The organism is Pseudoalteromonas sp. Angola-30 (genome assembly GCF_028599215.1).
In the GTDB taxonomy this organism is placed as follows: domain Bacteria; phylum Pseudomonadota; class Gammaproteobacteria; order Enterobacterales; family Alteromonadaceae; genus Pseudoalteromonas; species Pseudoalteromonas atlantica.
In genome coordinates this window covers 519,043-576,713 of sequence record NZ_JAQREI010000001.1, presented here as the reverse complement: position 1 = coordinate 576,713, position 57,671 = coordinate 519,043, and the positions used below count along the sequence as shown (strand labels likewise).

Below are 57,671 nucleotides of genomic sequence, written 5' to 3'. Positions count from 1 at the left end.
CAAATTGCCCACAATTACTATTATTTACGAGACAAAACAGGTTAATAACTTCTCTTAAAGGGCAATTTTTGATATAACTCACCCATTAGCAATACACGTCAGACCACCTTTTTAAGAGAACACACTATGGCCTACGCACATATTACTGGTTGGGGTAAATGCATTCCACCAGCAAGCATTAGCAACGATGAAATTAGCGAAATAGTTGATACCAACGATGAGTGGATCACCACACGTACTGGTATTAAATCTCGTAGGGTTAGCCATGTTAGCACTGCAGAACTTGCAACCGTTGCCGCAAAGCACGCCATCGATTGTGCAGGGATTGACGCAAAAGATATCGATTTAGTTATTTTAGCAACGTGTACCCCTTCTACTGTGGTGGCCAATACCGCCTCTTTAATACAAAAAAACATTGGTGCGACCGGCGCTGCAGCTATGGATACCAATGCTGCGTGTTCTGGTTTTTTATATGCCCTTCAGGCTGCTACCGCACAAATTCAGGCGGGTATGATCAAAAAAGCCGTGGTTATTGCTGCAGAGCGCATGACCTGGTATGTAAACTGGGCACGCCGTGATAGCGCTGTATTATTTGGTGATGGTGCAGGCGCAGTAGTACTCGAAGCCGCAGATACACCCGCAGGCCTACTTGGTACTAAAACCGGTTGCGACAGCGAAGACAGAGACATTTTGCATATCACTAACTTTGGTAGTGATTTAAATAAATATGAGCCAATTGGCCCATCGGACTTACTATTTGAAGGCCGCGAAATTTTCAAACGTGCCGTTAAAGGTATGAGCGAAGCGTGTGATGATGTATTAACGCAAGCCAACCTAAGCCTCGATGACATAAACGTATTAGTGCCACACCAAGCTAACTTACGTATTATTCAAGCAATTCAGCATCGTTTAAAAGTGCCGGATGAAAAAGTAATGGTAAACATTGCTGACTACGGTAATACCTCAGCCGCCACGATTGCTATTGCGTTATGTGAAGCCGTAGAGCAAGGCTTAATTAAGCCGCATTCAAATATTATGTCGGCAGCGTTTGGCGCAGGTTTAACGTGGGCAGCAAGCTATATAAAATGGGGCGAGCGTGTAACGCCGATTAAAGTAAGTGATGCAACTTTGCCACCGTGTGAGCTAACCGGCCTTGAGCTTGTAGCCCCCGCAGTTAAAGCCTGCAAAGACGCTGAGCCTAGCTAAACGTTTTTAAAGCACATAAAAATTAAACGCACTTTTTAGTGCGTTTTTGTTTTTAGGAGAACAAACTCATGGAGCTAACTACATGGAACTATTAGGCATTCATCATGCTGCTATTATTTGCAGTGACTACGCCCGCTCTAAGCACTTTTATAGTAACGTACTTAAACTTAAAGTTATTAACGAGCATTTTAGGGCCGCGCGTAATTCGTATAAATTAGATTTAGCGATGCCTGATGGCAGCCAAATAGAGTTATTTTCGTTTGATGGAGCACCTGCAAGACCAAGCTACCCAGAAGCGCAAGGCTTGAGGCATTTAGCATTTAAAGTTAAAAACGTTGCCCAAGCTAAGCAGTATTTAGAGTCACAAAATATAACAGTGGAAGAGATAAGAGTGGATGAAATAACCGGCAAAAAATTCACCTTTTTTGCCGATCCAGATAACTTACCGCTTGAGTTATACGAGGTATAACCCTCGTATAACAAGGTTTATTTAAAGCGGCTTTGCAGATAATTAAATACCGCACGAATACCTAACGCTTCGCCGCCGGTTGGGCGCCCAGGTAAAGCACGTAAATTCCACGCCATTACATCAAAATGTACCCACGGAGTGGTTGGCTCTACAAATTCTTTTAAATAAAGCGCCGCGGTAATTGCACCACCAAATGGTGTGCTGGCACAGTTTGCCATATCAGCTACATCGCTCTTTAAAAAGCTTTTGTACTGATCAAATAAAGGCAATTGCCATACAGGGTCGCTTACATCCATAGCGGCATCAATAATACCATTTGCTACATCGCGCTCTGTTGAGAAAAAGCCCGGTAGCTCAGTACCTAAAGCAACACGACAAGCACCGGTAAGGGTCGCAAAGTCAATAATTAGCTCAGGGTTATCGTTTTGTGCCTCGCTAAGCGCATCACACAATACTAAACGCCCTTCTGCATCGGTATTGTCTATTTCTACCATAATGCCTTTACGCGTTTTAATTACATCACCTGGGCGAAATGCATTTCGCGATACCGCGTTTTCAACCGCAGGCACTAAAACACGCAGTCTAATTGGTAAATTAGCCGCCATAATTAGCTGCGCTAAAGCAATAACGTGCGCTGCCCCGCCCATGTCTTTTTTCATGTTACGCATGCCAGTGCTTGGTTTTAAATCAAGCCCGCCAGAGTCAAAACATACCCCTTTACCGACTAAGGTAATAAGTGGTGCGTTTTCATCACCCCATTTTAAATCAAGTAAACGCGGTTTGTTTTCGCTGGCGCGCCCGACCATGTGTATTGTTGGGTAATTTTGCTCAAGTAGCTCATCGCCAATCCACTGGGTAAATTCACCGTTGTAATTATTGGCTAAATCTTCCATTACTTGCGATAAATGCTGCGGCATCATATCTACCGCAGGTGTGTTTACTAAATCACGCGCTAAATAAATGGCATCGGCTTGTTGCTTAATACGCTGATACAGCGCTTCATCGGCAATGGCTAATTGTGCTTTGGCCGTTGGTTTTTCTTTATATTCACTAAATTCATAGCCGCCTAACACAAAACCAAGCGCGACTTGCTCTGTAAAGGCATCATCGCCTTGAATTTGATACGTGCCCAGCGGTAATTTATTGGCAAGCTCGCCTGCGGCCCAAAAATCATCTTGGCTTTGTAATAAACAATAAACGTGGCTTAGCTCACCGGTTTGCGCGTCAGGCACAAGCGCTAAACCTTGCTTTTCAAAGCCGCTATTTGTTAACCATGTTTGGATAAAAGCCGGTTGTTGTGATTGCCAGTCAGTTAACTCGTTTTTAAGAATAAAAGATAAAGGAATACCAGAAGAAGTATGACGAAGTAATGCACTCATTGAAAAGCTCATATAATAAAAAATGGTAGCTCAAAGCATACCAATAAGACCGGCTAAAAGGTATAGCTAATTTTAGCCAGATTTATTCTTTATTTGGCGCTTTAGTGTGTTGTTTTAAATCCTCTTTAACTATTTCGGCGTCTAGCTCTTTAACTGGTTTATTAATGTTAAACGAGCTAGGCAATACATCTACACCTACCATTCTGCCTAGCTTTACAACCAATGGAATAGTAATAGGGGCAAACGGCAGTACGGCAAATACACCTAAGCCAAGCCCTTTTAAAATATCTACAAACTGCTCATTAGCACGCTTTAACTCTTCTTTGCTGGTTTGCCCTTGCGTGTAACGCCTATAAATGGTGAGCATTTCTATGGTTTCTTGCCTTTCTTGCGCAAGAGCAATTTTTAGCGCCACCATTGCACGACGAAAGCGAAGCTGTTGGCGCTTTTTACTAATTTTAACTACCCGCCAAGGCGCACGGTGAATAACTTTATATAATCGCATACCCTTTATTTTCACACATAAGGGGTTTTACACAAGAATAATTTACTTAATACGCCCTATACTTTACTCTTTTGCACCATAACAGTGCTCACAAGCTCATTTTTATGCAAAACAAACAAATAATAGTACTCCCCAAACCCCAAAAACCACAGCCTGATGAATGCTGCGGCGGAGGTAGCTGTAGCCCTTGCGTGTGGGACGAATACAGACAAAAATATCGTGATTGGCAAGCGCAAAACACACCACCTGCCTCACCAAAAGAAACAAGTTGATAACATTCACTCACCCACTTCGCGCATTAAATCTTCGAAAAAGCGTTAAAATCGCACTTTATTAGTTCAAATTAGTTACATACTGCACCATTATTGCAAATATATTTTATTTTGAACTTTTTGTTATTAAAGAGTTAATTATTAATTGCCCTGAAAGTTTTTTATGTATAGGCTGTACATAGGACTTCACATGAGGTGGGCTTTTAGCTTTAAGAAGTCGAGTAGGTGACTCTTTATCCCCATGTGAATACGTCCAAAATTATAAATAAGTAATGTTAATTACTGCATTACGTACAAAATATATTCTAACTGGGGAAAATTAGAATGAAACTTAAAAGCAATGCGCTAAATCAAGCAATTAAATTTGCATTAGCAACAACAACCACCGCAGGTTTGTTTATTTCAGGTTCTGCTGTTGCAGCAGAAGAAAGTGAAACTAAAGTTAATAAAAACGTTGAAAAAATTGCCGTAGTGGGTACTCGCTCAGCGCCGCGCTCTATTGGTGATTCACCGGTTCCTATTGATATTATTGGCGGTGAAGAGCTAGAAAAGTCTGGTAACACAGACATGCTAGAGCTACTTAAAGGCTCTGTTCCTTCTTTTAATGTTCACCAAAACCCAATCAGTGATGCTGCATCACTAGTACGCCCAGCTAATTTACGTGGCTTACCTTCAGACAGCACATTAATCCTTTTAAACGGTAAACGCCGTCACCGTGCTTCTGTTATTGCATTTTTAGGTGGTGGTATTAACGATGGTGCACAAGGCGCTGATATTTCAGTTATTCCTAGCATTGCACTTAAGCAAGTAGAAGTACTACGTGATGGCGCAGCAGCACAATACGGCTCAGATGCAATCGCAGGTGTAATGAACTTCCAACTTAAAGATGCCTCTGAAGGCGGTAAATTTGAAGTACGCCATGGTCAATACTACGAAGGCGACGGTGATACAACACAGATATCGGGTAACGTAGGCTTACCATTTACAGACAACGGTTTTGCTAACTTAAGTTTTCAATATAAAACAGCAGATGCAACAAGTCGCTCAGAGCAACGCCCTGATGCAGCCGCACTTTCTGCTGCAGGTGTACCAGAAGTGTCTTCGCTTGCGCAAGTTTGGGGTGCCCCAGAGGTTGATGACGACATTTCAATTTTTGGTAACTTTGGTTTAGAACTAACAAACGACTCAGAATTTTATATGTTTGGTAACTACTCTGAGCGTGACGTACGTGGTGGTTTTTACTACCGTAACCCGCATACTCGCCCAGGTGTATACTCAAACGATGGCGGTGAAACACTACTTGTTGCCGATTTAACAGAAGACATGAGCGGTAACTGTCCTACTATCGCAATTGATGACAACGTACTAGATAACCCTGACTACATTAGCGGTGTTGCTAATAACCCTGATTGTTTTGCATTTAACGAAACCATTCCTGGCGGTTTTACGCCTAACTTTGGTGGCAACATTACCGATACCTCTTTAACTATTGGTACAAAGGGTATGTTTACGGGTGGTTTCCTTAAAGATGCATTTTACGATTTAAGCGGTACGGTGGGTTTAAACGAATCTCGCTACTTTATTTACGACACGGTTAATGCGTCGTTAGGTGCAGACAGCCCACGTGATTTTAGCCCAGGTAAATATGAGCAACTAGAGAAAAACTTTAACTTTGACCTTTCTAAAGGCTTTGATTTTGACCTAGCGTACGATGTAAATATTGCCGGTGGTTTAGAGTGGCACGAAGAAACATTTACTGTAATTTCAGGTGATGAAGCATCATTCACTGCAGGTCCTTTAACTGAGCAAGGTTTTGGTATTGGCTCTAACGGTTTTCCTGGTTTCAAACCTTCTGATGCAGGCGAATATACACGCCGTAACTACGCAGCTTATGTAGATATTGAAGCACCATTTACAGAAGAATTCTTAATGGGCCTTGCGGTACGTTTTGAAGATTACGACAGCTTTGGTACAACAACAAACTACAAAGTAATGGCGCAGTACCACGTAACTGAAGATCTAAATATTCGTGGCTCAGTAAGCACAGGTTTCCGTGCCCCTACTGTTGGCCAAGCGAACGTTAGTAACGTACAAACCAACTTAAGTGATGGAGTATTACAAGATTCAGCACTTTTACCACCAACAAACCCAATTGCAGTGCAATTAGGTGGTACAGAGCTTGAGCCAGAAGAATCGCAAAGCTACACATTAGGTGCGGTTTACACTATTGGCGATTTATTTGTAACACTTGATTACTACAACATTGAAGTTGATGACCGTATCAGCCAATCTGAAAAAATTGTACTTAGCCAAGATGATAAAGACACGTTAGAAGCAGCAGGCGTACCAAATGCGCAAAGCTATGCACAAGTAAGCTTTTTCACAAATGACTTTGATACAACAACGCAAGGTATTGACTTAGTAGCAAACTACACAGCTGACATGCTAGGCGGAAGCTCTACATTTAGCCTTGCTTACAACTGGAATGAAACTGAGGTAACTAAGTTCAGCGACATTACCGGTGAGTTTAAAGTTAAGCGTTTAGAAGAAGATTTACCTAACCACCGTGCAACGCTTACTTGGGCACAGCAGTGGGAGTCTTTTTCAATGTTTACCCGTGCTAATTACTACGGCGAATACCAAGGTGTTCACGTAGATTACGATGCAACAGCAAAAACAGCTGATGCAGCAGTAACTATTGACGCTGAAATAACGTACTTCTTAAATGAGTCTATTAGCTTCTCGGTAGGTGCACAAAACATCTTTGACCAAGACGCTGAAAAACTTGATTTTGAAGACCGTACGGGTATCCCTAACAATAACTGGGGCGGCCAATACTACGAAACGTCTCCATACGGTATTAACGGTGGCTTCTACTACGCGAAAGCAACCTATACTTTCTAATATTTTTTCATGATAAACCAAGGCGAAATGTTAAGACATTTCGCCTTTTTTATTTTATATTAATTAAAAAACAATAATGCCTCATCATGCTAATTAAAAAAGCCAATCAATTATTACAAGAAAATAAACTCAAAGAAGCCGAGTTTCATTTTAAAGCAATTTTAAATAGTAACCCGCAAAGCGGCGAAGCATTATTTGGTTTAGGCAGGATAGCACTTAGGTTAGAGCGCTATGATGCAGCGGTATACTTATTACAAAAAGCATGCGAACGTTTACCCCATATGCTTGAGCCACTGCACGCCCTTGCCGATGCATTTAACGGCGTTAATTCCCCTAATGATGCGCTTAAAGTACTCGAATATGCTAAAAGCCTTGCAAGCCATAACCCAGAGCCTCATTATTATTTAGCTCAGCATTATTTAAGCTACGGCGAATTAGACAAAGCACACACCACATTTGCGCATGCGCTAAGCATGGGGCTTTACCCCGTAACTGCCTATATTTTATTTGAACTAGTACAATTAGGCCGTTTCAATAAAGAACATAATTATGTGAGCAACCTGCACCACTTTTTAACGCAAACGAATAACGTGCGTTTAAAAATGGTGTGTTACTACGCGTTAGGTAAAAGCTACGACAAACTAGAAGATACAGAGCAAGCATTTAACTACTATGTGCTTGCCAACAAACTTCAAAAAAAGCTTACTCACTTTAAAACCAGTGACTTAGTGCCTTTTTATGAAGCAATTATAACGCATAATACACAACAGCTAATTGCATCTGCCGATCACACTTTTACCGGCACTATTACGCCTGTGTTTATTATTGGTATGCCCCGCAGCGGCTCAACCTTACTTGAGCAAATGATGGCCAGCCACTCACAGTTTGCCACATTAGGTGAAAACACCAGTATTGCTAACCAAGTGGTGGCATTTATAGAGCAGCAAACGCAAACCCCTTACCCGCAATGCTTAAGCGCACTTAGTAACGATTTAATCGCAAAAGCTCGCAATATTTATATTGAAGAATTAAAAAAAGCACAGCCTATACGCCCTTTCATTATTAATAAGCTACCGAGTAACTATCAGTCTATTGGCTTAATTTACTTGCTGTTCCCTAATGCTAAATTTATTAATTTAAATAGGGATTTTAACGCCACTGCTTTTTCGGTGTTCAGTAACTACTTTGCCGAAAATGAGCCGTACTTTTGTGATTTAAAAGAATTTAAACTTTACCATGCGTTGTATGCAAAATTAATGGATCATTGGCGCAGCCTGCCCTTATTACCGTTATACGATATTCATTATGAGCAAATAGTTGCCGATCCTGAGTCGCAGCTAAGTGCTTTATTTTCGTTTTTAGGGTGTGAGTATGAACCGCAATGCTTAGCATTTTATAAGCGTAAGGCTGCTGTTAGCACATTAAGCAAACAAGCCATTAGGCAGCCAATTAATACACAGGCACTCGCGCATTGGGAGCGCTATAAAACACCGCTTTTAAAACAATTTGAATGAGCCTAATTGCCTAACTGTGTTCGTTAAACCAGCTTACAACATCTTTAAATTGCTCATCCCGTGCCTGAGGGTGAGTAAGCATATTAATATGATCGTAATCCACACTATGACCATGGCGCTTGCCATAAATTTTAAGGGTTTGTTTTCCAGGTCCGGACTCTGCCATAAACTTTTTAATATCAATAGGCTGCGCAAGAGCCTTATCGTTTACAGCGCCAATATGTAGTGTAGGAGGCACCTGCACTTTAGCTAAGGCTTTTGCATAGTCAAAACCATCATCGCTATCTATCCATGGCCTTTTTTTAGCCCACTGCATGCTTTGATAATGCGACTTTTGCGATTCGTTATCGCTGCCCCACTTATAGCCTTTAGCGTTTAAGTACCCCTGTTTTTTAGCCAATATGGGCGCCATAAAATACCAAATTACATTTGCTTGTAGTAACTTTTTAGGATGATTGTTAAACAAAGAGCGTTTAGAGCCAAAATAAGCACACGCTTTAACCTCTTTTAAATACTCAGGAAATCGTGCAAAAACACTATTCATTAAAACGCCTCCCCAAGAGTGAGCAACCCAATAGTCTGGCCTTTTACCCTCAAATTGTTCAATGTAATTAATAAAGGCGGGGATATCTTCTACTATTGCCTCTGTTTGACCATATTTAGCCTGCGGCGAAATAAGCGGCTTGCTCTCTCCACGCCCGCGCAGGTCTGCTACATAACAGCAGTAGCCTTGCTCAGCCAAATAAGGAGCTAGCCCCTTATTGCTATGAGTATAAAAAATTTTGCCGTTTTCTACTGCGCCGTGCATAAAAAACACCACGGGGCCCGCTTGCTTGTCGTTTGCTATACGGCGTAAATGTAGCGTTTGCTGATTGCCTAGTTGAACAAAATGTGAGTGCTGTGTAATTGCCACAAATTTTCCTTTATTATTTTTAGCCACTCATCCTACCAGTACCACTGTTAATTCTAAAGTAAATGGTTGCACTTTTTAGTGGGGCATTTGATACAATTGCGCCATTATTTAATTGCTAAATTAATGCTATGAAATCAAAACAAGTCTCTAACAAGCTTCACCCACGCAACCAACATTTACATGGCTACGATTTAGACATGCTATGCGATAAACATGATGCGTTAACCCCTTTCATCATCGTCACCCCTGCGGGGAGTAAAAGCATTGATTTTACCAATAACACAGCAGTAAAAACGCTTAATCAAGCGCTTTTAAAAGCGCATTATAAAATAGATTTTTGGGATATTCCTGAGCATAATCTTTGCCCTCCTATTCCTGGTCGCGTTGATTACATTCATTACTTGGCAGACTTATTAAGCGACGACAACCAACAAAATATTCCAACTGGCAGGCAAATTAAGGTGCTCGATATTGGCACAGGGGCCAATTTGGTCTACCCGTTAACGGGTAATCATGAATACAACTGGCACTTTACTGGTAGCGACATCGATGCAAATTCTATAAAAATAGCGAAACAAATCGCCCAATTTAATGGTTTAAAAATAACCCTTAAACACCAAAAAAACGCATCATCTATTTTTGAAAACATTATAAATCAAAAAGATTTATTTCATTTAACCCTGTGTAACCCCCCGTTTCACGCAAGCGCAGAAGAGGCCAATAAAGGGTCGCAGCGCAAATGGAAAAACTTAGGGAAATCGCCTAAAAACACCCTTAATTTTGGCGGGCAAAATAATGAGCTATGGTGCGAGGGCGGCGAAGCACAGTTTATTAGCAATATGATTGCTCAAAGTGAGCAATTTGCAGAGCAAGTAATATGGTTTACCTCCTTGGTTTCAAAAAAAGAAACACTTAAAGTGTTAGAAAATAAATTAAGCTCCCTCCCTATTGCCGAATATAAAATTATAGACATGGCACAAGGACAAAAAGTAAGTCGCTTTATTGCCTGGAGTTATTTTGATAAAGCCACCCGTAAACAAATTTTTGAAGAGCTTGTTTAAACCCATAAAAACAATAAAGCCTGTAGTACTTAATAAAGGAATAACAACCATGATAGATTTTCGCTCAGACACGGTTACTAAACCTTCAAAAGCCATGCGCGATGTAATGTATAGCGCGCCAGTAGGCGATGATGTGTACGGGGATGATCCTAGCGTAAACCAGCTAGAAGCCTATGCAAGTGAGCGTTTTAGCTTTGAAGCCGCACTTTATTGTAGCTCTGGCACGCAAGCTAACTTACTTGCGCTTATGGCTCATTGCGAACGCGGAGATGAATATATTTGCGGGCAAAATGCCCATAACTATAAATTTGAAGGCGGTGGCGCTGCAGTATTAGGCTCTATTCAACCACAACCGATTGAGAATGAACCCGATGGCAGCCTCTGCTTTGATAAAATTGCCGCCGCAATAAAACCAGACGATAGCCATTTTGCCAACACCCGCTTACTTAGCCTTGAAAACACCATAGGCGGAAAAGTGCTCCCCCTTAGCTACTTAGCCAAAGCACGTCATCTTGTAAATGAGCACTCGTTAGCTCTGCACTTAGATGGCGCACGTGCGTTTAATGCAGCGGTTGAATTAAACGTTGATATTACAGATATTACCCAGCACTTTGACTCTGTTTCAATTTGCTTATCAAAAGGGCTAGGTGCTCCCGTTGGCTCGCTATTACTAGGCACAAAGGCGCTTATCAAAAAAGCACGGCGCTGGAGAAAAGTACTCGGTGGTGGCATGCGCCAAGCCGGAATGCTGGCAGCCGCGGGGCAATACGCACTTGAAAATAACGTCTCTCGCTTAAAAGACGATCACGCTAATGCGCGATATTTAGCAAGTAAGCTTAACGAACTCAATGGGTTTAGCGTTGATATGAATAACACCACCAACATGGTGTATGCGCGCTATTCAAGTGAGTTAAATATAACGCATATTAGCGAGCAATTAGCACAACAAGGCATATTAATTAGCCCAAGCAAACAGCTTAGGCTAGTCACTCATCTTGATATAAACCAAGATGATATAGATACTTTTATACGAGCCTTAGCGGCCCATATTTAACTCAGCCTTATAGTGCTTGCGGCACACCGACACATAACGGTCGTTGCCGCCAATTTCTACTTGGTTACCATCGGCAATGGCATTGCCGTTTTCATCTGTACGCAACACATGATTGGCTTTACGGCCGCAATGGCACACTGTTTTAAGCTCAACCAGTTTATCGGCCCATGCTAGCAAGTACTGAGAGCCAATAAATAACTCACCTCTAAAGTCGCTTCGCAGGCCATAACACAATACCGGAATACCAAGTTCGTCAACCACATCAGTCAGCTGCATAACTTGCTCTTTAGATAAAAACTGGCATTCATCAACCAATACACAGTGGCGCTTTTTTTCGTTTTGCAGATTTTGGATCAGCTCAAAAACATTTTTTGACGCATCAAATATATGCGCATCAGCTTGCAGCCCGATACGAGACGATACTTTTCCTACACCAGAGCGGTTATCAATTGCAGCCGTTAAAATAACTGGCTCCATACCGCGTTCACGATAGTTAAACGCAGATTGTAATAAGGTGGTTGATTTACCCGCATTCATCGCAGAGTAGTAAAAGTATAATTGAGCCATTGCCGTGCCTTAAGATAAAAAGTGCGCTTATGCTACCTTAATATGCGATTAATACCAATTTCATATCGCTATTTTAGTTAATAAGCGCTTTGATTTTCTTATTACTCAACAGCTTGCAAGTATTTTATATAAATTTGTGCACTGTCAAAGCGCGCTAACCATTGCCATATCTCTTTACTAAGCTGGCTATTTTGCTGGTAAAACTGCTTTGAAAAAATTAAATAACCGTCGGTTGTTTCATAAGGCGGGTAAAGGGGTTTTACATCGCTCCCTTTATGTTGATAGCTCGACACTTTTAAGTCATCTACTTGGCATAAATCAACACTTGCCTGTACCACTCCTTTATCAAGTAATTCAAAAGCTTTGTCTTTTGAAAAAGTATTATGAATATAAAAAGGCTCTTCTTTTAGCGCGCTGTTTAAGCCATAGCCATTAGGAATGGCGATAGTGAACGCTTTATTTTGAAATACTTCACGTGTTTGCCATTGTTTATGAAAACGAGCTCGCCCTATTAAGCAGCTACTAAAACGACTCACTGCAAATTTTTCTAGCAACACCCCTTTTTCGTTTGTAGGGTACACAGCAAAACGTTCACGCCCATCACGATAGCTGGCAATAACGGCATTAACACGGTTAAGCTCTAAATCGTTTAGGCATCTGCGCCATGGTTTTCTAACAAATGAAATAGCCACATTGGGTATGTCGGCATCCAGTTGCTTTAAAATTTCAATTGAGGCGCCAGGGTTATCTATAGGTACCTCTTGCCCAATGCCCAAAAACATAGGTGTAACGTCTTTATCTTCGTAGCAAAATATAAGCGTTTGAGAGTTAGCAAACACCGCTGAAGAAAACATCAAACCAAATATAAATAAATAATTTAAGCTGCTGATACTCATAATAATTTTTATTAGTAAATAATGTAAATTGTAGCTTGTGATAACAAAGCTGCCAGTGCTGTAACAGTTAAATTATCCCTTCATGCTTTAGTAGCCAACTTTTTCTCTCAAGGCCACCAGCGTACCCAGTAAGCTTTGAGTTTGCACCAATAATTCGATGGCATGGCACAATAATACTAATGGGGTTTTTGCCATTTGCAGCCCCGACTGCTCTTACCGCCTTAGGGTTATTTAATTGTTTAGCTATATCGCCGTAGGTCATGGTTTTGCCAAAAGGGACGCTGAGCAACGCTTGCCACACACCATTTTGAAAAGGCGTACCTTGCGTATCTAATGGCACATTAAAGGTTTTGCGCTGACCATTAAAGTATTCGTTTAATTGCTTTACGCAGATTAAAACCGCTTCATTTGTTACTTGCTCAACGGGTGTATGGGTGTAGTGTGTTTTTGGGTAAAAACCAACATAGCTCACCCCGTTTTCAGTCGCTTGAATAATAACATCGTCAATCGGACTCGAAATTGCGGTCTGTATAATCATGAAAGTTGCTGCCATAGTTGAAACGTTAAGTACGAGCGAAATGGAGCGCTCAGCTCTGGGTTAAATTGCTTAGCATTAATCAGCGCCTTTTTTACTCCGAGATCGCCGGCTAATAGTATATCTGGGTTACTTTGCCCGCGCAGTTTAGCGTAGTTAACAGTCCACGGCCCTATGCCTTTTATATCGAGCCAATTATCCAAAACCCTGTTATCGGGGTTATCAGCGCAGTACTTAGATAAATTTTTTAATGCATTTTTGCGCGATTGCGGCATTTTAAAAAATTCAAAGTCGCATGTCGCTAAATCCTCAGGCTGTGGAAAATACACTTTATCTGCGTGTTTATCGCCTCGCTCTGCAACCAGCTTTGTTACTAAAGTGTGCGCTGCCCCCACGCTAACTTGTTGACCCAATACAGCGCGGATCCCCGCTTCAAAGCTTGACCATATCCCAGGTAAGCGTAGCCCTTCACTTAATGTAAATGCCCCATTAATACTGTTTTTTAAGTGGCTTTCAATAGGGTTTATATCGGCATCTACATCAAGTACACGGCGTATATTATTAATTACTTTTTGTAAGTGCTCGGTATTATTTATTACTATTTCAACTTTAAAATGGTTATTTTGCGCCTTAAAGTGCGCATTAAAATAACCTACCGCCCCTTTTAGCTTAAATGTTCGCCCGTAACTGGTTGGGGTTATCCACTCCATAGGCTCTATTAACCGCTTTGACAAAAAGCTGTGCAAAGCCTGCCAATTGTAAGGAGGTCTAAAAGGGAGAGTTAATACAATCACAGGGGTTGCCTCTTTTTTTGATTTTCTGAGCTTTGATGGCGCTATATTTAACTGTTGTAAAAAAGCATCGTTAAAACGTCGCACACTTTTAAACCCAGCGGCAAATGCAATATCGGTTATGGGTAATGTGGTTTCTTGAATGAGCTTTTTAGCAAACTGACATTGGTTAAATAACCGATACTGAGTAACAGACACACCAAAGTGCTGATTAAATATGCGTCGCAAATAACGACTGGTAATACCCAAACGAGTAGCTAGTATTTCGCAATTACAGCTATCACCTAAATCAATTAACTGCTTAGCTCTAAGCGCGGTCGTTTTTACCCCCTGCCAAGCAGCGCTGCCCGGAGCACTATCGGGCCTGCAGCGTATGCACGGTCTAAAGCCTGCTTGCGCTGCGTTGTGCGCATATTGATAATACACCACATTTTTTTCTTGAGCGGTGGGCGCGGGGCAAATTGGCCGACAATAAATACCGGTGCTTTTTACCGCAACGTAAAACAAGCCATCAAATCGTGCATCGCGGCTTTGCCGTGCTTTTTGCCAATACTGATTATTCATGTAGGGTCTTAATCAATAAAACGTACCTTAGCATAACAATTTTTAAAACAGATACTGGCCGTTTTCGGCACTCATCTGCTTTTAAAAAAGTATTATACCAACCCACTTAATTAAGCGTTTTAGTATCACTATTGCTCAGCAAAATCGAGCAAGTCTTGGCCTGCTAGGCGGTAGATTATCCATTCGTTTTGGGCTTTTGCCCCAATGCTATTATAAAAATCTATAGCGGGTTTATTCCAATCCAATACTACCCACTCAAAACGTCCACAGTCGTTTTTTATGGCTTTATTAGCAAGGTGTTTCATTATTAGTTTGCCCGCACCATTGCCACGGCTATCGGGGCTTACGTATAAATCTTCCAGATATAAGCCATTTTTACCCAGCCAGGTAGAGTAATTATAAAAATACACCGCAAAGCCAATAGGCTCATCACCTTCAAGGCAAATAACACTGTGTGCTGTTGCCCCTTCACTAAACAGCGTTTTTATAATTGCTTGCTCATCTGTTTTTACTGCATCGGGTTCTTTTTCGTAAATGGCCAGTTCGGTAATAAACTGTAAAATTGTTGGCGCATCGCTTTTTTTAGCGTCGCGTATTTGTATTTGCTTACTCATGTTATTAATCCTAAAAGTACTGCTCTATTTTTTCTTTTAAAATATCAAGCTGAATGGGTTTAGTTAAGTAGTCGTCCATACCGGCATTAATACAACGTTCTTTATCTGAGTCCATTGCATTGGCGGTTAGGGCAATTATTTTTATTGCTTTGTGCTCATCCCCTGCCATACCGTCTCGTATATTAGCCGTGGCGTCAAAGCCATCCATTACCGGCATTTGGCAATCCATTAACACCAAATCAAAATACCCTTCGTTATGCTCGCTTAAGGTATTTATGGCTTCTTGACCATTTTGCGCCAGTATTACTTCGCAATTTAGCTTTTTAAGCATCAGTGTAGAAACATGCTGATTAACGGGGTTATCCTCAACTAATAAAATTTTTGCAGGTGTGTCTGATTTTTCTTTTCTGAGTGACGAAATATACCCTGGGGTCACCAAAGGAAGGGGCTCGGTGCTGTCTGAACTTGTAATAACCGATAACGCAGAAATTAAATCGGCGGTTGTAACCGGCTTAGGAAAATAAGCCTGAAAACCAATTTTTGAGTAGCGCTGAGCGCCTTCCATACCTGCAATACTGGTCATCATTACTAATGGCATGGCTTTATAGTCATCATGTGCTTTAAGCACTTTACACAGCTCCATTCCATCCATTTCTGGCATTTGCATGTCTAGCACAGCAATATCAAACATAGGCTGATCATTTTCTATACGCTGCGCACATAGTTCAAGCGCCTGTTTTGCACTACTAGCAAGCGTAACATTAGCCCCCCAATGCCCTAATTGCTGAGAGATAACTAAGCGGTTTGTCTCGTTATCATCAACCACTAATACATTTAACGAACTCATATTTATATTAGGGATGGTACGTTCTTTTTCGATGCCTTCAGCCACTTGCATGGTTGCAGTAAATTCGCTGCCTTTGCCAGGTTCGCTTGCCAGTGAAATTTTACCATTCATTAGCTCACATAACTGTTTACATATAGCAAGCCCCAGCCCCGTGCCTCCGTATTCTCGCGTGGTAGATGCATCAACTTGCGAAAAAGGGGTAAATAATTGCTGTTGTTTTGCTTTGGTTATGCCTATTCCTGAGTCTTTTACTTTTATATTTAGCAGTAGGTCTTGGTCGGTTTTTTCTATAGATGCGCTCACCACCACTTCACCCTGACTGGTAAATTTAACCGCATTACTAATTAAGTTGGTTACCACTTGGCGTATGCGCCCGGGGTCGCCCATTAAATGTGAAGGCTCCAAGGAGACTAAATCTAAAATAATCTCAATGCCTTTTTCTTGTGCGGTAAAGGCCTGTGCCTCGGCTATTTCGCCAATTAAGTCGCGCGCATTAAAATGTATATGCTCAAGCTCAACTTTGCCCGCTTCCACCTTAGAAAAATCTAAAATATCGTTAATAACGCCAAGTAAAGAATGAGCACTGCTTTTAGCAATAGCGACCTTTTTTTCTATTGGTTTACTTAATGGCTCTAACTCTACCAGCTCTAACATGCCTAATACGCCATTCATCGGTGTACGAATTTCGTGGCTCATGGTTGCCAAAAACTGGCTTTTTGCTACAGCAGCACCTTGTGCTTGCACTAAAGCAACCTTTAGCTTTTCAGCGGTTTCTTTACGCTTTTGCGAGACCAAGGTACTACCGACTAACGTAGCCAAAGAGCGCAAGTAGGTTTCTTCGCTTTGCGTCCAAATGTGCTTAGCCCCTACAGTTTCTGCACATAAAATACCTAAATTTCCATCGCCAGATGAAATAACCGCATCCAGCATCGATTGAATATTTAATGGTTGAGTATAACTTTGCGTAAATTCAATGGTTGCTTTATGCGTATATACATCTTCAATTGCCACTAGGTTTTGCTCAAAAATAGCCTCATAGTAACTTGGAAAATCAGCCTTTTTAAGAACGCCGTCAAAATCCACAAATCCATCTTTTCGAGTATATAAACCATGGCACGCCATTTCGTCGCACTGTTTGTTAAATATCCAAATAGAGGCACGCTCAACATTTAATACCTCTACCATCGACTTTATCGTCAGCTTTTTAACTTGCGCAACGTCGCTATTTTGTACCTCAGGCGAAACCGTTAATGACGCTAAATTTTTGTTATAGGCGTTTGCTTTTTCGCTTTCTAACTCTAGGCGTTTATGTGCATCAATACTTTGGAACGAGCCAAAGACACGCACACATTTGCCGTCTTTAAATTCCGCCTGCCCCATCGACTTAACCCAGCGCTCTTTACCGGTATAAGTTAAAATTATCAGCTCAACACTCCAGCTTTCGCCTAAAGTCACCGCACATTCAAACAACGTGCTAATTTTATCGCGGTGCTCTCCTGGCTTATAAAAGTTAATGGCAGTATCAATGCTAGGCTCAAACCCGTCGGGAACTTCGTGTATTACTTTTACTTCGTCTGACCAATACATGGTTTGGTTTTCAAGGTTTATTTCCCATGCGCCAATTTGGCCTTGTTTACTCATTGCTTCAAGCAGGTTTTGTTGGCGGGTAATTTCTACTTGAGTATTATGGCGCTCAGTAATGTCTAAAATAAAGCCATCTAAATAAAGAACCTCGTTGTCATCGCCATAAATTGCTTGGCCTTTTTCGTGTACCCAACGAATACTGCCATCATTTCTTTTTACTCTGTATTCAATAGACCAAGGCAGCTTTTGTGCAATACAGGTACTTACCTGCAGCTCAACATCTTGATCGCCATCGTGAATAATAGCGGCAAAGCTTAGTGTTTTATTATTAATAAAGTCATCAGGCGTATAGCCTGTTATGTCTTTTACTTGGTCACTCATGTACAACATAGTCCAGGCTTTATCGAACTTACATCGATAAATAACCCCTGGAATATTTTCCACCAAAGAAGCAAAGCGATCGCGGCTATACTGTAGCTCAGACTCTATTTGCTTACGCTCGGTAATATCTAAATGTGTTCCAATCATACGACGAGGCGACCCATCTAGGTTCCAGTCGACTACTTTTGCAGTATCGAGTACCCAAACCCAGTGGCCATCTTTGTGTTTCATTCGCGCTTCGCTGACATAGTAATCGGTGTCACCATTAAAATGCGCTTTTAGCTTTTGCTCTGAAATAACCAAATCATCGGGGTGTGCAAACTTATACCAAGTATTAATAGTGGTAGGTTCTAACTCGCTGAGTTTATAGCCTATTATTTCTGCCCAGCGATTATTAAAAGTCACTTTGCTGGTATCTATAAACCAATCCCATATTCCTACGGCGGTGGTATCTATGACTAACTGAAGCTGGGTTTTGTGCTGCTCAAGTTCAAGCTCTTGTAATTTTAATGGCGTGACATCAGTACGAATGGCTATATAGCTTTGCGGTTTTCCGTGCTCATCAAAAAATGGCGCTATGGTGGTGTCTACCCAATAAAAACCGCCATGTTTTGCTTTATTACAAATTTGGCCGTTCCATACTTCACCCCGTTTAAGGGTTTTATACATGCTTTTAAAAAAGCCTTTGTCGTGCCTTCCTGAATTAAGTAAACGGTGATTTTGGCCTATAAGCTCATGTTCTTCATAGCCGCTAATTTCACAAAACTTCTTATTTACAAAGGTGATGGTGCCCGCTAAATCTGTTACCGCAACAATGGCATGCTCATCGAGGGCACTTTTTTGCTCATCCAATTGTTTAAACGCAGTTTGCAAAGCAGAGCGCTGCTTTTGCAGTATGCTCTGCTGCTCTTCTTTAAATGCCACCATTTTTTGAAGATCTACTGATAACCTATTTAACTCGTGGCTATCAGTTAAAGTAGGCACCTTTACTTTCTCGCCATCGGTAATTCGGGCCATTACTGAGGTAAGCTGAATTAAAGGCTTAGATAAGCGCCGACTAAACCACCACGCTGCGCATAAAATGAGAAGTAAAGAAACTGCATTTGTAAAAATAGCCAGCTGCTTATAATAAGTAGAGTCTTTGAGCATAATGTGCAAAGGTTTTGCTGCTAAAAGTTGCCACCCTTGCACACCTAAAAAATTTAAATCACTAATATATGCATGGTATGTCGTGCCGTTGGCACTGGCGTAATCAAACACTTGCTTACTGGTGAGGGCCGTTTGCGAAAAAACAGGCGCCTCATCTGCATTTGTTACCGAAGAGCGCTCTATTTTATTATTATGTAGTACAAAAAAACTCACTTCGTTGTGCATGTTGTGAATGGTGTTTAAGCTTTTTAAAAGCCCATTAATATTTACTTCTGTGAGAATTACACCCTCTAGTTGTTGCGCCGAATTAAGCAAAGGCATAGCCACAATATTAAACTGTTTGCCATTTAACATAACAGAGCCAAAAGCGGCTGGCGTTGAGGTATTAACCGAATTTATAAGCGTACTAAGCTCACCTTTGTTTATCTGCCCATAAGGCGAGATAATGGGCTGCTTAAGTGCCGATGCAGCTATAATTTCTATACTGTTTACAAAGTCATATTGACTAACAAAATGATTTATTAATTTGTTTTGTTCAAGCGGGAAGTTATAAAGCTGATTTTTAAAGGTATATAAATCAGTAAGGTGATCATCAAACCATAAATTAGCAAACTCTGAGGCGATAGAGCTTAATTCATGAAGCTCTGCATTTGCATTTTTTTGCAAGGTATTATTAACGTGCTGTAAGCTAAACCAGGTCAGCAAGCAAAGTGGAACAATAGCAATAACTAAAAAAGTAATGATCAGCTTACTACGCACAGACTGAGCTGTGCCATTTAGCAGCCCATACTTTTTTCCTTCAACCATGCTATATATCCAATAACTGTAATTGTATTATTTATTACCTATAATAATGCACTAAAACCTAAAAGACGCAAGTTTTAGCCCGCAAAGCGTTTAAAATACATCACATAATTACAGTTTAAACATCAATAAGTTGCAATTAAAATTTACACGCAAAAATAAGCAAGAACGCAAACCGTGCATATTTTAATTTTTAGCTGGTATTTATTTCATTATTATAAAAATTAAAGCGCATTACTCATACGAACTTTTACTGACTTAAAGCCACTAAATTTTTAAACTTTATTTAAGGGTCTAAAGCTTAGCGTGTTGTTCGCGGTTTTATATACAGTAGTTTGCTTACACAAAGGGTCACATTTTATAAATTGATAAACACCTGTTCTATCACTTACAATCGCTGTAACTGCTTATTATAGAGATTACTTTTGAAAATCTGGTTACGTCGAATTCACTTATACCTTGCCTTACTAAGTGGCCTTTTTTTGTTAATACTCAGTATTAGCGGTGCCATTTTACTCTATGCAAATGACATACAATATTATATTCAGCCCGATAAATGGCAGGTAGAACCACAAACCAAAACGCTTAGCCACGCAGAGTTAATCCGCGCAGTACAGCAGCAAACAGATAAAAAAATCACCCGCTTTATGCCCCTTAGTAACCCTAATGCCAGCTGGCAATTTAGATTAGGTGATGGCAGTAACGCCAGTGTGAACCCGTATACAGGCAAAGTAATTTTTCAATACCAAACAAATGACACGCTGTATGGTTTTACCCTTGCTTTGCATCGCTGGCTATTATTTGAAACAGCCTTTGGTGAAAAGCCACTAAAAAACGTGGTCTCTGTATGCGCCCTATTATTAATAATAAATGTGTTAGTGGGTTTTTATTTATGGGTAAAGCCTAAAAACCGCCTAAAACGACTGGCGATTAAACCTAAAGCCAAATTTAAAGTACTTATGTATCAGCTACACACCGTGCTTGGTGTTTATGTTTTATTACCGCTATTGCTTATAGCCTTTACAGGTATCACCTTTAATTGGAAAAGCGCGACCAAAACATTAGTAGAAACCGTGGCATTTTCTCAAGTACAAAATAGGCCTAAAGCGCCAAAAGTGATAGCAAAATCAACAGCAAGTATTAAATACGACCAAGCAATAAATAAAGCCCTTGATGTATTTCCTGAGGGGATTTTGTATCGTATTTACTTACCTAAAAAACACAATGACCCAATCGCTTTACGCCTACAAAACCCAGGAGAAAGCCATGCTTATAGCTGGGTGTGGGTAAATCCATACAACGCTAAAGTGCTTAGCGCGTATGATGCCAGTAAAGCAAATGCAGTCACCCATGTATGGAACTTTAAATATGTGTTTCATACTGGCGCATTTGCAGGGCCGATTGTAAAATTTGTATGGCTTTTAATATCAATGTCGTTAGCATTTTTTATACTCAGTGGTGTTTATTTATGGTGTAAACGGCACAAGTGGGTATAGCATTACCCGTTAAATGAAAATGCAAAACTGTACATAAACCAAGCAATAACGCAAACTTAAATAAGAATCAAAACCAATTGTAAATTAATGATTTTTATAGAAAAACTTGCAAAATACGCAAATTTAACTACACTGTGCACAATTAAAATAGTTAAGGTGATTTATCATGAAAGGTAATCAAAAAGTAATCGATGCATTTAATACTTTGCTAGCCAATGAGTTAGCCGCAATTGACCAGTATTTTATTCATTCACGCATGTATGATGACTGGGGTTTAGATAAATTATATGTACGCCTTAACCATGAAATGGAAGAAGAAAAAGATCATGCTGATTGGCTGATCAAACGCATCTTGTTCTTAGAAGGCGTGCCTAACATGACTAAACGCCGTGACCTTTTAATTGGTAACGATGTAAAAAGCATGATGCAAAACGACTTAACATTGGAGCTTGAAGTAGTTGCATGTGTTAAAGAGGTAATTGCTATTTGTGAAGAGCAGCAAGATTATCAGTCTCGCGAAGTGTTAGAAAAGCTATTATTTGATACCGAAGAAGATCACGTTTATTGGTTAGAGCAACAACTTGGTCTAATTGATAAAATTGGTACGCAAAACTACCACCAAGCACAAATGGGCGAGTAAGGAGCATAAAGTATGAAAGGCGATAAAGACGTTATAGCAGCTTTAAATAAAGTACTCGCTAATGAGCTTGTGGGTATTAACCAATACTTTTTGCATGCCCGTATGTTTAAAGATTTTGGTTTTAGCCAGCTTGATAAAGCAGACTACAAAGTTTCAATTCAAAAAATGAAAAACGCCGATCGTTTAATCGAACGTATTTTATTTTTAGAAGGCTTACCTAACTTACAAGACCTAGGCCGTTTACGCATTGGCGAAAACAGCGAAGAAATGATTGCCGCAAATATGAGCTTTGAGCTTGATACAATTGATGATTTGCGCAGTGCAATTAAATTAGCTGAAAACAAAAAAGATTATATTAGCCGTGAAGCACTCGACAATATTTTGAACGAGCAGGAAGAACAAATTGACTGGCTAGAAACCCAGCAACTACTTATTCAAAATACAGGGCTTGAAAATTACTTACAGTCTCAACTGTAAGGTAAATTTAGGTCATAAAAAAAGCAGTTTTATAAGCTGCTTTTTTTGTATCTGAATTTTGTAATAACGAATTAAGCGACTTGATCGGTAATATCTGCAATCTCAATAAGTTTGCGATTTAGGATCTTTTTAGTACAACAACAACACTTACCGCATTGGCTGCCTACTTTAAGCTCTTTAGTTAATTCACGCATGGTAGTTGCACCATCGTCAATTGTTTGCTCAATTTTTTTATCAGTCACCCCGTGACAAAGACAAATATACATGAATACAAACTACTCTCAATTTCATTTAGTAGGTGCATATTAATCTAAACAATAATGGTTATCAATTGCTTGTGAAATAAAAAGTAATTTTTTTCAAAAAAATTGATCAGTGCCACTTAAATCGAGAATTCACGGCGCGTTGAGAACTTGTTGATTTATAATGAAATATGGCACTTAAATTGAGATTTATTAACTAAATTACACTCTAAAAATAATTATGTTTTTTATTAGGTAAATTTCTTAAACAACGAGAAATCGCTTTAAAACATCTATTACAGTAAGTGATTTGAAGTGGTAATTTGCCTATCTGTTATACGAAAGCTAATCGGGTTTACTTCGAGGTAGAGTTTATTTAGGCCGATGCTTGCCAGAGGAGCGACAGCACATCTTTATTTTTCATTACATAAAGAACTTCTATTCTTGGTCAGTTATAGCCGTGGATTGCATCACTCAATAATTACCGGCGGTCTGCTCTGTGCCATAAGCCGACCTTGAGACACATAGAGATTAAGACTGCAAAGATACGAAAGCGGAAGTTAGCTTTGGCCTGTTTAACGACAAATATTCCGACAAAGCAGTCATGACTATTAGTTTATTGTTAAATCTAATCTTTCTTTTCGTTCATCTACTCAATAACCCCACGCTAAACGTGACTTTAGCGTGGGGTTAGAGTTCACAGTAATTTTATCTGGATAGCTCTTTTATTTTTTTCTCTGAAAACCAGCGATATAAAACAGGTAAAACAAATAATGTTAACAGTGTTGCAGTTACCAAGCCGCCAACAATAACACTCGCTAATGGGCGCTGTATTTCTGCACCAACACCATTAGACATTAACATCGGTATCAAACCTAAAGCTGATGTTATAGCAGTCATAAGTACAGGTCTTAATCTTGAAGTAGCGCCTTCAAAAACGGCTTTAGATGCTTCTAGACCGTCTTTAATACGTTGGTTGATACTTTCTACCATAACGACCCCATTCAATACCGCTACACCAAATAAGGTAATAAAGCCAACGGAGCTTGGTACAGACAAGTATTGTCCAGATAAATATAAGGAGAAAACTCCGCCAATTACAGCAAGCGGCACGTTGACCAATATCAGCATAGCTTGACCAACAGAACCAAAGGCAAAGTAAAGTAGTAGTGCGATTAGTGCTAACGATAAAGGTACAACTATAGCTAACCTATTTTGAGCACGTTTTTGACTTTCGAACTGGCCGCCAATCGAAACAGAATAACCTGAAGGTAAGTCAACCTTTTCAGCAATTACCGTTCTGATATCGGCAACCACGCTTCCCATATCTCGATTTTGTACATTTGCTTGGATAACGACTCTTCGTTGTACATCATCGCGTCTAACTTGTGGTGGGCCTGACTCAAATGAGACTGAGGCTACGTCACCCAGTCGCACCCAAGCACCAGTAGGTGATTGAAGCCGAATATCAGCAATAGCTTCTTTGTTACTTCGGTACTCTTCCTCTATGCGAACGTAAATATCATAACGTTCATTACCATTGATTATTTGTCCGGCTGCAACACCACCAATACCATCACGCACAACCTCCATTATGTCACTCACAGACAATCCAAAGCGTGATAGTTCTTGCCTGTTAGGACTTATCACCAATTGCGCTTCACCAGCAATTTGCTCCAATGCAACATCCCTTGCACCTTCAATGTTTTTAATTGCTGTTTCTATTTCTTGACCTTTAGCCGCCAGTACCTCAAGTTCAGGCCCAAACAACTTTATCGCCAACTGAGCCTTAACACCAGATAGTAGCTCATCGACACGAGTCGCAATAGGTTGAGAAAAGTTGAGTAGCAACCCAGGGAATTCTTCTAAAGATCTCTCCATTTTTCCTTGAAGTTCATATCGATTAGATGCACTGGTCCACTCAGAAACAGGCTTCAACCCTATGTAAATTTCGATGTTATTCACTGGCTCTGGGTCTCCACCTATTTCTGCTCGACCAATTCGGCTTAATGCATAGGTTACTTCAGGAAAAGCCATTAGTTTTTCTTCTAGAATTGGTGCCACAGTGAGCGCGGTATCTAAACTGGAAGAAGGTGCAAGCGTTGCTCTTAAGTTTATCGTCCCTTCTTCTAACTCAGGTACAAATTCAGTACCAATTAATGGAACTAATGCAAAGGCAGAGAAAACTAATATAAGTGCGGCTGAAATGACTAATTTGGTGTGTTTTAGTGCGAATGTAAGCCCTTTTCTGTAGAGTTTGTCTAATGGCCTAAGAACAAAGCTTTCCCTCTCTTTTACACCTGACTTAAATAAATAAGTAGCTAAAGCGGGTACAAAAAACAACGCAACCACAATAGCAGATATAACAGCTAAAATGATGCTTATTGCCATAGGTTGAAATAACTTTGCCTCAACACCTTCAAAGCTAAATAAAGGCGTAAATACGACTAAAATAATAGAAGCTGCAAAAAATACGGGACGAGCCACTTCTTTACCCGCATTTTGAAGACGTAACTTAATACCATGCTCATCTTGTTCTACATCATGTGGATCAGTATCAGCACTAGGCACTCTTTCTTTTACAGTTTTTAAATGGGTAGAGTCTGGTCTATTTAAATGCTTAAACATGTTTTCAACCATCACGACTGAACCATCAACTAGCATACCAATGGCTACGGCAATGCCACCCAATGACATAAGGTTTGCAGAAATGCCCCACCAAGCCATGATCATTAACGCGATACCAATTGAAATTGGAATAGATATTAGGACAAGGAAGGTTGCACGTATATTCATTAAAAATAGTGCTAATACAATACAGATGAAAATAAATGCTAGTAATAGTGCATCAACTACTGTATCAACGGCTTTTTCAATCAAATCAGCCTGATCATAAAATGGTTCAAAGCGAACACCTTTAGGCAATGCTTGATTAATCAATGGGATTCTTGCATTGATACCATCAATGGTGGCTTTAGTATTAGACCCCATGCGTTTTAAGACAATGCCAGAGACAACTTCACCTAAATTTTCGACTTTACCGTCTTCGGTTTTGCGCGTCATTGTGACAGCACCTTGACGAATTTCACTGCCCATTTCAACTTTAGCAATATCCGAAACCGTCACAACTGTCCCATCAACTGTTTTGACGGGAACTTGTTTGATATTACTAATACCAGCGTCACCACTTTCAAACCAACCTGCACCTCTAATAACAAGCTGCTCTTGCCCACGGTTCATATACCATCCGCCAACATTGGCATTGTTGTTATCTAGGGCACCAACAACGTCTTCTTGCGTTAGGTTATAAGAAAGAAGCTTAGATGGATCTACATTTACTTGGTACTGCCTAACAATACCTCCAAAGGAGAGTACATCAGTAACACCATCGACAGGCATAACGAGTAATTTTACTACCCAATCATTGAGACTCCTGAGTGCCATAGCATCATAGCCTGCATCTTTATCTGAAATAAGAAGGTACTGAAATACTTGGCCTAGCCCTGAGGTGTTTGGCCCCATTTCGGGTGTGCCGACACCTTCTGGTATCAGTTCTTTTGCGGCTTGAAGACGCTCAAATACGAGTTGTCTTGCAAAGTAAATGTCGGTGCCTTCTTTGAAAACAACCGTGACGCCAGACAAGCCTGTTTTAGAAATTGAGCGCACTTGTTCTACATCAGGTAAGGCATACATGACCGCTTCAATGGGGTACGTAATGAGTTGTTCAACTTCTTCAGCAGCTAGTCCTGGCGCTTCAGTATTTACAGCAACTTGAACATTAGTAACATCAGGAAAGGCATCTAAATTTAGTTTTGGTATAACCATAATTGCGCCGACAATTGTGGCAAACAGCGCAATCAAAATCAGGAGTCTATTATTAACAGACCAATCTATTATTTTATTAAACATAGTCTTGCTCCTTAGTGGTTATGCGGATCAAATCCGCCTTTAGCGATTTCAGAAGCAACAAAAAATGCGCCTTTGGTTACAATTCGCGTCCCACTATCAAGGCCAATGATTTCCCTAAAATCACCTAAGGCTCGGCCTAGTTCTACTTCTACAGCTTTAAATTCTCCAGGGTGGTCTTCGACAAATACGGTCCAATCACCATCTGCGCTGCGGATCAATGCTTCTTCTGGCACAGCCATCACTTTCTGCTTTGTGGCAAACTGAAAGTAAACTTTTACAAACATACCTGAATGAAGGTTATCATCAGCATTCTGTACCCCCAATCTAATAATTCTTGTACGAGTTACGGGATCAATTGTATGGGCTTCTTGGATAACTTTGGCATTGTAACTCTGGCCTTCTAATTTAAGTACCGCAGGAGAATCAATTGATAAATTTAGCTTTTTATTTGGAGAAACTTTTGCTTCAACCCATAGTTGTTTTTCATCAGCTAACAACATGACTGAATCCCCAGCATCAACACGTTGCCCTTGGATAAAGTCGTCTTGAAGCACGACACCTTCACGGTGCGCCGTTAATGCATATTGTCCAAATGCTTTAATGTCTTTGTTAGAAATACCATTTATTGCTTTTTCAGTTAACCCTAAAGCAATGAGCTTGCCATAGCTCGCATTGTATGTTGTTTCAGCTTGTAATAATCGACTTTCACTCACCGTCTTATTACCCAGCTTTTTTACACGTTGCCATTCGGTTGAAGCGATTAAATAGTCAGCTTGTGCTTGTGCCATTGCTTCACTAAATAATGTAACTAACTTCTGACCTATTTCTACATACTCGCCAAGCGCTGCATGGCGACTGATAATGACTGACTCTGTACGTGGTGATACCACATAACTTTTATAGCCATTAGCTTTTATTTCGCCAGGTGCATATACGGAGCTAAATTGATATTCAGGCTTAACACTTTCCACTTTAATTTTAGCAAGCGACATCTTCTTTGGATCAATAGTGATACCTTCTTCATGTTCTTCTTCTCCCTCTTTATTACCACCTTCATGGCCGTGCTCGTCATGGTCACCTTTATCTTCTTCATGTCCCTTTTCGTGTTCATGCTCATCTTGATGTTCTTTTTCTTCTTGTTTCGAAACGTTTGTGACAGAACCAGTTCCATCTGACGACTGTGCAAAAGCATCATGATTTGTAGTAAACCCAACTAACAGGCTGCTAATTACTACGGCTAAAAATTTTTTACTAATTACTGTATTCATTTTTGTAACCTATACTTTTAATAAATTTAAGATTTCGTTTTTCGCTACTGAAAAAACAAAGCGCTCAAATCTCAAATTTGGATAACTGACCCATACTTAAAATGAAGGATATTTCTGCAAGCTTGAATTGATTTTCCAAACGTATCCCTGCATGAAGCCCTTCCGCACGTTGATTTAATGCAAGTAAGTAGTCAGAAGTATTAATGTCACCAGCTTCCCAGCGCTTATTTAATAAGTTTTCGCTGCTATCTAATCTGCCTTTTGTCAGTTTTTGCCATTGCTCATAGTATTTTTTACTGACAATAAGCGATTCATAATTAGCTTTTGCTTCAAATGACTGCTTTCGATAAACCGACCGAAACTTAGCCTCTGCTGCAATTGCTTCTGAATAAGCGGCTTTAACAGTATCTGAATAGTTATTTCTGATATTTAAAGGAATTGAGAAAGTCACGCCAATCAAGTCTTCATCTCCACTTTTCCCTGCGTTAACTCCAATGGTTGGATTGGCTTTAGATTCCATAGTGGTTAGTTGAGCTTTAGATTGTTTTATCTTCCATTGCGCTCTAGCGAGTTTAACTTTTGGATGTTCCTCAACCCACTGAGAGTTAAATGAATAGTTTGTTGCTCCAAAAGTAAATGAAAACAAATTGGTAGTATTAGGCGTCCAATCAGGCAATAACTCCTGAACATTTACCTCTGCATTTTTCAAAGCAATTTGCGACTCAGATATTTCACTGAAAACTTGGGACAAGTTTAAATAAACCAGTTCAGCGTCAAGTGGCTCTAGAAGTCCTGCTTTTCGCTTATCTTCAACAATTCCAACGAGCGTTTGTAATTGATTTTCTCTTACTGAAAGTAACTGAGCCACCTTTTTTGCTGCTTGCCAATTAACTATTGCAGTTAAAGCGTTAGCCTTTTTAGAATCGAGTAGAGATAACAATTGTTGCTGGTTTGCATAAACACCAATTTCACCAATGCTTTTATTTGCTGATTGCTTATCCCAAAAATCAATCGTTTGACTGATACCAATAGAATAATTATCAAAATCACCCTCTTTTTCATAGCTTGCTTCAAGCTCTGGGTTATATACGGCTTTAGTTAAGCTCTTGGCTCTATGATTACTTGCATTAAGTAACTCTTTAGCCGCAACAACTTCGGGATCTTTATTTATTTGACTATCTAGCCATGAAATACTTTTCTGTTTGGCATAAGTGGCAACTGAAAAACTCACAGCCATGCATAAAGACAGGACTAAACCTGCATTTTTTAAATATATATACATAAAAATTCTTAATTTTAAAATTAATAAACACGAAACCTTTATCCATTATTAAAGGATAAATAGGTCATTAAAAATTAATCTAATTAAGAAATAGGCGGACGAAGTATCGCTTCAAGAAAGGTACTTGTTTGATCAATTTGATAAGGAGTTTTATTGATAATATTTAGCTTACCATCGACATTTGAATTACTGACTAAAATCCAAGATAAATGGCTGCCACTGCAATGTCCGCAGTGATGACAATCCTTTACATCGTGCTGTTCATCATCTGTATTATCATTTAAAACATTTCGATCATCTGCATGATCATGTTGAATTTGAAGGTGCTCTATATCTATCTGGTGATTCTCAGGTGTTGCGGATACAACAGCAGTTAACGATTGCAAAACAATCGAAACGACTAATAGTATTTTTAACGCAACATTGAATTTCAAAATAAACACCTACTTAAATATGAAAAATTATAATATCAAAAAAAGGTTTTCTAAACTAGCCATGCGCATGTTTTTCATGCTCGTCACGGCAAGTTTCTTGAGGAAACTCAAACTCAATGGTTGTATGAGATAAATTATAAGAAGAAAGTTCCTTAGCCACTTGTTGTTTTAGCCTAATTAATTTATCAACCTCAAAGTTATGGGCTAACTCTAGGTGAGCAGTTAATACGTGACTTTCCCCGTCTAATGACCAAAAGTGCATATGATGAATCCCATTAATCTCAGGTATAGCCTTTATCGCTTTTTCAATATTATTCTGCACTTCTTCATCAGGTGTAGCTTGAAGAAATAGTGCCAATGTTGTTTTCAGGTTTTTCAAAACGTTAAACAATATAAACAGTGTAAAGCCTATAGAAAGCAAAGGATCTAATATTGGTAGATCTACAAAAAGCAGCACGATAGAAACAATTAGGACTGCAACCCAGCCAAGTACGTCTTCAAGCAAATGCCACGTAAGTACTTTTTCGTTCAGCGTTTTACCCGCTTTTAGTTTAAATACTGCATACCCATTAACAGCAACCCCAAGTAATGCAAGACCCAACATTCCTTCAGCCATTGGCATTTCAGGATTAGATAATCTTGGTATTGCTTCAAATAGCACCCAGACAGAACCAATAACTAATACAATACTGTTAATTAATGCGCCAAACAGGGTAAGACGACGATAGCCATAGCTAAATCTATCGGATGCTTCTTTATCCGAGAAACGACTCAGTATCCAAGCGAATCCTATAGATAAACTGTCACCCAGGTCATGTACAGCATCAGCCATAATAGCGGTACTGTTGGTTAGCCAACCACCAATAAATTCGATAATAGTAAATGAAACATTAAGGAAAAATGTCCAACCTATACGGTCGTCTTTTCCATGCGAATGGCTATGGCTATGATTGTGCATTTTCCACCTCAAGAACTTTTAAATTTCTTACATTGACTACGTTAAAATTGATAAAGTGACGGATCACTCGTTGATACATCCAACGTTTGATTCCTGATAAGTTAGTTCCTTTTTCGAGATAAAACTCATCAGGGGAATTATAAACACCAAAATCATCATGAATACCTTCTTTTTGTATATAGGTATCTTGACCACGCCAATCTGTATCTGGCGAAGAGAAACACTTTGTTGCAACACCATAACCACAAAATTCGTTTTTTATTTGACTAAATTTGTGCTGTAGTGAACTTAAATATTGTTCATCTAATATAAAGCCTTCTAAGTTTATCCAACGATCCTTGAAATAAACTTCAATCCAACTATGAATGATATATTTAGGTGCTAACCAAAATACATAAGTTGGAATAGCTCCTTTTTGTAATCGCTGCTCAATAGTAAAGCCGTGAAAACGACATTGAATACCTAATCCTCGTAACAAAGCCATCAGCAGGTTACCCTTGGTATTGCATTGTCCGTAACCATCGGCTAAAACACTGCTTGCTGAAATATCATCACTCTCATTGTAACCAAATAATATTTCATCTTTAACAAATTGGTAGGCTGCACCAATTTTGTTGAAGTCATCGAGTTCTTGCCAATTACGCTCAGAAATTAATGATTGAATTGTAGAGTGTTCAAAATTTACTATCTTGGTTTTTTCTAGATATTTGCTATTCATTGATGTTTCCTTACTTTGAACAACCAAAGGTTGATTGTTTATCTTCATTTGGTGTTTAACGTGTTTTCTCAGCAACAGCTAATTCTTGTTTAGCATCGCTTAGTATTCGGTAAGCGCCTCGAAGAATTAACATTGAAATGATGCTACCAATGACGATATCAGGCCAACGCTGTTTCAGCACCATAACGAGTATGCCTGCGATAACGACACCAAGATTTGCAATTACATCATTCGCTGAAAATATCCAGCTAGCTCTCATATGTACTTCATCGTTGTTGTGCTTTCGAATAAGGATGAGACAAATCACATTTGCAACTAAAGCAACCATGCCTACGCCAATCATAAACCAAGAGTGAGGCTCACTTTCACCATACAGCCTTCTAGCAATATCCATTAGAATTAGCACGCCTAACCCCAGTTGGAAATAGCCACTCACTAAAGCAGCATTAGCCTTATGTTGGATTGACTTTCCCACCGCGTATAGTGCAATTGCATAGACGATTGCATCCGCTAGCATGTCTAACGAATCTGCAATTAAAGCCGTTGATTCTGATAACCAACCAAAGCCAATTTCAAAAACAAACATCGAGGCATTGATAGCCAGAAGCCAATAAAGCACCGTTTTTTGCTGGTTATCTTTTAGCTCAACTTCACACCCACAATCGCTCATTTTCATCTCCGATTAACTTGTATGCTCTAACTATAAATCCTATAGTGACTATAGGGTCAAGTTTATTTGGAAATTTTATGAAAATTGGTGAGTTATCGAAAACATCGGGGTATTCAGTACAAACCATCCGATATTATGAAAAGGAGGGCTTGCTGTCAGATCCTGATCGCACTGAAGGGAATTTCAGGTTGTATTCTAATAAGGCATTTAAAGAGCTAGAGTTCGTAAAGCATTGTCGAAGTTTAGATATTCCGCTTAATGATATTAAGCGACTCATTGAATTAAAAAACAAGCCAGAGGAGAGTTGCTCTAGTGTAAATGCATTAATTGATCGGCAACTAACTTTAGTTAATCAACGAATGAAGGAATTGAATGCACTCAAAAAAGAGTTAAAACTAATGGCAAGCTCTTGCGGGTCTGACGGTACAATTGAAGTCTGTGGCATTATCAAGTCATTAGATAGTTGAACTAAATATAACTTTAGATTAGTAGTATTCACAAAGGCAATAATGAAAACCATTGGCAAATTAGCACAATCATTAAATTTAAATGTAGAAACCATTCGTTTATATGAACGAGAAGGACTGATTACACAACCTGAAAAACCAATATCTGGTTATAGACAATATGACGAATCAATAGCAGGACAACTTAGGTTTATCACAAAAGCCAAAGCGCTCGGCTTTACGTTAAGAGAAATAAAATCGCTAATGTCTATGGACAGCAACTGCGCTCAAGTTGAGCTATTAAACCGACAAAAGTTAGCAATCATTCGAGACAAAATTAATGACCTTCAACGTTTAGAGAAAGTAATTGTGGGTATGACAAATACCTGTATGCAAAACGAAGATCCAACACATTGCCCCATAATTGACTCATTAAAATGATTGACTCCGTACTTGTATACGGAGTTTAGAATGATGGTAATATCAACCAATAGACTTTCAAATGATAAATAAAATATTAGACAGAGTAGGCTCTAGTGGCGTTTGGCTAGCGGCACGGCCTGCCTCCCTGCATTAAGGTCACTTGCATCGGCATTAGGACTAGGCTTCTTCTCTCACTTCGAAGGAATAGCTGTAAATACGCTTTTACCTATTTTTGCATCTTTGGAACTATTGGTAAACTTATACAACTGGCACAAAAATAAAAACCATACCAGAGCTGTCTTCAGCATTCTAGGGCCTGTAGCAGTGCTATTAACGCTTTATCCTCTTTGGCTATATGATTGGAGCACATACCTATTTTACTTTGGTATTTGCTTAATGGTCGTTATGTCGGTTTTGGATATCGTAAAACCAGTAAGGGAGCAAACATGCAACGTATGGCTAATTGCCGTCGTTGAAACGATTAACGGTCAATGTCTGCTTTTCGCTCTAAGCTGCACTTCGAAAAAGTGAAAAAAGAAAAAGGCTCCCCTTTTGGTGTAAAAAAGTTTCTGAATGGCTTAGGGCGTAAAGCGGATATTAGCGATTTAACCACAGATAGCTTCTTAGAATCTAAAGCCACATAATACATACAAAGATAAGTCGGTAAATGCAGCTATTATTTTCTGCATTTACCATCTTCAACTGAGTTTAGAAATTAATGTGAATGACCATGTTCGTTCTTGAACATTTTTTCATCTTTAACATCCATAACTTTGCCAGCTTTACTTACGATAAATAGAAGCGTTTGATTATTCTGCGCATTTGTCGCTTTCAGCAGAACAGCATCACGAGTTTCCTCTACAACAGTAAAGTTGTCCTTAGTAACTTTGTTCCAAGAGCTATCTAGTTTGCCAACTGACATACCTTTATCTTTAAATGTTAAAGCTTTAGCAGAGGTTTGAGCTGCTTGTATAATTTTACTTTTTTCAACCTTTCCATGACCTTCGGAATGAGCCATTACAGAAGTAGTAAATACAATTATTGTAATAGCAGCTAGTTTAATTAGTACTTTCATTTTGTTTCCTTATTAAAGTTTATTTAAGACCTTCAATAACGTAATCGCCATTGAAGATAAGTTGAATGCTAATATCTTGATTAGTTGTATTTTTCCAATACCAACCATGAGAACCATCAAATGGTACTGTAAAGCTACCTTTCATCTCATTTACTGTGGCAATTGCATATGATTCAAAATAGCCTGTAGTGTCTCCTTTAGGCTCTCCATGCAAATCAACAAATAACTCTGCGCCATCAGTTGTCCATTCATAGGTTGCTTTTTGAAATTGCTTCATATCAAGTTTGTACTCGATACCTTCACCTGCGGGAACAGTAAGGATCACAGAGTCTTGTTCACCATCAGAGTACTGTTGCGCTGAGGGCGTTGAAGCCTCATCATTAAATACCGTTAAGCCAAGCTTTTCACCAATACCAGTAGGGTCAATGTTGTACTCCGCTGGCAAAATGAATAAAACAAGTGTAATTATCGCTACCAAGAATGAAAGAATTGTCGCTTTGATTAATGAACGACTGGTTTTATTTGATTCCATAAATATATATCTCATAATAATTAACTAACAAAATATCCGGTTAGTTGCATACCAACTAACATGAAGCCACCACACATTAATGCTGTATTTGTAGCTTTGGCAAAACGGTTGAAGCTTTCGAATTGACGCCAAAAATTAATAGCTAGAAGAATAAACGTCAAAGCTAAGAATTGACCAATTTCAACACCAATATTGAAAGATAATAAGTTTGTAGCAAGCCCTTGCGACGGCAACTCAAATTCTTGAATTTTGGTTGCTAGACCAAACCCGTGGAACAGGCCAAAAATAAGCACCGCTTTTTTAGGATTTGGTTGCTTTCCAAAGAAGTGTTTGAATCCACCTAAGTTATCAAAGCCTTTGTAAACAACTGATAAGCCGATGATTGCGTCGATTAGATAAGCATTAACTTGAATATTGGCAAGTACTCCACCCATTAACGTTAAGCTGTGCCCAATCGTGAACATACTGACATAAAGTAAAACGTCTCGACTGCTGCGTAAGAAAAACAATACACCGACTAAGAACAACAGGTGATCATAGCCCGTTACCATGTGCTTTGCGCCTATGTATATAAACGGCAGAACTTGCACACCCGTATTATTTTGTAAAAAGTTGCGTGTACTATCATCAACCCCATGTGCGAAGGCTTCAATTGAAGCCATCGACAGTAGAATCAATAACGGGTACAGCAAATAAGAAAGTTTGAATTTTCCAAACATTTATTTACCCTTTATTTTCTAGTAATTGATTGTCATTTTGCTCAGCCAGGCTTTCGTCTTTTGAATGCAATAGACGATATAACGCAGGTAGAACAAATAACGTTAAGATTGTTGAAGAAATCACTCCTCCTATTACGACAGTAGCTAACGGCCTTTGCACTTCTGAGCCAATACCCGTATTTAACGCCATAGGTATAAAACCTAGTGAAGCGACTAATGCAGTGGTTAAAACTGGCCTTAATCTGGTTAAAGCCCCCTTAATAATGGCAGTTTCTAAATCATAGTTTTTCTTAACGAGATCTCTAATAAAGGAAACCATGACTAGGCCGTTTAATATCGCTATACCCGATAAAGCAATGAAGCCTACTGCCGCTGAAATAGAGAATGGAATGTCACGAACTATTAAGGCGAATATTCCACCTGTTAATGCCAGTGGCACGCCTGTAAATATAATCAATGAATCTTTCAATGAACCTAATGCAAGTAATAGCAAACCAATAATTAAGACTAATGTTACGGGAACAACTATGCTTAATCTTTGCGAAGCTGATTGTAGTTTTTGATATGTGCCGCCATACTCAATCCAATAACCAGCAGGCAATTGAACATTAGCATCTATGGCTTGTTGCACATCTTTAACAAAGCTACCTAAATCTCGTCCGCGAACATTAGCTGTAACCACAACTCTGCGTTTACCATTCTCACGATTCACTTGATTTACGCCTAGAGCCATTTCGACATTCGCTAATTCCTGTAGTGGTAGATAGCCACCGCTTGGCAAGGTAATTGGTAGCTGTGAAAGAGCATCTACATCTTGTCTTTGCTCCTCTGGTAAACGAACCACTATGTCGAAGCGCTTATCACCGTCGTAAAACTTACCTGCAATCTCACCTCCCATAGCAACAGCAACTTGATTTTGAAAATCAGAAATACTCAAACCATACAATGCTAATTGTTCACGTTTAGGGTCGAAAGTTAATACAGGTAAACCTTTAGTTTGCTCAACTTGAATATCACGAATGCCTTCAACACCTTGAATCGACTTTTCAAGCGCTTTCCCAAGCTCCGTTAACGTATCAAAATCGTCTCCAAACACCTTAATAGCAAGCTCAGCACGTACTCCTGCTAATAATTCATTGAAGCGCATTTGAATCGGTTGTAAAAACTCGTAACGGTTTCCCGGAACTGGTGTTACTAAAGCTTCGAGCTCTTTAACAAAATCTGCTTTAGGTTTATCTGGATCAGGCCATTCACTACGAGGTTTCAGAATTATAAAATTATCGGCTACACTCGGTGGCATAGCGTCCGTTGCAACATCTGGCGTCCCCACTTTTGCAAAAACGCGTTCAACCTCAGGTAATGACTTTATTCTGTCTTCTAGCACCTTTTGCATTTCAATAGATTGGGTAAGCGACGTGCCAGGTATACGTAAAGCGTGCATAGCAATATCACCTTCATCTAAATTTGGTACAAACTCGCTACCTAACTTAGTACTCATAACACCGGCAACAGAAACTAAAGCAACAGCACCAATTACCACCACCCATCGAGCTTTTAGTACCAAGGATAAAATAGGCTTGTAAAATGAAACACTGGCTTTCATGATCACGTTTTCTTTTTCAACGACTTTACCTTTGAAGGTTAATGCGATTGCAGCAGGTATGAAGGTGACCGATAGGATCATTGCACTAACCAGCGCAATTACAACGGTAATCGCCATAGGGTGGAACATTTTCCCTTCTACACCCGTTAAAGCAAAAATGGGAAGGTACACAGCAGTGATAATAAAGACACCAAACAGTGCTGGACGGATCACTTCTCGTGTGGCTTCGTACACAAGCAGTAAGCGTTCTTTTACTGGCAATGCGTTACCATTAGAAGCTTGGCTTAAACGGCGAAGGCAGTTTTCAACAATGATAATGGCACCATCTACAAGTAAACCAAAATCAAGCGCCCCTAAACTCATTAAGTTAGCACTGGTACGAGTTTGGATCATGCCTGTTACAGTCATAAGCATGGCAAAAGGAATTACAAGCGCTGTTAAAAATGCTGCTTTAAAATTACCTAGCAGCAAAAACAGCACAACAATAACCAAGATAGCACCTTCAATAAGGTTCATTTTTACTGTATCGAGAGTTTTGTTAACCAATTTAGTTCGGTCATAAACGGCATTAACAACAATACCCTCAGGTAGAGATTTATTAATCTCTTTTAATCTTTCACCAACGCCTTTGGCAACCTTTTGGCTATTTTCGCCTATTAACATGAAAACAGTACTTAATACGACTTCGCGACCATCTTGTGTCGCCGCACCAGAGCGAAGCTCCTTGCCTTCGGTTACCTCAGCAACGTCTTTAACACGAATAACTCGGCCACTAGATGACGGTAAAGGAATATTTGCTAGTTGCTCAACAGTTTCAATTTGCCCCGGTAAACGAATCAACCATTGCGCACCACTTTTCTCTATAAACCCAGCCCCTTTGTTTTGGTTATGTTGATTAATAGCTTCAATTAAATTTTGCTGAGAAAGGCCGAACATTAATAACTTATCAGGGTTCAAGGCGATAAGTATTTCACGCTCATATCCACCGATAGGGTTTACCTCGACAACGCCTTCAACTTGCATAAGCTGCGGACGGATAACCCAGTCATGAACAGTTCTTAGATCTGTAGGAGTGATCTCACTACCATCTTTGTTAGTTGCCCCTTCACGCGCATCAACCGTAAACATAAAGATTTCCCCAAGCCCAGTAGAAATAGGGCCTAATTCAGGCTCTAAGCCAAAAGGGAGCTCAGATTTAGCGGCGCCTAAACGCTCGTTAACCAACTGCCTTGCAAAATAAATGTCAGTCTCATCTGTAAATATAGCAATTACTTGAGATAGGCCGTACCGTGAGACTGAACGAGTATATTCAAGGTTTGGCACACCTGATAGAGCTGTTTCAAGCGGGAATGTCACCCTTTGCTCTACTTCCAGAGGGGTATAGCCGGACGCTTCTGTATTAATAACTACCTGAACATTGGTAATGTCAGGTACAGCATCGATGGGCAGTTTTTGAAAGTTCCAAACGCCCAACATACCGACAGCAAAAACAAAAATGAGTATTAATTTGCTTCGCTCTATGGAAAATTTTAAAATCGAATCCAACATATCTTCAATTCCTTAGTGGTCGTGTGATGCGCCAGACTTTTCAATGTCAGCTTTAATGATGTAACTATTCGTTGTCACATATTCCGTTCCTAAAGGAATACCACTAAGTACTTCTACCCATTGGCCTGATTTGCGACCGAGCTCTAACATACGCACTTCGTATTGGTCTTCGAACTTTCCGTAAACTACCGTAAAGTCACGAAAGCCTTGCAAGCTTTCTGCTTTAACCGCTATATCAACGGTATAGCTATCTACTAAAACTTGTCCTGTAACAAACTGACCTTGGCTAAATTGGTTATCTGAATTATCGATAACAGCGCGATAGACTTTGGCTTGTTCAGAGGTCAATTGATAAAGTGTGTCTGATAGTGATGTCTTTACTGCATCTTTAAAGCCCGGAATATGAATATCTACTTCAGTACCTAATGTGATCTTGCCCTGATCCATAGGGTAAACATTTAACTCAGCAACTAGCTTTTTGGTATTAGTAATGGTTAATAAAGTTCGACCAGAAGATTGCTCACCGATACCGACGTTTTGTGATGTAACCACACCATCTATTGGCGCAATCACTTTATATAGTTGTAAGCTTTCATTTGCCTCTATAGTCATCAAAACCTGCCCCTCTTTAACCGGCTTACCTAACTCAGTATTAAGCGATTTAATTTCTCCCGGAAAACGTGCTGAGATATTGCGAATAGCATTTGGTGGCAGAGTAAGCTCGCCATAAACCTTTAAACGCTCTTCCATTTCTCGACTAGCAATAATTTCTGTTTCAATCCCCATTGACTCAGCCATGACATCAGCTATTTGTGTACGGCCTTCGTAATTGTCATAAGACCACTGATAAGTTTTACCTTTATACTTTGCCGTTACTGTCACGAGGAACGAGTGCGGCTCATAAATTTCCATGTCACCACGAAGATAATTGTTCTCAACATAGAAGTTAATATTGTCAGTGCCATCTCCTAAACGAGAAAGTTTAACGTTTAAATCAACATCGTTTGGGTTTATAGCGCTCCCAGCCTTAGTTACAAAAACACGAAACTCTGGTGGTACTCCCGTTTCAAAAATGGCAAGCTCGATAGCAAAGTCACCATTACGTAGCATACGACCATTATTAGGTCCTTTTTCTACTTTTTGTACAGCTTCAACATTATTTTGTGCACATGTGACAGGGCTATACATAGATAGCCCTAACCCTATTTGAGTCAACGCAATTACAGCGGCAATAGATTTAAGTTTCATCATTTTCTCTCTTACATTGACACAGATGTGCCTGTTAATCGTTCTAATTCGATATTAAATAACTGAATATTGGTATACGCATCAATCAAGTCCGATTGTGCTTTCACTAACTCTTGTTGTACGACGTGCCAATCGGTATAACGATAGCTGCCGAGGCGATATGCTTCTTCTGCCTTTTTGCTAGCTTCTTCAAGGTATGGAATAGATTTGTTTGTTAAAGCGTCTATAACATGACGATTGTGTTTAAGTTTATGAGTCAGCAATAATGCTTGTGTTGAAATACGCTGATAAAGCGCATCTGATTTAGCTTTACTTTGGTTTTGCTTAGCTTGAAGAGAAGATATTTGACCTCTATTTCTATTATTTCCTCCTAGTGGAATTGAGATCCCAGCAGTAAATGCAAAGTCATCTACCGCTTCATTTCTTCTAATACCAGTAGAAATCGACCATGATGGTTTTTGTTCGACAATCGCCAAGTCAATTTCGGATTGCATCACATCTTGTTCAATCAAAAAACGTTTTAGCTGTGGATTAGCCTTTAAACCTTCTAAAGCGGTATTTAAGTCCTTTAAGCTTGGAATATTCGCTAAATTACCATTGACTGCAAAACGAGTATTTCCTTCCCACTGTGCTGCAAGTTGAGACTTAGAAGCTTCTATTTCATGCGCTAAATCTTCCACTTCTAATTCAACTAGTGATAGCGCAGCTTTTGCTCTTAACTCATCAACAACAAAAGAGCTACCTGCTTTAACTTTACGTTTAATTTGCTCGAGAGCTTGTTGAGATTGTCTCTGTGCTAATTTTGCCAAATCCAATTTCATAATCTGTGAAAGCAACTTGATATAGATACGAGCCGTCTCTGATGCAACATCAATCGCTTTGACTTGTTGTTCAATAGACGCAGACGATACCTTGGTATTTGCCAACTTTACTCGCGAGTCAATGTGGTCTTTTTCTAACAGCCAAGAAATACTGAGTGTAGTTTGTAGGCCCTTAACTCCCGAGTAACTGCCTGTACCAAACGCATCTTCAGCTAAAGCGTTAACTATCATAGGAGTGCCAACACTTGCTTGTTCAACTAATGCTAATGCCGATTCTTTTTTATAAATGTAAGACCTTAGTTCTGGATGCTTTTTAAGCGACAAACCTATCGCTTCATTTAATGAAATTGTATTTTTTGCATGAGCAGATAACGTAACGCTAAACAAACCGATACAACTAAACACCCTAAAAAACCGACTTACAATCGGTTTTTTAGTTGGATTTTTTCTAAAAAACATAAGTTTACCCTTTTAGACTTACTACCCATAAAACCGACCTTAGATCGGTTTTAAACTTAAAAAAAATAAGCCACTTAGTGACCAAAGAAGGTTTCCATAAAGTGATGAATACCATCGATTGAAGCTGAAGAAACAATCACTAAAACCATAACTAACGAAAATGTTATACCTTTGTGAATTGGTTCAAGCTTCAATTTATCAAGCAGAAAATATATACGCTGCTCTAGTACATCCGCACCAAAATTTACCACTAAGCTTTTATTTTTTAATAGATCGCTTTGCGCATTAAGCTTAGCAACTTTTACTAGTGTACTGGCCACAAATAGTTTTGAAGTACCGCTTTTTATTACTGCGTTGTCGGCTTCTTGCTCCATTGCTAAAATCATATGTAGCTTCAGCCTTTGTGCTATCGGTTTTATAAAAAATAAACATAACAGGGTAAAAAGCCACTTCTTCGCAGGATCATTTATCGCAATATGTGCCCTTTCATGTTTAATAACTACGTCGTACTCTTCACAAGTGGTTTGCTCAATAAGGGCAGTAGTGACAAAGCACTTTTTCGTAAAGAAACCACTCGTAAATGCAGATGCATTATCTGATTCTATTTGATATATATCCGTTTCTATATTCTTTGAAAAGCACATCAATGATTCGATTTCTCTTTTGTGGTTCCATAAAAGGCGCCCTTGACTTATTAAGACATACATTACGAAAGACAGCGCAACGCCAACGGTAAAGCCATGCCAGCTAAACCATTCAAAATGAGTCATATGGTGCCAATGTAAAAAAGCAAAATCATATAGGCTATCCCCGGTGTGGTAGGCCTGAAGTATTAAAATTGCTGGTACAAAGCTGAGGGCCCAAGGCAATGATACAACTGTCCAAAGCAAGAACTTACGGGACTTAACTTCAATTTTTATAATTTGCTGACCAAGGAGCGAAAAAATCGCTGACAAAGAGACATTTGCCACAATAAAAGTAATTGAAAAGATAGCTAATAAATTAAAAAAAACAGACATATTTTTAAGCTACTCTTTTTCACTGTTGAGTTTTTGCTTTTGCGCTTCGATAAGTGATTCTAACTTATCCAACTGCTCAACATTGAAGTCTTTAGAAATTGAAGTAAAAGCTGCTATGAGGCTATTATCGTCTTCAGTTATAAAATCGCTTGTTACCGATTTAATAAGCTGGCCTATTAACTCATGCCTTTCAACTCTAGGCTGATAATGAAATGCATAGCCAATTTTCTCTCTAGACAAAAGCTCTTTCTTAAACAAACGATCTAACGTGCTTTGGTAAGTATTCAGACTTCCACCACGTAGCTTTTCAAAATGGGTATAGACTTGCTTCACATCTGAGGACTTATGCTGCCACAAATATTGAAGTACTAATTTTTCTAATTCACCTAACTTCATATGAGCCTCAATTTAAAACCGATTAATGATAGGTATTAAATCAAAATTAAAACCGATGTTCAATAGGTTTTATTTAAATAATTCTGAAAAATAATACTTTAGTGAATAATTTGTAATTAACAAACCATTGAAAAATTTGATTTATAAGCTTAAAGACCGAGCCGGAAAAGGCTTCTAAAGTGATACGAATTTACCTTTTAGCTCCAATAAGACCCCGAAAAGTGGCTCGTATAGCTATCTAGGTTAACACTTTCAAAAAGCAGAAGTATATTTCCGATAACTATCTTTGAAGCCCTAGAAACGGATGTTTTAAGATTATAAGCCGGTATCTAATGAAAGCTCGGAAGTCCCACTCGTTTCTGCCCCATTACGAGTTACAACCTTTCAATTGCGTATTTGAACATCCGTCCACTGATTTATTCCTTAGTGCCATTAACGTAAAAGTTGAGCAGTTAATACAGTATGGGATAGCAGATAAAATTTAGTATTGAGAAACTAACTAGCAAAATGGTAATTAAGTCCGGTAAACTTGAGAATATCACTTAATCTTTAAGCAATTATGCAATAACATGCTTTCCTAATCTAAGATTAAAAACACGATATTAAATTCAAAGGACTGGCGATGAACTTACACACAAATCTAAGAGGCCGACTTAGAAATACTTCTTTGCCAAGAAGTCATGGCTTGATGCCAGTATTTGAGGCGGTTGTTAACTCTATTCACTCTATTGAAGAAAAAGGCAACACAGACCAAGGTAAAATCACTCTAACCATTATCCGTGAATCACAAAGTGAGATGGATATTGGTGTTGGGTCTTGTGCGCCTATTCTTGGATTTAAAGTCGCAGACAATGGCTGTGGTTTCAACAACATAAACTTTAACTCCTTCCAGACCCTAGACTCTGACCACAAGATAGATAAAGGGTGCCGTGGTGTTGGCCGCTTATTGTGGCTTAAGGTATTTGACCAAGTAAGTGTATCTAGTGTCTTTTCTGATGAAGAAAGTTTTAGCCACCGTGAGTTCGCTTTTAACAGTAGCAACGGTGTTCATGGCAATAAGGTTTCGCCGTCAAAGCAGAATCAAACTGGCTCTGTAGTATCACTTAATGATTTTGATAAGGCGTATAGAAAAGCTATCCCATCAGGTACTGAAACAATTGCCAATGCGCTGCTAGAACACTGTCTGTGGTACTTTGTTCGTGAAGGTGGTGTACCTCAGATCTTTGTTGAAGATGGTTTAGAAACCGTCAGCCTACATCAGTTGTTTAATGATCACATGCACTCACAGGCAGCACATGAACAGATTGAAATTCTTGGTGAGATGTTTGAGCTTACACACATCAAGTTCAGGGCTTCGGTTAATAAGAAGCACCAACTGTCTTTATGTGCTGCTAACCGCTTAGTGAAAGAAGAGGCAATTCAAGGTAAACTTCCTGGTCTTTATCAGAAGATTTCTGATAACTCTGGAGAGTTTGTTTATACCTGTTACGTATCGTCTAAGTACTTGGATGACAACGTTCGAGCAGAACGAACGTCATTTGAAATAGCGGAAAGCTTTGATGGTCTCTTTGCTAACCAAGAGCTTTCACTAAAAGTAATTCGTGAAGATGTTCTAAAGAGAGCACAAGCCTACCTTGAAGATGTCCTAGAAGAGAATATCTCAGCGGGTAAGCGTAGGATTGATGAGTATATCGTGACCCAAGCTCCTCGTTATCGTCCAATTACTAGCTACATCGAAGAAAAAGACTTGATTATTGACCCGGATAAGTCTGATAAAGATGTTGAGTTGCATCTTCATGAGCAATGGTATGCAGTAGAGCGTCAGTTGCTATGCGAAGGTCAGCATATCATGACTCCAAAACGCAATGAGCAAGCGGAAGAGTATGAAGAACGAATACAGGGCTATTTACAAAAAGTAGAAGACTTGAAAAAATCTGACCTAGCCAATTACGTAGCGCATCGTAAAGTTATTATCGATTTGTTAGAAAAGTCTATCGAGCGTACTTCTAACGGTAAGTATGCCAAGGAAGAAATCATCCATGAGCTAATCATGCCGATGAGAAAAGAGTCGAGTGAAGTATTCTTAGACTCTTGCAACCTATGGCTAGTTGATGAGCGTCTGGCATTCCACAACTATCTAGCATCCGATAAACCACTCTCTACTATGCCTATTGTAGATACTGGTAGCGCTAAAGAACCTGATTTACTGGCCATGAACATCTATGATAACCCAATGCTGGTGTCGGATAATAAGTCGATGCCGCTTGCTTCTATTACCGTGGTCGAAATAAAACGACCTATGCGTAACGATGCTAAGGCAGGAGAAGATAAAGATCCTATTGAGCAAGCACTTGGCTACCTAGAGCGAGTGAGAGATGGAGGAACGAAAACACCTCAAGGTCGTCCTATTCCACATGCTAGTGATATTCCGGGTTATTGCTACGTGATTGCTGACCTCACTCCATCTTTGCTCAAGAGATGTAAGATGCTAGACCTGCAAGTGACTCATGACCATCTAGGTTACTTCGGTTACAACAAAGGCTTTAAAGCCTATATCGAAGTTATTTCATTTGATCGCTTAGTTAACTTGGCGAAAGAACGAAATAAGGCATTCTTCGACAAGCTTGGCTTACCAATGAGTTAACAAATTCCTGAGCAGAAAAAGGACGGTTTATCCGAATTACTTTTATTCGAATACACTAGTTTCCAGGTGAGTCCGATTGCAAATAATTTCGACTGACAACAAGTGAAATAACCCTGAACTATCTCACTGGTGACCATTTTCGTTTCACCTTGTTCGGGCTGAAATATTTCCGGCCCAAAATGAGTTAACGCAAATATTCTAAGGTTGGCTTTGAACGAACTGCGGACTGTGGTAAAAGCAATACTAACGAGCTAGCAGCAAGACAGATGTTTATAATTACTAATTGCTATGGTTGGCTGCTTTTTACGTGTAAAAAATATAATTGCTAATCTAGCTAAATTTAGATGTAATGAATACATAATGTGCACTGAGCAATGCAGGGCAAGCTTACATAATAATAGCTAAGCTGATTAAATTAGCTAGAGCCTCTAAAAATCAAATTCCCTTTGATAAATAATACCAACTCTGACACACCGAGTAGGTAGTGGTTCAGCCCTATAAGCTATTTTACAACACAAACAGCGCGCTTCATAAATACTAAATGTTATGCCTACAGGAGAGTCAGGCTTCATGTCTAACAATTGGGATCATTTTAAGAGCTGGGTTGGAACTAATATAAATACTGGTAAAAAGTATTACTTTAGAGGTCAAAGTGACAGCTCATGGAAGCTGAAAACGAGCTTTCATAGAAGTATCGAAGAAAAAAATATAACTATGCATCAATATCTTACTAGCATAATGCAGGATGTTAGTTATCAAATTTCAAGTTTTGATAAACCCGTCAATCTTTCCGATAGTCAGGAGTTTGGACACTTATTAGCAAGGCTTCAGCATCATGGTTTTCCAACCCCCCTATTAGATTGGACTTTATCTCCGTATATAGCAGCATATTTTGCTTTCAAAGGGGCTTCGCTAACACCTAAACCAAATGAAATGGTCTCTGTATTTATATTCGATATAGCTCTTTGGGGAAGTAATTTTCAAGCTCAGAGTAATTTATTGGGAAGCCATGACTTTGTTAGTGATTTTGTTCCATTTGCCACTGAAAACCCTAGAATGTCAAGACAGATGGGGGTAACCACATTGACAAATGTATGTGATTTGCAAACTTTTATACTTTCTAAAGTTAGTACTGTCGGTTGCGATTTACTTTGGAAATTTGATATGCCCGCAACCGAGCGCAGTCATGTTATGAAAGAATTAAACCTAATGGGTATAAACGACATGACTATGTTTCCTGACTTTGATGGTTTATGCAGACATCTGAAAGAGGTTCACTTTGATAACCAGCAAAAAGTAATGCCTGTTCCACCGCCATTAGTACCACCGCCGCCAAAGTAGGCATAATAAGATAATTATTGGTGGGACGTTTTCAGCTTGGCTGGCGCTAAATTATAGTCACATATTTATACATCCCATTTTACGGCGTTAGCTGTCCTATCTTGCACTTTAAACTTATAGGTAACCAATGAAATACTATTATTCAGAGTCATTATCGATAGAAAACCTTGATGGCTTTCATTTATTGCAAGATCATCGAGGAACAAATTATAAAAGTCCTTGGGATGATTTTGGATATATCATTACGTTTAAATTGTACTATGTAGCTGAAAAGAAGAAGAGAAAGCTAGGATCTTTAAAAATATTAATTAAAGATATAGAAGAGTCATCATTGTACTTTAAAGAGCATGGCGAACCTCTAGAAGCTAAATTTTTTGAAATTACAGATATTTTAAATATTGAAAATATAGTATCAATTGGTGAAGATATTGATTTCTATAAGAAAATTAATTCTTTATTTAGTGAAGGTGAAGCTCAAGATATATTAATTAAAATCTGTGATGCTGGATATTTTCAAGATCAATATGTAGAGTTTTCTAGCTGGAAAGGATTTTCTGGAAGCTTTATGCGTGGGAGTGCAGCGAGTGCAATTTTGAAAAAAGGTTTTCAAATTGCACTTGGTCGTTATATCCCAGAAAAAACATTTGACATACCACTCTGTGAACTTGGCGATACCTTTGATGATTTATGCCTAAAGTTTGATACAAGCCGAGAAATCGGTAAGTCTAATATTAATTTGCTGATAGGGAAAAATGGGGTCGGTAAGTCACATGTGTTAAAGAAGCTGAGTGAAATTATCACAGGTGTTATTGATACTAAAGCTAACCATCCATATTTCCACAAGTTGATTATGATTGCTTTTTCACCATTTGAAAGTTTTTATACAAAAAGCGAGATCTTTAAAAAACTATCTACTCGCTACTCGGTAAACGAAGAAACTAGTAATAGAAAAAGTGAGTCCAGAAAAAGGTTGCACGTTAACGAGTACTCATACATTGGCTTTAAAAATGATAATGGCGAACATGATTTAAATCATCCAATAAAGCAAAGTATAGATTCTTTAATCAAAGTTATCGATTATGATGATGAAAACTCGTGGTGGGAAGAACAGTCTAGATTTAAAATACTCAAAGATACGCTTTCATTATGCATTGATTTTGATTCAGTATTTATTACAAGTGATGATAATCAAGAGCTTGAAGTTACTTTGAATTTAGACACTAACTCCCTAAAAAATAAACTTAATTATGATAAAAGTATTATTTTCAAAAAAGATGGAAGTGTTTTGCAATTAAGCTCAGGTCAAAAAATTTATTCCTACATGATTCCTGCAATTATTGCAGAGCTGGAAGAAGAGAGCTTATTAGTTCTAGATGAGCCTGAGTTATATTTACACCCAGAACTTGAAGTTGGCTTAATGAATATGCTGCAACACATTTTGAAAGAGACAAAATCTTACTCAATTATTGCCACACATTCAGCAATACTGGCTAGAGAAGTTGAGAGTAAGGCTATAACCATTTTAAGAAAACATAAGGGGAAGACGGAAACAAACATTTCAAGTGTTGAAACGTATGGTGAATCTTTAGATATCATTATTTCGGAAGTTTTTGATGATAACTACATGACTAAGCCTTTTCAAAGAGAAATAGATAGATTTCTAAAGAAAGAAGACAGTTCAATAAGCACTATCAAGGATCATATTGGAGATGATGCCTTAGCATATGCATTATCAAAACTGGACAATGTTGATGATATAGAAATAGAGGATATGTAGTTGCAATATCTTGAGGATTTTTTAAATGAACTACCTTGTCGTTGGCTTAACCTTGCAACAGCAAGCAGAAAGGAAAATGTAAGGGAACTGACAGCTATTTCAGAACAATTAACTGAAAGTTACCCTTTATATGAAGGCTTCATTCGTAACTACAGAGTTGGACTTGAGGCTACAAGTTTTGATAATCATAGAGAGCTACTTGTAAATTACTACGAGAAAGCACCTGCATCTTTAAATCGTGAGCTGTTAATTCGAAGAAATGAGCATGGCTTACACTCCTGCCCCTTTTGTGGTGACAAAAAGAAACCAGATACATTAGATCACTTTATTCCTAAGGATCAGTGGCCAGAGTATTCAATATTTTCTAATAACTTGGTTCCACAATGTCGAAGCTGTGCTCCAATTAAAGGTGAAAACTATTACTGTGTAGAAAGCTGTACAGCAAAGTTTATTCATCCAATCTATTCAGACCTTCTCCAAAGGTTTAGATTTAAGGTAACATTAGCTTTTAACAGAGAAACAAATATACCCTCATTTTCTGTTGTATTAAGAAAACTCCAAATGACAGAGGGTGATGAAGATCAAAGAGTAGTTTTTCATATTAAAAATTTAAAGGTCAAACAAAGATTAATAAAATTTTGCCAAGATGATTATCGTAGGTGGCAAACAAGGCTATCAAAAAGGAGGTTTGATCTAAGAGTTGCATTACAACAAAGATTAAATGAGACACCTGAAAATGATAGAGGCATAGATTGGAAAAGCGCATTTATTGAAGGATTATTAAATAATGAAGATGCGATAAACTATCTTCACTCTTTGAGACCTAATACTATGCATGAACCTTTATTCCCAATAGTGGAAGAGTTAGAACTCGAATGAGTTGTAGTAACGACGGCCAATAAAAAATTATGGTGCTGTAGAGGATAATTGAATTTGTCCACTAGATTAGAGGTCTTGCTATATAGAGTAATCTGTCAAATGCTAATTAAGCAAAGCCACTAACTCATTTTTGTCCAAAAACGAGTTTGTATGGACGTCTGCTTCTCGCTCATAGCAGTCTGCCTGATGAAGTCTAAACTTATTCACTTAAACTGTAAGATCTGATATGAGCTAGTACAGCTGATATGCTATTTACGACAAAGTCGCTCGGTAATTAGAGCGACATAATCCCTTGGTAATCACACTAGTACATCATCATGTTTTTAAATTAAAGCTGTTGTTTACTTAACAAACATCCAAATACCGGCAGCGATCATAAACAGGTTTTCTGTTAGGGAGATAAACCCTAGTGGTACGTTACTGTCACCGCCTACACACGCACATTTTAACTCTCGTTTATCTATATAGACTGCTTTTATCACTGAAACAGCACCAACCCCACCTATGAACAATGAAATAGGGGCAATAATATAGGCTGGTAATCCGGCTATCATTCCAATGCCAACAAATGCTTCTAAAAATGGGTAAACATAGGCGTACCTGACTACTTTCATAGCGACTAAGTCATAGGTTATAAATGAATTAGTAAAGCTAAATAAGTCTTGAAGCTTTTGTATTGCTAACACTGCCATTGTTAGGGCTACAAACAGTTCAGCGGTTTGCATTGATAATAAGCTATTATTCGCTGCAAAACTAAATGCCACACTAAGCAAAAAACTAACCGAAAAAATCGCAATCACGGGCGTGTAAGTTGTACCTTCTTGCCCAGCTTTTGGCTTATCAAAGTAATCGCGTAAGTCGTCATAGCCACCTATACGTTTATTATCAATAAATGTTTGAGGTGTAGTTTCTACACTGTGTTGTTTTTTAAATTCATCTGTTTGCTCTCGAGAAGTTAATAGCTGATCATCAACTGTATATCCCTCTCGCTCTAGTAGGTCTTTTGATTTTAAACCAAACGGACAAATATGCTCATCTGTGGCCATTCTAAAAAGTTGGGCTGATTTACTCATGTTTAGCTCCCTTTTATGTATTGGTATAAAATTTTACTTAGCATTAAAATCCGGTACGGTCCTAGATTGTGCTTGCTCCTGAGTTTCTGCTAGGCCATTTTTCTCTATATCCTTTAGTAACCACTGCATTTCTTTAATCTCACGACGCTGTGCCTCAATAATATTTGTTGCAAGCTCTTGGACTCGCTTATCTTTGATTTTTGCCCTTTCACTGGTGAGTATTGCAATTGAATGATGTGGGATCATCGCCGACATCCATGAGCTATCATCAACAGTCGCTTGTGATCGAACTAAAAATAAACTTCCCGCAAATACGGTAACACTAGCAATGAGTACTGTTATATTTTTCTTTTTATCTTTATACATATTGAGCATGAAAAGTAGCATTATCACTGCCATCATGGCTCCCATATAAAGCGCCATATAAGTGCGAGTTTCACTAAAAAAAACATGACTTAGCTGATAAGTATTCAAATACATCAGTACAAACATGACTAATGTTGATGTGGCTATCATTAAGAAAAACTTTAAATACTGCGACATTAGATGGCTCCTTTCTATCATTTACTTTGTATATCATTTATACCAATGGGTAATTCTTACAGGTTATTAGGCGTAAACCCACTATATTTAATCATTGAATCAATGTTTAATATTACATCAAGAGTTGTGCCATAAGTGTTAAAACTGCTCAGCGTATTTGCTAATATGCTTATAAGTATTTTGCTGTAAATCGTGCGTAAGCATTTCAATATTATATTTATAAAAGCGATCGCCCATTTCCATACCTGGCGTACCAGCAGGCATAGCGGGAACAGAGAGCCCTATCGTCTTTTCAGGATGTTGTTCAGCTAAAAACTGTTTTATATGTTTGGCGGGAACATGACCTTCAAATACAAATCCATCGGCTGAAACGGCTGTATGGCATGACCGCATATTTGGTTTTATTTGATACTGAGATTTAATCGTCCCCATGTCATTGACGTTAATTGCTTTTGTTTGAATATTGTTTTCGCTCAAATGAGCAATCCACTTATTACAACATCCACAATTTTTACTTTTATAAACGGTAAGCTCAATTTTAGGTTTTTCTGAATTCTCATAAGTTATTAATGCTTTATGTTGTTTTTCGATACTTATCGCCGAAAATGACATAGTTAATGATAAAAATAACGCTGAGGTAATGTAGATTACTCGCATTGTTAACTCCTTAATTTGACCAATGAATATGAGTGATTTTCCAACCTGTATCGGTGTTTTTTAATGTGATTGATTCCATTCCCATAGACTTAATATCTTTTCCTTTGTACTTTCCTTGAGTTTTACTTCTTGAAATTGAGTAAGCTATGTCTCCATTTGTGTAAACTTGATGCTCTAGTAGTTCACTATTAACAGCACTTAAGAATTTCATATCCGCTATCATATGATGTTTCGCGTATTCATCTGCAGAACGCTCAACACTTCCGCCTTCAAAAATGATGACATCGTCGGCCAGTAATTTACGTGCAGCTTCGCGATTACCTTGTTTTAGAGATGCATGAAATAGGCTGACTGTTTTTGCAGCCTCGCTATCAACATTGACAAAGGCCTTGCCTTTTTTTGAATATTTTTCATCGTCATGTGCACTAACAGTAAAAGAACTAACAGTGCTAAAAATTAGTAGCAATAAAATTTTTAAATTAAAGGATTTAATTAACATACGTTTCCCTTTTTATTAATCGTTAAATAGGCGGACCAACAAGTGTGGTAAATACACTTGTTGTAATAAGTACAAACAGGGCAATTACTATTTCAACAGTAATCGAGCGTTTTAATATACTTATATGGTGTTGTTGAGTGATTTGCGGGACTAAAAAAAGCTTATGCCATGCACCTATGAGCAGCATCGCGCTGACGAGTAACAGCTTTAATAAAATTAGTTGCCCATAATCTGATGTAAACAATGCAGAAAATGACTCTAGGTACTGCAGGAGCAGAGTTAAGCCCGAAATAAGTAGTACAAATACAATAACAATAGCGAGTTGACCAAAGTAATGCATTAACCGCTTTACTTCACTGGTAGGTAGTAAAGTGCAGCTTTTGTAAAGCGGCCACAATGACCCTAACCAGCTCGCAATGGCAATAAGGTGAAAGGTTAAAATACTTTTCACTAACCCATTTTCGTTTGCACTGTGCCCAGTAAAAGTGAAGCTATAAGCGATAAACCCAAGCATGATGAGTATAACGGCACCGTTTTTATAACCTGCTACGTTATCATCTGATTCCACATTCCACATACATGCGCTAATTAGAGCAATAATAAGCGCTGGTATTCTAAACCTTGCTTGGTCACCTATGACTGATTGCCAAACAATTTCAAGCATAAAGGGGTCAAACATTCCCATAAAGCCTGATTCAGCCATTGCTCCAGCTTCTATAGGTACTTGTAAAAGTGCAGCAATACTACCTGTAACTACACACGTAATTTGCCAACGTTTTAAGAACTGATGAAAGCTAATTAAGTGATGCCCTGCAACATTGCTGTTGCCACACATAAAGCGCATTAATAAAGTGCCCGCAAGCCCTACAATTGCTATATAGCTTGCTAGTTTTAATAATAGTAAGAGCACTGACCATTCACTTAATTGCATGATGTTGCTACTTAATGATTATGTTTGCTGTGGGTATTAGATTGTTCTTGCATCATCTTATGCGATTCATTTTTATGTACCATAAATCTAAACGTGCCAGTCATTTTATGTCCATCACCACCCAGTGCTGTCCATTTAACCGTGTAAGTGCCTTGGGCTAGGCTCGGTAATGACCAATTAAAGTCTGTGCTTGGGGTGGCGCTGGGTTTGAAATCAAAGTTTATTGTTTTATTTTTTTCATCTTTGATGATGACTTTTGCTAGCCTTACTTCACCACTAAAAATTAACGAAAGTTCCTCTGGTCCTTGCATTAACATGGCTTCTTGTGCAGGTATTGATTGCTTGAGTGATATATGCGCTGATGCGGAAAATGTAAGCACTAAACCTAAAATGGCTACTGCAGAGTTAAAAAACTTCATAATTACCTCTTATTCAAAATGATTAAAACCAAAATTTAATACCCGCAACAAATGCGGTGTTGTTGCTACTTTGTCCACTTGATGTGGCATAGTCGGCGGTATTGCCAAATTTATTGCTCCATTCAACGCCAATATAGGGCGCAAACTGGCGTGTAAATTCATAACGAACCCTAAAGCCAATCGCGCTGCTTGATAGGCCACTTCCAAGCTCGTTTTGTTTATCGTTTTTGCCATAAAGTGTAATTTCGGCTCGCGGTTGTATAATTAGCTTTTGCGTGAGTAGTAGTTCGTACTCTGCCTCTAACGTAAATGCGGTATTGCCTCGCTCACCTACGTATGCTGTCATATCAAGTTCAAACCAATAAGGGGCTAAACCTTGTAAGCCAAAAGCCAACCATTGCCGATTTTCACCTTCTTTATTGTAATCAAGACGAACACCTGCTTGAGTATCCCAATATGCTGATACGGCGTGACCCCATAAAATATCGGTTTGGTTTTCTTCAATACTTCCTTCGCTGAAATCACCCTCGGTTTTAATTACCAATCGATCAAAGGTAGTGCCGTACCATGCTTGTAAGTCAAATACACCTGCGTTTGCTTGCTCGTTATATTCAAGACGATCGCCTAGTAATGCGTAAAATGGATGCTCATCAGCGAGTGTTAATCGCTCATTGCCCTCAAGCGCATATGGGCCTTCTGTTAAAGTTGTTCCCGCAGAGTAAGCATGGGGGTCTCTTGCATCTTTAGGTGCACTTCCTCCTTGTGGTTGCATCTTAGCGCTATTCATTTGTGCCATTTCACTTTGCGCTAATAAAGGGAAACTAATTAATGAAGCCCCAGTTAACATTAATAAACTAAATGATTTAGATAGTTTTAATTGTTTCATGATACGACTACCTCTCTAAACATGCCGGCATCCATATGGAATAATAAATGGCAATGCCAAGCCCAGCGCCCTACATCGTGAGGGGTGGTTAAAAAGCTGATTCTTTGTGCGGGTTGAACAGGTATTGTATGACGTCGCACTTGCACATCACCTTGCTCGTTTTCTAAATCACTCCACATACCATGCAGATGCATAGGGTGCGTCATCATGGTATCGTTTTGTAAAATAACTCTTAAACGTTGGTTATGCTTCATATGCACTGGCGTGCTTTTACCAAATTCTAAGCCATCAAATGACCAGCTATAACGTTCCATATTTCCGGTTAAATGCAACTCAATTTCAGCTTCTGGCTCTTGCTGGTTAGTGATCCCTTCAAGTGAGTGTAAATCTGCAAGTGTTAAAACACGGCGACCATTTTTACGTAAACCAATACCAGGATCATCAAGATTTGTTCTAGGCATATCAACGCGCATATCAACTGAAGCTCCATACTCCGTTTTGGCATGACGCACTTTAGGGCTGGCAACTGCCAATGGGTTTTCAGACATACCATGTTTGCTATGATCCATCGCCATTGCACCGTGCTCCATAGCGCTATGATCCATTTCTTTAGAGTTCATACCTGACATGCCAGCCATACCTGCCATTGCAGAATGCTCACCGCCGTGGGTCATATTGCCCATCATATCGGTCATCGTTAACCATTCAACAGGGTCAAGTGCAGGTACTGGCGCATCAATATTAGGCGAGCTTGATAAAGTTCCTTTTGCGTAACCAGAGCGATCCATACTTTGAGCAAAAATCGTATAGGCATCATTTTTAGGCTCAACAATTACGTCGTAGGTCTCACCAGGGCCGAATCTAAATTCATCAACTGTCACTGGTTCAACGTTTTGCCCATCAGCTTGTACAACTGTTAGTTTTAGTTCGGGAATACGAACGTCAAAAAAAGTATTGCTTGAGCCATTAATAAACCTAAGTCTTACTTTTTCTCCAACTTTAAACATTCCTCGCCAATTTGACATTGGCGTACTACCGTTCATTAAAAAGGTCATTGCTGATGCAGATAAGTCAGCTAAATCTGTAGGATTCATTCTCATTTGATTCCACATTTTGCGGCGTTGCAAAGCATTCGAAACACCGCTATTTGAAACGTCATCAAAAAATTCTGGAACAGTGGGCTGATTGAAGTTAAATACATCACTCTGTATTTTTAATTTGCGGAACAGCGCCATTGGGTCATCATCAGTCCAATCAGATAATTGAATAACATGCTCGTTATCTGCACTAATAATATCTTTTTCTCGCGGTTCAATAATTAATGCACCGTACATGCCAGTCATTTCTTGAAAGCCACTATGTGAGTGATACCAATATGTACCGCTTTGTTGTAATTTAAATTTATAAACAAAGGTTTCGCCAGGCATAATGCCTTTAAAACTGATACCAGGTACGCCATCCATTTGATACGGTAAAATAATGCCATGCCAATGAATTGAACTCGGTACTGATAACTTATTTGTTACTCTAATAGTAACGTCATCGCCTTCTTTGAGGCGCAAGGTAGGGGCGGGTATAGAGCCATTGATAGTTGTCGCCATACGTACTACGCCAGTAAAGTTAACCGGCGATTCATCTATAACCAGATCAATTACTTTGCCGCTAAGTTCGGGCACAGTGCCTGTTATTGTTCCTGCTACTAAAGATGATGCAGCATGTAATACACTCGGAAAAGCAGCAAGTACACCTCCTGCAATTAAGCCTTGAACAAATCGTCTTCGTGGTGTGCTAACCTGTTGTGATGACTTTTTAAACCCCATTTCCTTACTCCTTCATACCAGAATATGTATTGAGTATAGAAAATAGACCTGTCTTAAACATGACGCGAACATTACAAAGTTGTAATGTTGGTGTCATGTTGCTGTAGTGACAGATACTGCATAATATTTGCAGAGGTAGTTGTTAGGACTTTAATGAAGGAATTGTATGCGCTTATTAGTTGTTGAAGATGAATCAAAGACAGGAGATTATTTAAAACAGGGACTAAGTGAAGCTGGTTTTCAGGTTTCTTTGGCGCGCAATGGACTTGACGGTCATCACCTAGCAATGACCGACTTATTTGATGTAATAATACTTGATGTCATGTTACCTGACGTATCCGGTTGGAAAATTTTACAGTCGCTACGTGAAGCAGATAACAAAACCCCAGTACTATTTTTATCTGCTCGCGATAGTATAGACGATAGAGTAAAGGGGCTCGAACTTGGTGCTGATGACTATTTAATAAAGCCTTTTGCTTTTGCTGAAGTTTTAGCAAGAGTACGCACTCTTATTCGCCGTGGTGTAGTACAAACAGTTGACGATATACTGATAGTTGCTGATTTAGAAATGGATATTCCAAAGCGAAAAATACAACGTGCAGGCAAGCGTATTTTATTGAGTAATAAAGAGTTTAGCTTACTTGAACTATTGTTACGGCGCGAAGGTGAAGTACTGCCACGTTCGTTAATTGCTTCTCAAGTATGGGATATGAATTTTGATAGCGACACCAATGTGATTGATGTTGCCATTCGTAGGCTAAGAGCAAAAGTTGATGATGACTTTACTGTTAAATTAATTCATACGGTTCGTGGTATGGGCTATAAATTAGAGGTTGAAACTGATGGCTATTAAGTCACGGCCTTTATCACTTACGATGCGTGTTGTGTTGTTTGTGGCTGTAACCGTTATTGCGTGCTTAACTTTAGTTGCCACCTTAATAAATAGTTCGATAAAACATCATTTTTTCCAGCAAGATAGTAGTGAACTGCATGTTATTAATCAATCTATTGAATTAGTTTTAAGACAACAGTATAAATCAAACCTGAAACTTAAAAATGAATTATCTAACGCTGTAGCGGGTCATCACGGTGTTTACTATCAGGTAAATACCGCAAAAGGAGAGCTCATTTTTCAAAGTTCTGAACGAGATTTTAGTGATTTTGTAATGAGTGCTAATGCTTCAGCTGGCTTTAACCGTAACAACATTACCTCATGGCAAAATGATACCCACACCTACCGAGCTCTGGTGAGTAATTTAAGTACTGGGCAACAGCAATACAAAATTACTACAGCGATAGACATGAGCTTTCATTTACACTTTCTCAATCAATTTCAACAAAGCCTTTGGGCTATTATGTTTGGCTCTGCGGTACTCATTTTATTGGTGGCTTGGTTTGCTATACATCAAGGATTAAACCCTTTACGAGGTTTGAGTCAGAAAATGCATGACATCCAAACTAATAAGATGGATGTAAGGCTTGATGAAAATAAAGTGCCTATTGAGCTTGTTAATATGGTGCAGTCGTTTAACTCGATGCTCGACAGGCTCCAAGGTGAATTTATTCGTTTATCAAATTTCTCTAGTGATATTGCGCATGAGTTACGTACTCCACTAACAAATATAATCACTCAAACACAGGTTGGTTTATCTAAAAAAAGACAGTTGTTAGAGTATCAAGAATTATTGTTTTCTAATCTAGAAGAGCTGGAACGACTAACTAAGATGGTTAGTGATATGCTTTGGCTTGCAAAAACTCAGAATGGACTGGTTAAACCCGTTCAAAATACTCTAAAAAGCCATGATGAAAT

53 protein-coding genes (1 of these 53 running past the window's edge) are annotated in these 57,671 nt (G+C 39.0%); 20 read left to right on the top strand and 33 right to left on the bottom strand.

The window, feature by feature from the left end; translation table 11 throughout:
• The first annotated feature begins 126 nt into the window (after nt 1–126).
• Nucleotides 127–1,206, top strand: a complete 1,080-nt coding sequence (locus tag PSH54_RS02590; RefSeq protein ID WP_138579147.1) for a ketoacyl-ACP synthase III — start codon at nt 127–129, stop codon at nt 1,204–1,206.
• An 82-nt stretch (nt 1,207–1,288) separates the two neighbouring features.
• Complete coding sequence (gene gloA2 / locus PSH54_RS02585) at nt 1,289–1,675, top strand: SMU1112c/YaeR family gloxylase I-like metalloprotein (protein WP_004588776.1); 387 nt, start codon at nt 1,289–1,291, stop codon at nt 1,673–1,675.
• Between the two features lie 17 nt (nt 1,676–1,692).
• Here gloA2 and PSH54_RS02580 read toward each other — a convergent pair whose 3' ends face one another.
• Entirely contained in the window at nt 1,693–3,054 is a 1,362-nt protein-coding gene (locus PSH54_RS02580; protein WP_273605416.1) for a leucyl aminopeptidase family protein, read from the bottom strand.
• A gap of 82 nt (nt 3,055–3,136) precedes the next feature.
• Nucleotides 3,137–3,559, bottom strand: a complete 423-nt coding sequence (locus PSH54_RS02575) for a hypothetical protein (RefSeq protein WP_024031949.1) — start codon at nt 3,557–3,559, stop codon at nt 3,137–3,139.
• Nucleotides 3,560–3,663: 104 nt separating this feature from the next.
• Between PSH54_RS02575 and PSH54_RS02570 the strand changes: the two genes are divergently transcribed.
• The 3 genes from PSH54_RS02570 to PSH54_RS02560 all read left to right on the top strand — a co-directional run bounded on the left by PSH54_RS02570 (nt 3,664) and on the right by PSH54_RS02560 (nt 8,249).
• Nucleotides 3,664–3,831 (top strand): oxidoreductase-like domain-containing protein, encoded by a 168-nt coding sequence (locus PSH54_RS02570; protein WP_273588408.1) that lies wholly within the window; start codon nt 3,664–3,666, stop codon nt 3,829–3,831.
• Between the two features lie 324 nt (nt 3,832–4,155).
• Nucleotides 4,156–6,735 (top strand): TonB-dependent receptor plug domain-containing protein, encoded by a 2,580-nt coding sequence (locus PSH54_RS02565; RefSeq protein ID WP_004588780.1) that lies wholly within the window; start codon nt 4,156–4,158, stop codon nt 6,733–6,735.
• Between the two features lie 86 nt (nt 6,736–6,821).
• The gene (locus PSH54_RS02560) at nt 6,822–8,249 is read left to right on the top strand and encodes a tetratricopeptide repeat-containing sulfotransferase family protein (RefSeq protein WP_273605415.1); all 1,428 of its coding nucleotides are present in this window, start codon (nt 6,822–6,824) and stop codon (nt 8,247–8,249) included.
• Between the two features lie 10 nt (nt 8,250–8,259).
• On the opposite strand, the gene PSH54_RS02555 is transcribed toward PSH54_RS02560, so the two are convergent.
• Nucleotides 8,260–9,162, bottom strand: coding sequence for an alpha/beta fold hydrolase (locus tag PSH54_RS02555; RefSeq protein WP_248450388.1), 903 nt, complete (start codon nt 9,160–9,162; stop codon nt 8,260–8,262).
• 128 nt (nt 9,163–9,290) lie between these two features.
• Between PSH54_RS02555 and rlmF the strand changes: the two genes are divergently transcribed.
• Together rlmF and ltaE are read left to right on the top strand one after the other, a co-directional pair.
• Complete coding sequence (gene rlmF / locus PSH54_RS02550) at nt 9,291–10,223, top strand: 23S rRNA (adenine(1618)-N(6))-methyltransferase RlmF (protein ID WP_273605414.1); 933 nt, start codon at nt 9,291–9,293, stop codon at nt 10,221–10,223.
• A 49-nt stretch (nt 10,224–10,272) separates the two neighbouring features.
• A complete protein-coding gene (gene ltaE, locus PSH54_RS02545) occupies nt 10,273–11,277 on the top strand; it encodes a low-specificity L-threonine aldolase (protein ID WP_273605413.1) in 1,005 nt (334 codons plus the stop codon).
• On the opposite strand, the gene PSH54_RS02540 is transcribed toward ltaE, so the two are convergent.
• The 6 genes from PSH54_RS02540 to PSH54_RS02515 all read right to left on the bottom strand — a co-directional run bounded on the left by PSH54_RS02540 (nt 11,260) and on the right by PSH54_RS02515 (nt 20,012).
• Nucleotides 11,260–11,844, bottom strand: coding sequence for a thymidine kinase (locus PSH54_RS02540; protein WP_004588785.1), 585 nt, complete (start codon nt 11,842–11,844; stop codon nt 11,260–11,262). The two genes, ltaE and PSH54_RS02540, sit on opposite strands and share 18 nt — an antisense overlap.
• Before the next feature lie 101 nt (nt 11,845–11,945).
• Nucleotides 11,946–12,740, bottom strand: coding sequence for an amino acid ABC transporter substrate-binding protein (locus tag PSH54_RS02535; RefSeq protein WP_273605412.1), 795 nt, complete (start codon nt 12,738–12,740; stop codon nt 11,946–11,948).
• 67 nt (nt 12,741–12,807) lie between these two features.
• A complete protein-coding gene (locus PSH54_RS02530; RefSeq protein WP_029774244.1) occupies nt 12,808–13,278 on the bottom strand; it encodes a methylated-DNA--[protein]-cysteine S-methyltransferase in 471 nt (156 codons plus the stop codon).
• Nucleotides 13,275–14,630 carry a DNA-3-methyladenine glycosylase 2 family protein gene (locus tag PSH54_RS02525; protein ID WP_273605411.1) on the bottom strand — a complete coding sequence of 452 codons (1,356 nt, stop codon included), beginning with the start codon at nt 14,628–14,630 and terminating at the stop codon, nt 13,275–13,277. The genes PSH54_RS02530 and PSH54_RS02525 overlap by 4 nt, the downstream gene beginning before the upstream one ends.
• Before the next feature lie 128 nt (nt 14,631–14,758).
• The gene (locus tag PSH54_RS02520; RefSeq protein WP_004588789.1) at nt 14,759–15,244 is read right to left on the bottom strand and encodes a GNAT family N-acetyltransferase; all 486 of its coding nucleotides are present in this window, start codon (nt 15,242–15,244) and stop codon (nt 14,759–14,761) included.
• Between the two features lie 10 nt (nt 15,245–15,254).
• Nucleotides 15,255–20,012 carry a PAS domain-containing protein gene (locus PSH54_RS02515; protein WP_273605410.1) on the bottom strand — a complete coding sequence of 1,586 codons (4,758 nt, stop codon included), beginning with the start codon at nt 20,010–20,012 and terminating at the stop codon, nt 15,255–15,257.
• 422 nt (nt 20,013–20,434) lie between these two features.
• Here PSH54_RS02515 and PSH54_RS02510 point away from each other — a divergent pair, with 422 nt between their 5' ends.
• The 3 genes from PSH54_RS02510 (at nt 20,435) to bfr (PSH54_RS02500) (ending at nt 22,622) form a co-directional block, all read left to right on the top strand.
• The gene (locus PSH54_RS02510; RefSeq protein ID WP_273605409.1) at nt 20,435–21,505 is read left to right on the top strand and encodes a PepSY-associated TM helix domain-containing protein; all 1,071 of its coding nucleotides are present in this window, start codon (nt 20,435–20,437) and stop codon (nt 21,503–21,505) included.
• 166 nt (nt 21,506–21,671) lie between these two features.
• The gene (bfr, locus tag PSH54_RS02505) at nt 21,672–22,145 is read left to right on the top strand and encodes a bacterioferritin (RefSeq protein ID WP_024031963.1); all 474 of its coding nucleotides are present in this window, start codon (nt 21,672–21,674) and stop codon (nt 22,143–22,145) included.
• Nucleotides 22,146–22,157: 12 nt separating this feature from the next.
• On the top strand, nt 22,158–22,622 hold the full coding sequence (bfr, locus tag PSH54_RS02500; RefSeq protein ID WP_004588793.1) for a bacterioferritin: 465 nt from the start codon (nt 22,158–22,160) through the stop codon (nt 22,620–22,622).
• 71 nt (nt 22,623–22,693) lie between these two features.
• Here bfr (PSH54_RS02500) and PSH54_RS02495 read toward each other — a convergent pair whose 3' ends face one another.
• The 8 genes from PSH54_RS02495 to PSH54_RS02460 form a co-directional block, all read right to left on the bottom strand.
• A complete protein-coding gene (locus tag PSH54_RS02495; RefSeq protein WP_004588794.1) occupies nt 22,694–22,888 on the bottom strand; it encodes a (2Fe-2S)-binding protein in 195 nt (64 codons plus the stop codon).
• A 684-nt stretch (nt 22,889–23,572) separates the two neighbouring features.
• Complete coding sequence (locus PSH54_RS02490; RefSeq protein ID WP_273605408.1) at nt 23,573–26,773, bottom strand: efflux RND transporter permease subunit; 3,201 nt, start codon at nt 26,771–26,773, stop codon at nt 23,573–23,575.
• 11 nt (nt 26,774–26,784) lie between these two features.
• Complete coding sequence (locus tag PSH54_RS02485) at nt 26,785–28,041, bottom strand: efflux RND transporter periplasmic adaptor subunit (RefSeq protein ID WP_010388432.1); 1,257 nt, start codon at nt 28,039–28,041, stop codon at nt 26,785–26,787.
• Between the two features lie 64 nt (nt 28,042–28,105).
• The gene (locus PSH54_RS02480; protein WP_273605407.1) at nt 28,106–29,323 is read right to left on the bottom strand and encodes a TolC family protein; all 1,218 of its coding nucleotides are present in this window, start codon (nt 29,321–29,323) and stop codon (nt 28,106–28,108) included.
• Between the two features lie 83 nt (nt 29,324–29,406).
• The gene (locus PSH54_RS02475) at nt 29,407–29,766 is read right to left on the bottom strand and encodes a hypothetical protein (RefSeq protein ID WP_273605406.1); all 360 of its coding nucleotides are present in this window, start codon (nt 29,764–29,766) and stop codon (nt 29,407–29,409) included.
• Between the two features lie 46 nt (nt 29,767–29,812).
• Entirely contained in the window at nt 29,813–30,715 is a 903-nt protein-coding gene (locus PSH54_RS02470; RefSeq protein WP_004588886.1) for a cation diffusion facilitator family transporter, read from the bottom strand.
• Nucleotides 30,702–31,433, bottom strand: a complete 732-nt coding sequence (locus tag PSH54_RS02465; protein ID WP_004588887.1) for a transglutaminase-like domain-containing protein — start codon at nt 31,431–31,433, stop codon at nt 30,702–30,704. The genes PSH54_RS02470 and PSH54_RS02465 overlap by 14 nt, the downstream gene beginning before the upstream one ends.
• 55 nt (nt 31,434–31,488) lie before the next feature.
• Entirely contained in the window at nt 31,489–32,103 is a 615-nt protein-coding gene (locus tag PSH54_RS02460) for a cation transporter (protein ID WP_004588888.1), read from the bottom strand.
• Nucleotides 32,104–32,180: 77 nt separating this feature from the next.
• Between PSH54_RS02460 and PSH54_RS02455 the strand changes: the two genes are divergently transcribed.
• The 4 genes from PSH54_RS02455 (at nt 32,181) to PSH54_RS02440 (ending at nt 33,616) form a co-directional block, all read left to right on the top strand.
• A complete protein-coding gene (locus tag PSH54_RS02455; RefSeq protein WP_004588889.1) occupies nt 32,181–32,570 on the top strand; it encodes a Cd(II)/Pb(II)-responsive transcriptional regulator in 390 nt (129 codons plus the stop codon).
• Nucleotides 32,571–32,612: 42 nt separating this feature from the next.
• The gene (locus PSH54_RS02450; RefSeq protein ID WP_273605405.1) at nt 32,613–32,990 is read left to right on the top strand and encodes a MerR family transcriptional regulator; all 378 of its coding nucleotides are present in this window, start codon (nt 32,613–32,615) and stop codon (nt 32,988–32,990) included.
• A 102-nt stretch (nt 32,991–33,092) separates the two neighbouring features.
• On the top strand, nt 33,093–33,503 hold the full coding sequence (locus PSH54_RS02445) for a MerC family mercury resistance protein (RefSeq protein ID WP_273605404.1): 411 nt from the start codon (nt 33,093–33,095) through the stop codon (nt 33,501–33,503).
• Nucleotides 33,464–33,616: a hypothetical protein gene (locus PSH54_RS02440; RefSeq protein WP_273605460.1), complete on the top strand. Its 153-nt coding sequence runs from the start codon at nt 33,464–33,466 to the stop codon at nt 33,614–33,616. The genes PSH54_RS02445 and PSH54_RS02440 overlap by 40 nt, the downstream gene beginning before the upstream one ends.
• A gap of 71 nt (nt 33,617–33,687) precedes the next feature.
• Here PSH54_RS02440 and PSH54_RS02435 read toward each other — a convergent pair whose 3' ends face one another.
• The 8 genes from PSH54_RS02435 to PSH54_RS02400 form a co-directional block, all read right to left on the bottom strand.
• Nucleotides 33,688–34,047 (bottom strand): DUF6488 family protein, encoded by a 360-nt coding sequence (locus PSH54_RS02435; RefSeq protein ID WP_273605403.1) that lies wholly within the window; start codon nt 34,045–34,047, stop codon nt 33,688–33,690.
• A gap of 19 nt (nt 34,048–34,066) precedes the next feature.
• The gene (locus PSH54_RS02430; RefSeq protein ID WP_029774405.1) at nt 34,067–34,579 is read right to left on the bottom strand and encodes a hypothetical protein; all 513 of its coding nucleotides are present in this window, start codon (nt 34,577–34,579) and stop codon (nt 34,067–34,069) included.
• Nucleotides 34,580–34,599: 20 nt separating this feature from the next.
• Nucleotides 34,600–35,241, bottom strand: a complete 642-nt coding sequence (locus tag PSH54_RS02425; protein WP_443197761.1) for a HupE/UreJ family protein — start codon at nt 35,239–35,241, stop codon at nt 34,600–34,602.
• A gap of 61 nt (nt 35,242–35,302) precedes the next feature.
• Nucleotides 35,303–38,449: an efflux RND transporter permease subunit gene (locus PSH54_RS02420; protein WP_273605401.1), complete on the bottom strand. Its 3,147-nt coding sequence runs from the start codon at nt 38,447–38,449 to the stop codon at nt 35,303–35,305.
• A gap of 12 nt (nt 38,450–38,461) precedes the next feature.
• Nucleotides 38,462–39,697, bottom strand: coding sequence for an efflux RND transporter periplasmic adaptor subunit (locus PSH54_RS02415; protein WP_150139024.1), 1,236 nt, complete (start codon nt 39,695–39,697; stop codon nt 38,462–38,464).
• A gap of 11 nt (nt 39,698–39,708) precedes the next feature.
• Nucleotides 39,709–40,977, bottom strand: coding sequence for a TolC family protein (locus tag PSH54_RS02410; protein WP_273605400.1), 1,269 nt, complete (start codon nt 40,975–40,977; stop codon nt 39,709–39,711).
• A 74-nt stretch (nt 40,978–41,051) separates the two neighbouring features.
• Nucleotides 41,052–41,996: a M56 family metallopeptidase gene (locus PSH54_RS02405; RefSeq protein ID WP_273605399.1), complete on the bottom strand. Its 945-nt coding sequence runs from the start codon at nt 41,994–41,996 to the stop codon at nt 41,052–41,054.
• A gap of 9 nt (nt 41,997–42,005) precedes the next feature.
• Nucleotides 42,006–42,392, bottom strand: a complete 387-nt coding sequence (locus PSH54_RS02400) for a BlaI/MecI/CopY family transcriptional regulator (RefSeq protein WP_273605398.1) — start codon at nt 42,390–42,392, stop codon at nt 42,006–42,008.
• A 622-nt stretch (nt 42,393–43,014) separates the two neighbouring features.
• Between PSH54_RS02400 and PSH54_RS02395 the strand changes: the two genes are divergently transcribed.
• The 4 genes from PSH54_RS02395 to PSH54_RS02380 all read left to right on the top strand — a co-directional run bounded on the left by PSH54_RS02395 (nt 43,015) and on the right by PSH54_RS02380 (nt 49,033).
• Nucleotides 43,015–45,036 carry a hypothetical protein gene (locus tag PSH54_RS02395; protein ID WP_273605397.1) on the top strand — a complete coding sequence of 674 codons (2,022 nt, stop codon included), beginning with the start codon at nt 43,015–43,017 and terminating at the stop codon, nt 45,034–45,036.
• A 570-nt stretch (nt 45,037–45,606) separates the two neighbouring features.
• Nucleotides 45,607–46,377 (top strand): FRG domain-containing protein, encoded by a 771-nt coding sequence (locus PSH54_RS02390; protein ID WP_273605396.1) that lies wholly within the window; start codon nt 45,607–45,609, stop codon nt 46,375–46,377.
• A gap of 127 nt (nt 46,378–46,504) precedes the next feature.
• Nucleotides 46,505–48,154 (top strand): AAA family ATPase, encoded by a 1,650-nt coding sequence (locus PSH54_RS02385; RefSeq protein WP_273605395.1) that lies wholly within the window; start codon nt 46,505–46,507, stop codon nt 48,152–48,154.
• On the top strand, nt 48,155–49,033 hold the full coding sequence (locus tag PSH54_RS02380) for an HNH endonuclease (protein WP_273605394.1): 879 nt from the start codon (nt 48,155–48,157) through the stop codon (nt 49,031–49,033).
• Between the two features lie 341 nt (nt 49,034–49,374).
• Here PSH54_RS02380 and PSH54_RS02375 read toward each other — a convergent pair whose 3' ends face one another.
• The 8 genes from PSH54_RS02375 to PSH54_RS02340 all read right to left on the bottom strand — a co-directional run bounded on the left by PSH54_RS02375 (nt 49,375) and on the right by PSH54_RS02340 (nt 55,861).
• Complete coding sequence (locus PSH54_RS02375; protein ID WP_273605393.1) at nt 49,375–50,106, bottom strand: glutaredoxin; 732 nt, start codon at nt 50,104–50,106, stop codon at nt 49,375–49,377.
• A 33-nt stretch (nt 50,107–50,139) separates the two neighbouring features.
• The gene (locus PSH54_RS02370; RefSeq protein WP_024032683.1) at nt 50,140–50,649 is read right to left on the bottom strand and encodes a DUF305 domain-containing protein; all 510 of its coding nucleotides are present in this window, start codon (nt 50,647–50,649) and stop codon (nt 50,140–50,142) included.
• A gap of 138 nt (nt 50,650–50,787) precedes the next feature.
• Complete coding sequence (locus PSH54_RS02365) at nt 50,788–51,306, bottom strand: DUF411 domain-containing protein (protein ID WP_004588799.1); 519 nt, start codon at nt 51,304–51,306, stop codon at nt 50,788–50,790.
• A gap of 10 nt (nt 51,307–51,316) precedes the next feature.
• On the bottom strand, nt 51,317–51,805 hold the full coding sequence (locus PSH54_RS02360) for a YybH family protein (protein ID WP_008109928.1): 489 nt from the start codon (nt 51,803–51,805) through the stop codon (nt 51,317–51,319).
• A gap of 22 nt (nt 51,806–51,827) precedes the next feature.
• Complete coding sequence (locus PSH54_RS02355) at nt 51,828–52,736, bottom strand: copper resistance D family protein (RefSeq protein ID WP_273605392.1); 909 nt, start codon at nt 52,734–52,736, stop codon at nt 51,828–51,830.
• An 11-nt stretch (nt 52,737–52,747) separates the two neighbouring features.
• Nucleotides 52,748–53,155 (bottom strand): copper resistance CopC family protein, encoded by a 408-nt coding sequence (locus tag PSH54_RS02350; protein WP_004588802.1) that lies wholly within the window; start codon nt 53,153–53,155, stop codon nt 52,748–52,750.
• A 22-nt stretch (nt 53,156–53,177) separates the two neighbouring features.
• Complete coding sequence (locus PSH54_RS02345; protein WP_055011431.1) at nt 53,178–54,041, bottom strand: copper resistance protein B; 864 nt, start codon at nt 54,039–54,041, stop codon at nt 53,178–53,180.
• A complete protein-coding gene (locus PSH54_RS02340; protein ID WP_055011432.1) occupies nt 54,038–55,861 on the bottom strand; it encodes a copper resistance system multicopper oxidase in 1,824 nt (607 codons plus the stop codon). The genes PSH54_RS02345 and PSH54_RS02340 overlap by 4 nt, the downstream gene beginning before the upstream one ends.
• 166 nt (nt 55,862–56,027) lie before the next feature.
• Between PSH54_RS02340 and PSH54_RS02335 the strand changes: the two genes are divergently transcribed.
• A complete protein-coding gene (locus PSH54_RS02335) occupies nt 56,028–56,714 on the top strand; it encodes a heavy metal response regulator transcription factor (RefSeq protein WP_004588805.1) in 687 nt (228 codons plus the stop codon).
• Nucleotides 56,704–57,671, top strand: the 5' portion of a protein-coding gene (locus PSH54_RS02330) for a heavy metal sensor histidine kinase (RefSeq protein ID WP_064387016.1). The gene runs 430 nt beyond the window's last position; 968 of the gene's 1,398 nt are visible here — the first part of the coding sequence; its start codon is at nt 56,704–56,706; its stop codon lies beyond the right edge, outside the window. The genes PSH54_RS02335 and PSH54_RS02330 overlap by 11 nt, the downstream gene beginning before the upstream one ends.

Bases quoted from the DNA above. Each gene is read 5' to 3' on its own strand.
- PSH54_RS02580 (WP_273605416.1), bottom strand. From the start codon at position 3,054: ATGAGTGCATTACTTCGTCATACTTCTTCTGGTATTCCTTTATCTTTT.
- bfr (WP_024031963.1), top strand. From the start codon at position 21,672: ATGAAAGGTAATCAAAAAGTAATCGATGCATTTAATACTTTGCTAGCC.
- PSH54_RS02340 (WP_055011432.1), bottom strand. From the start codon at position 55,861: ATGGGGTTTAAAAAGTCATCACAACAGGTTAGCACACCACGAAGACGA.
- PSH54_RS02540 (WP_004588785.1), bottom strand. From the start codon at position 11,844: ATGGCTCAATTATACTTTTACTACTCTGCGATGAATGCGGGTAAATCA.
- PSH54_RS02440 (WP_273605460.1), top strand. From the start codon at position 33,464: ATGTCTGCTTTTCGCTCTAAGCTGCACTTCGAAAAAGTGAAAAAAGAA.
- PSH54_RS02530 (WP_029774244.1), bottom strand. From the start codon at position 13,278: ATGATTATACAGACCGCAATTTCGAGTCCGATTGACGATGTTATTATT.
- PSH54_RS02455 (WP_004588889.1), top strand. From the start codon at position 32,181: ATGAAAATTGGTGAGTTATCGAAAACATCGGGGTATTCAGTACAAACC.
- PSH54_RS02395 (WP_273605397.1), top strand. From the start codon at position 43,015: ATGAACTTACACACAAATCTAAGAGGCCGACTTAGAAATACTTCTTTG.
- bfr (WP_004588793.1), top strand. From the start codon at position 22,158: ATGAAAGGCGATAAAGACGTTATAGCAGCTTTAAATAAAGTACTCGCT.
- PSH54_RS02400 (WP_273605398.1), bottom strand. From the start codon at position 42,392: ATGAAGTTAGGTGAATTAGAAAAATTAGTACTTCAATATTTGTGGCAG.
- PSH54_RS02355 (WP_273605392.1), bottom strand. From the start codon at position 52,736: ATGCAATTAAGTGAATGGTCAGTGCTCTTACTATTATTAAAACTAGCA.
- PSH54_RS02470 (WP_004588886.1), bottom strand. From the start codon at position 30,715: ATGCACAATCATAGCCATAGCCATTCGCATGGAAAAGACGACCGTATA.
- gloA2 (WP_004588776.1), top strand. From the start codon at position 1,289: ATGGAACTATTAGGCATTCATCATGCTGCTATTATTTGCAGTGACTAC.
- PSH54_RS02405 (WP_273605399.1), bottom strand. From the start codon at position 41,996: ATGTCTGTTTTTTTTAATTTATTAGCTATCTTTTCAATTACTTTTATT.
- rlmF (WP_273605414.1), top strand. From the start codon at position 9,291: ATGAAATCAAAACAAGTCTCTAACAAGCTTCACCCACGCAACCAACAT.
- PSH54_RS02365 (WP_004588799.1), bottom strand. From the start codon at position 51,306: ATGCGAGTAATCTACATTACCTCAGCGTTATTTTTATCATTAACTATG.
- PSH54_RS02525 (WP_273605411.1), bottom strand. From the start codon at position 14,630: ATGAATAATCAGTATTGGCAAAAAGCACGGCAAAGCCGCGATGCACGA.
- PSH54_RS02560 (WP_273605415.1), top strand. From the start codon at position 6,822: ATGCTAATTAAAAAAGCCAATCAATTATTACAAGAAAATAAACTCAAA.
- PSH54_RS02520 (WP_004588789.1), bottom strand. From the start codon at position 15,244: ATGAGTAAGCAAATACAAATACGCGACGCTAAAAAAAGCGATGCGCCA.
- PSH54_RS02345 (WP_055011431.1), bottom strand. From the start codon at position 54,041: ATGAAACAATTAAAACTATCTAAATCATTTAGTTTATTAATGTTAACT.
- PSH54_RS02460 (WP_004588888.1), bottom strand. From the start codon at position 32,103: ATGAGCGATTGTGGGTGTGAAGTTGAGCTAAAAGATAACCAGCAAAAA.
- PSH54_RS02370 (WP_024032683.1), bottom strand. From the start codon at position 50,649: ATGTCGCAGTATTTAAAGTTTTTCTTAATGATAGCCACATCAACATTA.
- PSH54_RS02490 (WP_273605408.1), bottom strand. From the start codon at position 26,773: ATGTTTAATAAAATAATAGATTGGTCTGTTAATAATAGACTCCTGATT.
- PSH54_RS02535 (WP_273605412.1), bottom strand. From the start codon at position 12,740: ATGAGTATCAGCAGCTTAAATTATTTATTTATATTTGGTTTGATGTTT.
- PSH54_RS02485 (WP_010388432.1), bottom strand. From the start codon at position 28,041: ATGAATACAGTAATTAGTAAAAAATTTTTAGCCGTAGTAATTAGCAGC.
- PSH54_RS02590 (WP_138579147.1), top strand. From the start codon at position 127: ATGGCCTACGCACATATTACTGGTTGGGGTAAATGCATTCCACCAGCA.
- PSH54_RS02450 (WP_273605405.1), top strand. From the start codon at position 32,613: ATGAAAACCATTGGCAAATTAGCACAATCATTAAATTTAAATGTAGAA.
- PSH54_RS02410 (WP_273605400.1), bottom strand. From the start codon at position 40,977: ATGTTTTTTAGAAAAAATCCAACTAAAAAACCGATTGTAAGTCGGTTT.
- PSH54_RS02375 (WP_273605393.1), bottom strand. From the start codon at position 50,106: ATGAGTAAATCAGCCCAACTTTTTAGAATGGCCACAGATGAGCATATT.
- PSH54_RS02430 (WP_029774405.1), bottom strand. From the start codon at position 34,579: ATGGAATCAAATAAAACCAGTCGTTCATTAATCAAAGCGACAATTCTT.
- PSH54_RS02335 (WP_004588805.1), top strand. From the start codon at position 56,028: ATGCGCTTATTAGTTGTTGAAGATGAATCAAAGACAGGAGATTATTTA.
- PSH54_RS02480 (WP_273605407.1), bottom strand. From the start codon at position 29,323: ATGTATATATATTTAAAAAATGCAGGTTTAGTCCTGTCTTTATGCATG.
- PSH54_RS02435 (WP_273605403.1), bottom strand. From the start codon at position 34,047: ATGAAAGTACTAATTAAACTAGCTGCTATTACAATAATTGTATTTACT.
- PSH54_RS02570 (WP_273588408.1), top strand. From the start codon at position 3,664: ATGCAAAACAAACAAATAATAGTACTCCCCAAACCCCAAAAACCACAG.
- PSH54_RS02425 (WP_443197761.1), bottom strand. From the start codon at position 35,241: ATGGCTTCAATTGAAGCCTTCGCACATGGGGTTGATGATAGTACACGC.
- PSH54_RS02420 (WP_273605401.1), bottom strand. From the start codon at position 38,449: ATGTTGGATTCGATTTTAAAATTTTCCATAGAGCGAAGCAAATTAATA.
- PSH54_RS02495 (WP_004588794.1), bottom strand. From the start codon at position 22,888: ATGTATATTTGTCTTTGTCACGGGGTGACTGATAAAAAAATTGAGCAA.
- PSH54_RS02565 (WP_004588780.1), top strand. From the start codon at position 4,156: ATGAAACTTAAAAGCAATGCGCTAAATCAAGCAATTAAATTTGCATTA.
- PSH54_RS02515 (WP_273605410.1), bottom strand. From the start codon at position 20,012: ATGGTTGAAGGAAAAAAGTATGGGCTGCTAAATGGCACAGCTCAGTCT.
- PSH54_RS02390 (WP_273605396.1), top strand. From the start codon at position 45,607: ATGTCTAACAATTGGGATCATTTTAAGAGCTGGGTTGGAACTAATATA.
- PSH54_RS02385 (WP_273605395.1), top strand. From the start codon at position 46,505: ATGAAATACTATTATTCAGAGTCATTATCGATAGAAAACCTTGATGGC.
- ltaE (WP_273605413.1), top strand. From the start codon at position 10,273: ATGATAGATTTTCGCTCAGACACGGTTACTAAACCTTCAAAAGCCATG.
- PSH54_RS02350 (WP_004588802.1), bottom strand. From the start codon at position 53,155: ATGAAGTTTTTTAACTCTGCAGTAGCCATTTTAGGTTTAGTGCTTACA.
- PSH54_RS02360 (WP_008109928.1), bottom strand. From the start codon at position 51,805: ATGTTAATTAAATCCTTTAATTTAAAAATTTTATTGCTACTAATTTTT.
- PSH54_RS02415 (WP_150139024.1), bottom strand. From the start codon at position 39,697: ATGAAACTTAAATCTATTGCCGCTGTAATTGCGTTGACTCAAATAGGG.
- PSH54_RS02575 (WP_024031949.1), bottom strand. From the start codon at position 3,559: ATGCGATTATATAAAGTTATTCACCGTGCGCCTTGGCGGGTAGTTAAA.
- PSH54_RS02465 (WP_004588887.1), bottom strand. From the start codon at position 31,433: ATGAATAGCAAATATCTAGAAAAAACCAAGATAGTAAATTTTGAACAC.